Source organism: Brevibacterium sediminis (assembly GCF_024895295.1).
Lineage (GTDB): Bacteria > Actinomycetota > Actinomycetes > Actinomycetales > Brevibacteriaceae > Brevibacterium > Brevibacterium sediminis.
In genome coordinates this window covers 57,672-115,342 of record NZ_JAHQRN010000011.1, presented here as the reverse complement: position 1 = coordinate 115,342, position 57,671 = coordinate 57,672, and the positions used below count along the sequence as shown (strand labels likewise).

Here is a 57,671-nt window from a genome sequence, read left to right as displayed (position 1 = left end):
GCGCGCAGACGCCGACGGGCTCGTGCACGATCTTCGACGCAACGGTGTCGGTGCCGGCGTCGACTACGCGACCGGCATCGTTTGCGGCGAGCTTGCCGAAGTAGTCGAAGCAATTCGCGATGTCGTCCATGTCGATCTGCGATTCGACGAAGCGCTTGCCGGTGTCGAGGGACTCGGCGCGCGCGAATTCGTCCTTGCGCTCACGCAGAACGGCAGCGAACTTCAGCAGCAGATCGCCGCGTTCGCTGGCGGGAACCGACGACCAGACGCCGGAGTCGAAGGCGCGACGAGCGGCCTTGATCGCCAGCTCGGTATCCGCGGGGCTGGCTTCGTCCACCTCGGCGACGAAGCTGCCGTCGGCCGGGTTATGGATCTTTCGGGTTCCACCGTTGACGGCTGAAACCCACTGTCCGTCGATGAAGAGTGTGTTTGGCACGATTTCTCCTATTCCTAGCGGGTGAACGGTTGTGCGATCTGAAGGGCCTAACGCGCAGTCGCGGCAGTGGAACCTGCGGTGTCGGGGAGTTTCCGGACGGCCGCGGATCTGCCGTTTGACCTGCGACTCGAACTGCTTCGGCAGCATTCATTCACATGCTTCCGGCAATCACAATAGGCGAAATCAGGGGCCGAATGCGCAATCCGATGATGCTGGTCACACCGGCAAGTGTGCTTGGTCATCACATGGCGGGGGGCGGCGGCACTGGGGGACAGGCAGGCACTAACCGCACTGGGGGACATGCAGGCAACGGGGCCGGAAATTCTGATCGTGGAATCGCGGAGACATCCGTCATCCGCACAATGAGCTTCCACGTCAGGTGTCATTCGTCCCCTGGTGTCGAGGCGGCGCGGACATCCGCTGCCGCCGAACCTCTTCGATTGCCGTCGGCCGTTCCACTGGATTCGCCTTGATTCTAACAGAGCGCTGAGGCGGTGACCTGGGCGTTGACCCACAGAACAACGGGCGCGACGCTGAGTGGAATCGAGGTGCTGACGTGTCCCCGCCCACACGGCGTCGAAGTGGTGAGTGGACTAGAATAGAGCGGAACACCGAAAAGACTTCATAGGGAGAATCGTGGCCCAAGGGGATTCGCGAGACAGCCAGGACAACCGCCGCGCAGATGGCGGTCACCGCTCAGATCGCGACAACAATCGCAACCGTCGACCGGACAGCCGGGACGGCCGCGGGCCACGCCAGTCCGACCGCCGAGGCGGCTACCAGGGCAATCGTCGCAACGACGATGATCGCCGGGGCGGCTTCAACCGCGATCGTCGTGACGGTGATGACCGCCGAGGTGGGTACCAAGGTAATCGTCGCAATGACGATGACCGTCGTGGTGGGTTCAACCGGGATCGCCGTGACGACGATCGCCGGGGTGGATTCAATCGAGACCGCCGCGATGACGACCGTCGTGGTGGGTACCAGGGCAACCGTCGTAACGACGACGATCGCCGAGGCGGCTATGGTCAGAGCCGCAGGAACGATGATGACCGCCGTGGCGGATTCAACCGAGATCGCCGTGACGGTGATGACCGCCGAGGTGGGTACCAAGGTAACCGTCGCAACGACGATGACCGCCGAGGCGGATTCAATCGAGACCGTCGCGATGACGACCGTCGCGGTGGTTACCAGGGCAATCGCCGCAACGACGACGATCGCCGAGGCGGCTATGGTCAGAACCGTCGGAACGATGATGACCGTCGCGGTGGGTTCAATCGTGACCGTCGTGATGGTGATGACCGCCGAGGCGGCTACCAGGGCAACCGCCGGAACGATGACGATCGCCGGGGCGGCTTCAACCGTGATCGTCGCGACGGTGACGATCGCCGGGGCGGCTACCGCGGAAACCGACGGGACGACAACCGCGGAGGACGCGGCGGCTACGGTCGCAACGACAACGACCGCCGAGCATCCCGGAAGACCGACACCGGCGACTACGCACGTGAACAGCGTGCCCGCCGTCCGCGCATTCAGGAACCCGAGATTCCCGAAGGCGTCACCGGTCGTGAACTCGACAAAGAGATTTCGTCACAGCTGCGTTCCCTGGACAAAGAGAACGCCGACATGGTCGCCAAGCACCTCGTCGCCGCAGGCGGGCTGCTCGACCTCGATCCGGAACGCGCTCATGAACACGCCAAGGCCGCCATGGCCCGCGCCGGTCGTGTCGCCGTCGTCCGCGAAGCACTCGGCATCGCCGCGTACTACGTGGAGAACTACGACGAAGCCGTCCGCGAATTGCGCACCCACCGCCGCATCTCCGGCTCGAATGACAACATCGCGCTGATCGCCGACGCCGAACGCGGCCGCGGCAAACCCGAGAAGGCCATCGAGCTGCTGAAGAACTCGGAAGAGCTCGACCTCGACAACGACACCCGCACCGAACTCGTCATCGTCGCTGCCGGAGCCAAGTCCGACCTCGACGACATCGCCGGTGCGCGCCGACTCATCGAAGCCGAGGACTTCACCCAGAAGCCCGGCGGCGGGCTGGTCCGTCTCATGGCCGCCTACGCCGAGGTGCTGCGCATCGACGGCGAACCCGAACTCGCCGACAAATACGAAGAGCTCTCGCGCCGGACCGCCAAGGCGACCGGCACCCTGTTCGGCGACGAAGAGCCTGACCTCAACGCCGGCGTCGAAATCGAAACCGTCGAAGAAGTCGAAGACGAGCCCGAAGCTGCCGACACCGAGACTTCCGAAGGCACCGACGTAGATTCAGCCGACGGTGAGGCCGCCGATGACGGGACAACCGACTCTGAGGCTGCCGACGCTGAAACCGCTGAGACGGCCGAAGCCGCAGAAGGCTCGGCCAGCGAGCCCGAAGCTAAGACACCGCAGGCGGAATCCGCCGCTGTCGACGCTTCCGCGGAGGGAGCAGAAGCTGGGGACGACACCGCTGGCCCAGCCGCAGCACCGAAGTCGAAGACACATGTCTCGGCGAAGGAACTGAAGTCGGTCAAGGTCTCCGACGACGAGATCGAAGCCGAACTCGACGAGATCCTCGCCGACGCAGGCTCCGAGCCCGACACAACAGCACCCGAGGCCGACGGAGAGCAGTGACACTGACCGCCGAACAGCACAACACAGCAGATGGGCGCCTGCCCGAATCATCGGGCACGCCCATCGACTGCGTCCTGTTCGACCTCGACGGAGTCGTCTACCACGGCACTCACGCCGTCGATGGCGCCGTCGACGGCATCAACTGGCTCCATTCCCGGTCGATCCCGGTCAGCTACGTCACGAACAACGCCACTCGCACGGCCGCAGCCACCGCCGAGAAGATCACCGGAATGGGTGTCGACGCCTCCGCGGACGAAGTGACCACCTCGGCGCAGGTGCTCGCCGAACGCTTAGCCGAACGATTCGGGCCGGGCGCCCGCGTCCACCTCCTCGGCACGACCGGACTGCGGGTCGCACTCGAAGAGGCGGGCCTCGAGATCACCGACTCACTCGACGCCGAACCCATCGCCGTCGCTCAGGGACTCGACCCGGAGATCGACTACACGAAGATCGTGCGCACCTGCGAAATCATCCGCTCGGGCGCCGAATGGTGGGCGAGCAACCCCGACTTCTCCCTCCTCACAGAAACCGGGAAAGTCCCCGGCAACGGTGCCTTCGTCGACCTCATCGCCCGACTCACCGACGCCACCCCCATCATCGTCGGCAAACCTGCACCGCACATGATGGACTTCGCGGCCGGCCGCCTCGGCGCGCATCGGCCCCTCATGGTCGGCGACCGCCTCAACACCGATATCGAAGGCGGCTGTGCCGCCGGGATCGACACCGCCCTCGTCCTCACCGGAATCCACGACATCCACGATGCCCTGCGTGCCGGCCCGGAGCGTCGACCGACGTTCATCCTGCCGAATCTGCGCGGACTCGAAGCGCTCATCACCGGTACCGACCGCGGCGAGTCCGCCCGGATCGAAGCCGAACTCCGCCGAGCCTGGGCAGCTATCGATGCGGGGGAGACCGACGCCGAGGCGGTCCTGGCCGAAGGACGCCTGCCCCGCCGGATCGGGGAGCACTCATGAGCCAGATCCCGACACCCGCCCCTGCTTCTGCCCCGACTCCCGCCTCGGTGAGCGGGGACGTGCCGATCGAGACCTGGCGGTCCAGCCTCGCCGAGGCCAAAGAAGCACCGGCGGCTGAGCGGCACGAACTTCTCAACTCCCTGCTGGGCGACCTCGACGCGCAGGTGGGCTCCTTGTGAGCAGACTCGACCGGGCACTCGTCGACCGCGGGCTGCTGAACTCCCGCTCTCGCGCCGCCCGTGAAATCGCCGCCGGTCGCGTCAGCGTCAACGGCCGCACCGCGACCAAGGCCTCCCAGGACGTGAGAGACACCGACGACGTCTCCGTCACCGAACCCGACCCCTGGGTCGCCCGCAGCGCCCACAAACTCCTCGGCGCGCTCGAGGCTTTCGACCTCACCGACCGACTCGATGATCTGACAGCCCTCGACGCGGGCGCCTCCACCGGAGGCTTCACCCAAGTCCTCCTCCATCACGGGGTCGCACACGTCTGGGCCGTCGACGTCGGCCACGATCAACTCGCGACCATCCTCCGCGACGACCCGCGCGTCCACGTCCGCGAAGGACTCAACCTCCGCGAACTGACCGACTCCGACGTGCCGACCGTCGACCTCGTCGTCGCCGACGTCTCCTTCATCTCCCTGCGCCTGCTCATCGGACCGCTGCTGGCCGCCACCGCGGCCGCGGGAGAACTCCTCCTCATGGTCAAACCCCAATTCGAACTGGCACGAGCATCGCTGGACAAACACGGAGTCGTCACCAGCCGGGAGAAACGCCGCCGCGCCATCGACTCCGTCCTCGACGCCGTGACTGAACACGCCGGACGCGTCACCGACATCGCACCTTCACCGCTGCCGGGCCCCAGCGGGAACCGAGAGTACTTCCTGCGTGTTCGCCCAGGCCGAACACATGACCAGTCCGATAGGCTCGACCAAGCAGACATCCCCGCCCACCTGGACGAAATGATGAGAGGAGAGTCGTGACCAGACACATCATGGTGCTGCTGCACCCCCAACGTGATGAGTCGGCCGTGGCCGCCGTCAGCGTGTTCAAGGCCCTCCTCGACGACGGAGTCACCCCCGTCGTCCTCTCCGACGAGATCGTCGGCATCCGCGCCCGCCAGGCCGAAGCCGTCGACGACGAGCCCATCCTCAACCACTGCGTCATCATCGACCCCTCCGAACTCGGTGAGTGGAAGAACGCCTGCGAACTCGTCATCGTCCTCGGCGGCGACGGCACGATCCTGCGCGCCGCCGAACGCTTCCACGGGTCCGGTGCCCCGCTCATGGGCATTAACCTGGGCCATGTCGGCTTCCTCGCCGAAAGCGAGAAGGAAGACCTCGCCGAGGCGGTCCACCGCGCCTCCCAACGTGACTATTCCGTCGAGGAGCGACTCGCCCTCGACGTGTCCGTGTGGCACGAAGGTGAGAACATCTTCAACGCCTGGGCCCTCAACGAGGCGACCATCGAGAAGACCTCGAAATCCCGGATGATCGACGTCGTCCTCGGCGTCGACGCCCGCCCCGTGTCCTCCTTCGGCTGCGACGGCGTCATCCTCGCCACCCCCACCGGCTCGACGGCGTACTCGTTCTCCGCCGGCGGACCCATCGTCTGGCCCGAAGTCGAAGCACTCATCCTCGTCCCGATCTCCGCCCACGCCCTGTTCTCCAAACCGCTCGTCGTCAACCCGACCTCCCGCCTCGGCGTGGAGATCTCCCAGATGAACCCCGAATTCTCCGCAGTGCTGTGGTGCGACGGCCGCCGCGCCCTCGAACTGCCGTCCGGGGCCCGCGTGGAAGCAACCCGCTCGAAATCACCGATCCGGCTCGCCCGCCTCCACACCGGCCCCTTCACCGACCGACTCGTCGCGAAGTTCCGCCTGCCCGTCTCCGGCTGGCGAGGACCGATCAAGGAGGCCTGAATGATCTCCGAACTGCGCATCTCCCACCTCGGCGTCATCGCCGAGGCCGCCGTCGAACTCGACACCGGCTTCACCGTCGTCACCGGTGAGACCGGTGCGGGAAAGACCATGTTCGTCTCCGCCCTGTCCCTGCTCATGGGCCGCAAGGTCGGCTCCGGAGTCGTGCGCAAAGGCGCAGAGAAAGCCGAAGTCGAAGGCATCTTCACCGATGTGGCCGAACCCGTGCGCGAACGCATCGAAGAGGCCGGCGGCAGCGCCGACGACGAAGCGATCATCTCCCGCACCGTGGCGCTCAAGGGCCGCGCCCGAGCCACCGCCGGCGGTCGCACCGTGCCGATCTCCGTGCTCACCGACATCTCCTCCGACCTCATCACCCTCCACGGCCAGTCCGAACAGCTGCGCCTCAAGGGCGCAGCCCAACAGCGTCACCTCCTCGACGCCGCCGGTGGCACTGCTCTCGCCGAGGTGGCCGACCGTTACCGTACCGCCTTCGAGAACTGGCGCGAGACCGAAGCCCGCGTCAGCCGCATCAAAGACTCCACCGTCGCCCGCCGCGAGCGCATCCTGTGGCTGCGCGGCTGCCTGGAGGCCATCGACAAAGTCCGCCCCGAACCCGGCGAAGACGAGACCCTGGCTGCACAGTCGGCGAAACTCGGTGCCGCCGCCGAGATCACCCGCGCCGTCGGTGCCGCCCACGACCTGCTGCTCGGTTCCGAGATCGACGATGCCGGCGCCGCCGTCGACCTCGTCCACCAGGCCATCAGCACGATCGCCGATGTCGAAGGCTCCGACAAGGAACTCGTCACCATCCGCGAAGCCCTCGGCGACGCAGTGCTGCGCCTCTCCGACTCCGCCGCGGAACTGTCGTCCTACCTCTCCGGTTTCGACGAACTCGGCGAAACCTCGCTGGAAGAGACCGAAGCACGCCGCGCGGAACTCGGCACTCTGGCTCCCTACGGCCAAGACGTCGCCGAAGTCCTCGACTTCGAATCCCGCTCGGCAGCGGAACTGGCCGAACTCGAAGCTGAGGACCGCGACCTCGACGGACTCGACGCCGAACTCGACTCAGCTCGCGAGACCATGGAGGCGGCCGCCTCGGCGCTCACCGAGATCCGCAAGGCCACCGCGGACGAATTCTCCGCAGCGGTCAGCGAAGAGCTCACCGCCCTGTCGATGCCGAAGGCAGCGGTCGCCTTCGAGATCTCCGAACGCGAACCCACCACCCACGGGGCCGACGAGGTCCGACTGACCTTCGCCGCCCACGAATCCTCTATCCCCGACGACATCGCGAAGATCGCCAGCGGCGGTGAGCTCTCCCGTGTCATGCTCGCCATCGAAGTCGTCAGAGCCGCCAGCGAATCCATCCCCACCTACGTCTTCGACGAAGTCGACGCCGGAGTCGGCGGCAAAGCTGCCGTGGAGATCGGCCGTCGGCTGGCCAAACTCGCCCAGGGCGCCCAGGTCATCGTCGTCACCCACCTGCCGCAGGTTGCCGCCTGGGCCGATACCCATGTGACCATCGTCAAGGACGATGACGCCGAGACCGTGCGCTCGGGAGTGCAGGAACTGACCGACGAAGAACGCGTCGTCGAACTCTCCCGCATGTTGGCGGGCATGGACGACTCCGCCTCGGCGAAGGCCCACGCGGCCGAACTGCTCGACAACGCTCGGCAGGTCAAGGAGGCCGGCGTTGGCAGCAGATGAGAGAATGGGCGGACCATGAAAGTGCGCAGACACCGTGAGAACCTCACCGCACCGACCCGGTTCGGCCCCGCCCCTGCCCGCTTGGACCGACGCACGAAGAATCTGACGAAACGCCTCCAAGCAGGCGACATCGCCATCATCAAGCACTCCGATATCGACCGCATCTCCGCCGAAGCCCTCGTCGCCTGCCGGCCGGCCGCGGTGATCAACGCCGACAAGTCGATCTCCGGCCGCTACCCGAACCTCGGTCCGAGCATCATCGTCGACGCCGGCATCCCCCTCATCGACGCCGCCGGTGCCGACATCTTCGATGCGGTCGACGAAAATGCCGAGATCTCCATCGAGGGCGCCACCGTATACGCAGGCGAAACCGAAGTGGCCACGGGAGTCCTGCAGACGGCCGAGACGATCTCAGAGGACATGCACGCCGCCGAGGCCGGAATGAACTCCGTGCTCGTGGACTTCATCGACAACACGATCGAATACATCCGCAAGGATTCCGATCTGCTCTCGGCCGAACTCGTCGTGCCCGAAGTGAAGACGACGTTCACCGACCGGCATGTGCTCATCGTCGTCCGCGGATACCACTACAAGGAGGACCTGGCGATGCTGGCCTCCTATATCCGCGAATACCGGCCGCTGCTCATCGGCGTCGACGGCGGAGCCGATGCCATCATCGAAGCCGGCTACCGACCGGACATGATCGTCGGGGACATGGACTCCGTGTCCGACACCGCTCTGACCTCGGGCGCCGAGATCGTCGTCCACGCCTACCGCGACGGCACCGCCCCGGGCACCGAACGGGTCGAAGCCCTCGGAGTCGAATGCGTGGCCTTCGCAGCCTCGGGCACGAGCGAGGACATCGCCATGCTGCTCGCCGATGACAAGGGTGCCGAACTCATCGTCGCCGTGGGCACCCACGACACCGTCATGGAGTTCCTCGACAAGGGCCGCAAGGGCATGGCCTCGACCTTCATCACCCGACTGCGTGTGGGTTCGAAGCTCATCGACGCCAAGGGCGTGTCCCTGCTCTACCGGCAGCGCATCTCCAGCCTGCAGCTGGCCGTGCTCGTCATCGCCGGACTCGTCGCCCTCGGTGTGGCGATGACCGCGACCTCGGCCGGACAGACCTTCCTCGGCCTCATCGGCGCCCAACTCGACGGCCTCTTCGGGTGGATCGGCTCCCTCTTCGGCGGCGACCCCGCAGCATCCACCGACTCCGCCGGCCTCATCCAAGGACTGACCAGTGATTGATTTCCGCTACCACCTCGTCTCCCTCGTCTCGGTGTTCCTCGCCCTCGCCGTCGGCATCGTCCTCGGCGCGGGACCGCTGAAGGAACCGATCGGGGAGTCCCTGCAGAGCCAGGTCGACGCCCTGCGCTCGGACCGCGACAGTCTGCGCTCCGACCTCGACGCCGCCAAGGGCAATATCGACAAGCAGAACGAATTCGTCACCGCCGCGGCCCCGGAACTCATCGACGGCACCCTCGACGGGCAGGAAGTGAGCATCATCGCCGCCCCCGAGGCGGACTCCGAACAGGTCGAAGAGGTCAGCAACCGGGTCAAGGAAGCCGACGGCACCATCGCCGGTGACGTCTCGTTCGTGCCGAACACGCTCAGCCTCGAGGATTCCACCCAGTTCCTCAAGCGGCTGCGCACCGTCGTGCCGCACCTGCCGAAGAACGACTCGACTGCGATCCGCGCCGCCCTCGTCATCGCCCTGACCGGTGACGCCTCGATGCTCGAAGACGAGGACGATCAGGCCGATGCGGAGAAGCAGGCGGCGAAGCTCTACGACGTCTTCGTCGAAGCCGACCGTCTGCGCACCGACACCGACCACAAGACCACCTCGCTGTTCATCGTCATCGACGATGAGAACTCGACACTGGCCGAGGACACCGAACCCAGCCCGAAGGCAACCGACGACAAGGGCACCCGCACCCTCGTCACCGACTTCATCACCGCGCTCACCGCCGAAGCCACCTCGGTGGTCGTCGCAGGCGACGCCGGATCGGCACAGAACGGACTCGTCAACGTGCTGCGGACGGAGAAGTCCCGCGCCAGCACCGTCGACGGCCTCGGCCTCGGCGCCGGTCCCGTCATCACCGTGCGGGCACTGGCCTCCGGAGAAGCCGGAAAGCACGGACACTTCGGATTCGCCGAGGACGCCGAAGGCATCCTGCCGGGCAAGATCGAAGAGAAGCCGTCCGACGACACCCCGAAGGGAGACGAGAAATGATCCGCTCCATCGTCAGCACCGCCGTCGCCGGACTCGCCGGCTTCGCTGCGACGAAAGCCGTGCTCAGATCGCGGCTGCGCACCCACGATTCCGTGGTGCGCACCAACCACGCCGGACACGACGTCTCGCTCGCCGAAGGCCCTGCCGTCGCGGCGGGACTGCTGGCCGGCAGCCTGCTCATCGAAGATCCTCGGCAGCGGTCGGCGACCCTGCTGGCCACGGCCGCGGCGGGCAGCCTCGGCGCCGTCGACGACTTCTGCGAATCCGGATCCTCCAAAGGACTTCGCGGTCATCTGTCGGCCCTGGCCCGCGGGGAGATCACGACCGGGGCCATCAAGGTCACCGGCATTCCGCTCGCCTCGATCGCGGCCGCCGCGATCCTGCGCAGCCGTACGCGGCCGTCCGGGCTCTTCGGCTCCACGCACTCGACAAGCGACCGGCCCTGGTACGCGGCCACCGCGGATGTCATCGTCACCGGGGGAGTGATCGCGGGCTCTGCGAACCTGTTCAACCTCCTCGACCTGAGGCCGGGCCGGGCGCTCAAGGCCGGAGCACTGACCCTGGCCTTCACCGACCACCATCGCCGCGTGTCCTGGGCACCAGCCGGAGCGATCGCCGGCGCCACGGCCGCAGCCTGGCCCGACGACCTCGCCGGTGATGCGATGCTCGGCGACACCGGAGCCAATGCCCTGGGAGCGGCGATCGGCGTGATCCTCGCCGAAACCGCCACACCGGCACAGCGACGCCTGATCCTCGCTGTCCTCGCCGGACTCACCCTGGCCAGCGAGAAGGTCTCCTTCACCTCCGTCATCGAATCGACTCCGGGACTGCGGGAGATCGACTCGTTCGGCCGCGAGGATAAGTGAACAAGCTCGTTCGAGTCCTCGCCTCCACGGCGCTGCTCGTATCGATCATCACCCTGCTGACCCGTTTGGTCGGCTTCTTGCGCTGGCTGGTGTTCTCGGCAAACGTCGGCGCCGGCACCGTCGGCACCGCCTACCAGAGTGCCAACCAGGTCCCGAACATCCTCTTCGAGGTCGTCGCCGGAGGCGCCCTGGCCGGAGCGGTCATCCCGCTTCTCGCCGTGCCACTGGCCAGATCGGACCGGGAGACCGCCGGACGCATCGCCTCCGGCCTGCTGACCTGGGCGGTCAGCGTCACCCTGCCCCTGTCGATCCTGCTGGCCGTGTTCGCCCCGCAGATCGCGAGGATCCTCGTCGACACGAAGACGAGCGCCGCGGGAGTGCAGGCGACCGTGGAGCTGCTGCTCATGTTCTCCCCGCAGCTCGTCCTCTACGGAATCGGCGCCGTGCTCACCGGAGTGCTGCAGGCCCACCGGAAGTTCCTGTGGCCGGCGTTCGCCCCGCTGCTCTCCAGCCTCATCGTCATCGGCAGCTATATCGCCTACAGTTCCGTCGGCGGCAGCGACGATACCTGGCAGACCCACCTCGGCTGGCTCGGCTGGGGCACCACCGTCGGCGTCGCGGCCCTCGCGCTGCCGCTCGCCCTGCCGATGGCCACGACCGGGCTGAAGCTGCGTCCCACCTTCTCCTTCCCACCCGGAGTCGCTCATCGTGCGCTGCGCCTGGCCGGCGCCGGAATGTCGGCCCTGCTCGCCCAGCAGGCTGCCGTGCTCGCAACCCTGAGCCTGGCCAACCATGTCGGTGGGGACGGCACGCTCGTGCTCTTCAGCTACATCAACGCCGTCTACCTGCTGCCCTACGCGGTGCTCGCCGTGACCGTGGCGACGGTGGTCTTCCCGACCCTGTCGACCTGGGTGGGACGATCCACCGACCCCGAGGCGACCGAGCACAGACGTGCGGAAGCCGGGGCGCGGATGCGGTCGGTGACCTCGACGACGACGGCCCTCACCATCGCCATCGGCGGACTCGGCGCCGTCATCCTGCTCTCGGCCGCAGGCCCCTTGCAGACCTTCTTCATCGCCATCGACGCCGAAAGCGAATCCGCCGCCCCCTTCGACTCCATGGCCACGGCCATCATGGTCATGGCCTTGGCCGTGCCCGGGTGGTCCTTCGTGGCGTGGGGCACCCGCGTCTTCTATGCAGTGGAACGCTCCCGCTATTCGGCGGCAGCCACGACGACGGGATGGATCCTCGTCATCGTCGGCATGATCGGAGCCATCCTCGTCACCGGCTCGAACGGCAATCCCGGACTGACCCTCGTCTGCATCTGCAGCGGCTATGTGCTGGGCATGACCGTCGCCGGAGTATTCCTGCTCGTGAACATGCGCCGCGTCCTCGGCCCGACCGGACTCGCCCTCGTCGGACGTCGATCGCTGCTCGCGCTCGGGGCCGCCGTCGTCGCGGGCACCGCCGGAGTCGTCACCTCGCAGTGGTTCGGGGGACTCCTCGACAACTCGGCCAGCTCCGCGGTCATCGCCGGAATCGTCGCAGCCCTCCTCGGCTGCATCGTCTTCGGACTCATCGTGCTCATCATCGACCGCGGGTTCCTCGGAGAGGTCCGCGGCCTGCTCGCCGACCGGAACCGGGCCGGCGTCAACGACGAAACGACCGTGCACGCCGCCGAAGCGCAGACCAGAGACCACGGCCCCAGCGACATCGACAGACCCAGCGACACCGACAGGGAGGAAGACTCATGAGAATCGTCTTCACCATCGGCACCTCGACCGGGGGAGTCGGCACCCACGTGCACGCACTCGCCCGCGACCTCGCCGCCGCCGGACATGAGATCGGCGTCATCGGACCGGCCGCCACCGACGAACACTTCGGCTTCTCGCTGCTGCCCGGAGTCCGATTCGGCGTCCTCGAACTCGGCACCGGAATCGGCGCCTCCGACGCAGCCCTCGTCCGCCGGCAGCGCACACTGCTGCGCAGCTTCTCCCCGCAGATCGTCCACGCTCACGGTTTCCGCGCCGGGCTCATCACCCTGCTGACCCTGCGCACGCTGAAGACCCGACCGAAGTTCGTCCTCAGCCTCCACAACCAGGCCAGCGGACAGGGACTGCGCGGACGGGTCGAAACCCGAGTCGAGACGATGCTCGCCCGCGGGGCCGACCTCGTCCTCGGCGCGAGCACCGACCTCGTCGACCGCGCCCGCGAACTCGGAGCGCAGACCGCCCGGTTCCTCCCGGCCGCCGCCCCCGAGGTGACCCCCGTATCCGCCGAGGCGGCCGCCGCCACCCGCGCGAGCTTGGCCAAGGAGTTCGACTTCGATCCTGGGGCACTCATCGTCCTTGCCGTCGGTCGCGTCGCCAAACAGAAGAACTACCCGATGCTCGTGCGCGCACTCGTCCGCCTCGGCGAGGAGAACCACCAGGGCGAGATCGTCGCCCTCATCGCCGGTGCCGCCGATGAGGAGGTGCTCGCCGACGTCCGCGCTCAGTACGATGACGCCGCAGCCGCCTCGGCGATTCCGGCCCTGCATTTCCTCGGACCCCGCGATGACATCGCCGAACTCGCAGCGGCTGCGGACATCTACGCGCTCACCAGCGTGTGGGAGGCCCGGGCGCTCGTGCTCCAGGAGGCGCTGATGACCGGCAAGGCGATCGTGGCCACCGCCACCGGCGGCAGCGCCGAACTCGTCGGCGATGCGGGGATACTGATCGACCATGACGACGATGCCGCCTTCGCCGCTGCCGTGGCCGAACTCGCCGTCGATCCTGCCCGCCGCGCAGAACTCGGAGCCAGGGCACGGGCACGCGGAGCGGAGCTTCCCGATGAGAGGGAAGTTGCCGAAGAACTCGCAGGTCTTTACACGGAACTCGTGCATGCCCAGGTAGGCTAGAAGCAGCGTCGAACGAAAGAAGAGGATGAGGAAATGAGCGAATCCGGCGAGGTCAACCCACTGAGCGCAGACACGAGGATTCTGCACGTGCTCGCCGATACCACCGGTCCCGTCGTCGAAGTGGCGAAGCTCGCCGTGCTCGGTCACCTCCGGGCCGGTTTCAAGGTCGCCGTCGCCGCGCACCGGTCACTGCTGGGCACCTTCGGAGTCCCTGAGGAACTGGCCGGAGAATTCCGCGAGATCGAACTCACCGCCCGTCGCCGACTCACGACCGCTGACCCCGGCTCCGCCTTCACTCTTCACAAGTACTACCAGCACGTGGACATCGTCCACGCGCACGGACTGCATGCGGCGACGCTCGCCGGACTGGCCTTCACCGGTCTGCCCGCCCGCCTGCACCCGAAGGTCGTCGCCACCATCGAATCCTTCGACTCCGCCAACGTCATCGAGAAGACCGGAGCCGAGATCGTCGGCCGTACGGCCACCGCAGTGCTCGGCACGACCGAACCCGTCGTCGACTACTACGGCGGCCGCGTCCCGGTCGTCGAACGCGCCGAACTCGTCCACCCGGACATCGACGCCGACCTCACGGTCCGCACCCCGCGCGCCGAGGTCCGTCGCGAACTCGGCCTCGCGGAAGGCACCTGGATGGTCGCCAGCCCCATCGCGCTGCGTGACCACACTGCCCTGGCGACGGTCCTCGACGCCGCCGACCAGATCAACCAGCGCCGCCGCGACCGCAAGGTCGTCTTCGTTCTCACCGGCACCGGCAAGGACCGGTCGACGATCTCCCGCGAATTCTCCGACCGCGGCGTCCTTGTGGCACCGGCCGGAGACGTCGTCGATGTCGCGGCCGCTGCCGATGTCGTCATCGCCAGCGAGACGATGACGGGACTGTCCCACGAAGACCTCATGCAGCTGTCGAAGCCCGCGGTCTTCATCGGCAGCGAACGCCGCGCCGGCATCTGGGGAGAGGCCGCGAAGGCCGTTCCCGCCGACGACACGGAGGCGCTGCTGCGTGAGATCAATCATCTTCTCGACGACCCGGCCGGACGCGGAACCTCCGCCGTGGCAGCAAAGAAGCGGGTCATCGACGTGAGCAACGGTGCGGCGATCTCCGAGACGCTGCTCGATCTGTACGCCGAGGTCGACGCTGTCTCGGATTCGTGAGCCGGACTTTGATAGAATCAAATCCCGTGGTGAATCGAACTGGCCCAGGCGGCACACATACGGCAAAGCACATCTTCGTCACGGGAGGCGTCGCCTCCTCGTTGGGCAAGGGTCTGACGGCATCGAGCCTCGGCCATCTGCTCACTCAGCGCGGCCTCACCGTGGCCATGCAGAAGCTGGATCCCTACCTCAACGTGGATCCCGGCACGATGAACCCCTTCCAGCACGGCGAAGTCTTCGTCACCGAGGATGGTGCCGAGACCGACCTCGACATCGGCCATTACGAGCGCTTCCTCGACAACGACCTCGACGGCGCAGCGAATGTGACCACCGGACAGATCTACTCCTCGGTGATCGCGAAAGAACGCCGCGGTGCGTACCTCGGCGACACCGTCCAGGTCATCCCGCACATTACCGATGAGATCAAGGCGCGGATGCGTGCCCAGGCCGAACGCCCCGAGGCGGACCGCCCCGACGTCATCATCACCGAGATCGGCGGCACCGTCGGCGATATCGAATCCCAGCCCTTCCTCGAGGCGGCCCGCCAGGTCCGTCACGACATCGGCCGGGACAACGTGTTCTTCATCCACGTCTCCCTCGTGCCCTACCTCGGGCCCTCCGGAGAGCTGAAGACGAAGCCGACCCAGCACTCGGTGGCCACCCTGCGCTCCATCGGCATCCAGCCCGATGCGATCGTGCTCCGCTCCGACCGCGAGCTGCCGGATTCGATCCGCGCGAAGATCGCCGGCGCCTGCGACGTCGAGACCGAAGCTGTCGTGTCCTGCGTCGACGCCCCGAGCATCTACGACATTCCGAAGGTCCTCCACGACGGCGGCCTCGACGTGTTCGTCATCCGCAACCTCAACCTGCCGTTCCGCGACGTCGACTGGACGAAGTGGGACTGGGTACTCGAACGCGTGCACAACCCGTCCCGGGAAGTCACCATCGGCATCGTCGGCAAGTACATCGACCTGCCCGATGCCTACCTCTCCGTCACCGAGGCGCTGCGCCACGGCGGCTTCGCCAACGATGCGAAGGTCAAGATCAAGTGGATCCAGTCCGATGACTGCTCCACCGAAGCCGGAGCCGCGTCGGCACTGTCCGGCCTCGACGCGATCTGCGTGCCCGGAGGCTTCGGCATCCGCGGCATCGAAGGCAAGCTCGGCGCACTCGAATACACCCGCACCAACGGCATTCCGACCCTCGGCCTGTGCCTGGGTCTGCAGTGCATGGTCATCGAATACGCACGCAACGTCGCCGGCATCGAGGCGGCCTCATCGTCCGAATTCGACCCCGAGACCACGGTTCCGGTCATCGCGACCATGGCCGAGCAGCTCTCGATCGTCGAAGGCGAAGGCGACCTGGGCGGCACCATGCGTCTGGGCACCTACGAAGCCAAGCTCACCGAAGGCAGCGTCGTGGCCGGCGTGTACGGGGACACGACGATCAGCGAGCGTCACCGTCACCGCTACGAGGTCAACAACACCTACCGGGATCAGCTCGCCGAGGCGGGGCTCGAGTTCTCCGGAACCTCACCGAACGGTGAGCTCGTCGAATTCGTCGAACTTCCGCATGATAAGCACCCGTTCTACGTCTCCACTCAGGCGCACCCCGAGCTGAAGTCGCGTCCGACCTCTCCGCATCCGCTGTTCGCGGGTCTGGTCGCCGCCGCTCTCGAGCGTCAGTGACCGTTGTCCATCTTCACAGCGAATGCCGTCGGCCAGAGCGCCGGCGGCATTCGCCGTTCCACCACCGTCGAGTTTCGGGAGGCAGCCGATGAGTACCCAGCACGATGAGATCCTGCAGGACGATCCGGTGATCCCGCCGATCACCTCATCCGAGGTCGTCTACGAGGGCTCAGTGTGGGATATCCGCAGAGAGACCTTCGACCTGCCCGAGGCGTCCGGGCTCGTTCGCGATCTCATGGCGCACACCGGTGCCGTCGGCGTGGCCGTCGTCGACGACCAGCAGCGGATCCTCCTGGCCCAGCAGTACCGGCATCCCGTCCGAGCCAGGCTGTGGGAGGTCCCGGCCGGTCTGCTCGACGTTCCCGGAGAGGACCCGCTCGATGCGGCGAAGAGGGAACTCGTCGAGGAGGCCGACCTCACGGCCGACCACTGGGACGTCCTCAGCGACTCCTGCCTGACCCCGGGCGGCAGCTCGGAGACGATGCGTCTCTACCTGGCACGCGGGCTGTCCTCCGTTCCCGAAGCCGACCGCCACGAACGCGGCGAAGAAGAGGCAGGCTTCCGCTACGCCTGGGTCGACATCGACGAAGCACTCGCGGCCGTGACCGATGGACGGATCACCAACGCGATCGCCCAGCTCGCGATCTTCCAGGTCGACCGGGTGCTGCGCGCCGAAGCTGCGGGAGCACCGGTGGAGTTCCGTCCCGTCGATGCGCCGAGGCGACTCGTCGACGGCCGCCCCGAATTCGGCCGTGGTGCTCAGGTCGAGACCATCGGTTCGAGCGAGGACTGAGACCCTGTGGCTCGGCACGGCGCCGAACTCCTGCCGGAGAACCTGCCCGGAGACCTGCGGCGCGCCTTCGAGTCCTATCTCGCCTCCCTGCGGTTCGAACGCGGACTGTCGATGAACTCGATCGACGCCTACGCCCGTGACCTCGCCCGGTACGGATCCTGGCTGACCGAGGACGGGGTGAGCCGCCTCGGCGATGTCGATCGACAGAAGGTGGAGAACTTTGCGCTTCACCTGCTCGATTCGGGACTGGCACCGCGGAGTCGGGCACGCGCACTCGTCGCGGTGCGACGATTCCACACTTTCGCCCTGGGGGAGAACCTCGCGCCCACGGACCCCGCCTCCGAGGTCAGCCCACCGCAGGAAGGACTGCGGCTGCCCAAAGCCTTGGCACTCGACGAGATCGAAGCGATGATCGCGACCACCGACGGTGAGGAACCCGTGCAGATCCGGGCCGCGGCCCTGCTCGAACTCCTCTACGCCACGGGGGCGCGCATCTCCGAGGCCGTGGGCGTCGACCTCGACGATCTCGACCTCGACTCAGGGCTCGTCCGGCTCTACGGCAAGGGCGGGAAGGAGCGGATCGTGCCCTTCGGATCCCACGCTGCCCGCGCCCTGGGAGCGTGGGTGTCACGCGTGCGTCCGTCGATGGCGGCGAAGGCGAGATCCTCGGCCCCGGCCGGGGCACTGTTCCTCAACGCACGCGGAACCCGGCTCTCCCGGGTCTCGGCGTGGCAGATCGTCAAGGACGCCGGAGAGACGGCGAAGATCGACGCCGAAGTGTCTCCGCATACGTTCCGACACTCGTTCGCCACGCACCTCCTCGAGGGCGGTGCGGACATCCGTGTCGTCCAGGAGCTGCTCGGCCATGCCTCGGTGACGACGACGCAGATCTATACGAAAGTCTCCGAGGAGACACTGCGGGAAGTGTACGCGACCTCGCACCCCCGAGCGCGGTAGGGTTGGACGTAGAGCAACGAAAGGTGGCCATCCGAGAGATGAATACGCAAGAGGCGTTGGAGATCCCCCAGCAGCGGACCGCAAACGAGCCCCAGGACTTCCCGGAGCCGGCACCCCTGGCTTCGCACGGACCCGCCCGCATCATCGCGATGGTCAACCAGAAGGGCGGGGTCGGCAAGACGACCTCGTCGATCAACCTCGGTGCGGCTCTGGCCGCCTACGGACGCAAGATGCTGCTCGTCGACTTCGACCCGCAGGGCGCACTGTCCGTCGGTCTGGGACTCAACCCCTATGAGCTCGACATCAGCATCTACAACCTGCTGATGAACCCGCGACTGGACCCGCACGAGGTCATCGTCGAAACGGACTTCGACAACATCGACATCCTGCCGGCCAATATCGACCTCTCCGCCGCCGAAGTCCAGCTCGTCGGCGAGGTCGCCCGCGAACAGGTGCTCGCCCGTGCCCTGTCGAAGGTCGCCGACGAATACGATGTCATCCTCATCGACTGCCAGCCCTCGCTGGGACTGCTCACCGTCAATGCTCTGACTGCCGCCCATGGTGTCGTGATCCCGCTCGAGACCGAGTTCTTCGCTCTGCGCGGCGTCGCCCTGCTCGTCGAGACGATCGAGAAGGTCCAGGACCGGCTCAACCCCTCACTCGAGGTCGACGGAATCCTCGCCACGATGTTCGACTCCAGGACCCTGCACTCGAAGGAAGTCATGTCGCGAGTCACCGAAGCCTTCGGCGACAAGGTCTTCGAGACCGTCATCAACCGCACCGTGAAGTTCCCCGACGCCTCCGTGGCCGCCGAACCGATCACGAGCTTCGCCCCGAAGCACGCCGGCTCCGAAGCCTACCGTCGACTGGCCCGGGAACTCATCGCCCGCGGAGGCGCACCCTGAGCGACCCTGCAGCTGAGGTTGAGGAGAAGGCGTCTGCCTCGAGCGGTGGCGTCGCCTCGGGCGATGGCGCTGATTCCGGCACTGACATCGTGTCCGGCGATGGCGCAGCGCCCGGCGATGATGCCGCACAGGGTTTCCAGGTGCGGTTGGACAACTTCACCGGCCCCTTCGACCTGCTGCTCGGACTGATCTCGAAACGACGCCTCGACGTCACAGAGATCGCACTCGCCGAGGTGACCGATGAGTTCATCGCCTACACCACCGAGCTGAAGGACCAGGCGAACCTCGCCGAGATCTCCCAGTTCCTCCTCGTCGCCGCGACCCTGCTCGACCTCAAGACCGCACGGCTGCTGCCGCACGAAGACGGTGAAGAGGTCCTCGACCTCGAACTGCTCGAAGCCCGTGACCTCCTCTTCGCCCGGCTGCTGCAGTACAAGGCGTACAAGTCCGTATCCGGGTACCTGGCCGAAGCGATGGCCGCCGGCTCGATCCGGGCCCCACGCGATGTCGACCTCGAACCGGAGTTCCAGGACGTGCTGCCGCCGCTTGAGCTGAACATCGGTCCCGGTGAGCTCGCCGGCATCTTCGCCACCGTGCTCCAACGCGACCACACCCCGCCGAGCGTCGCCGTCGACCATATCCACCTGCCGCTCGTGAGCGTGTCCGAGCAGCGCGGGCACATCCTGTCCCTGCTGCGCGCCGGAGACGTCGACTTCCAGGATCTGCTCGAAACAGCCGAGAACACCCTGGTCGTCGTGGCGAGGTTCCTCGCCCTGCTCGAACTGTTCAAGGTCGGCCTCTGCGACTTCGACCAGCCCGAACCTCTGGGACGGCTGCTCATCCACCGCACCGAGATGAACGAAGACGGAGTCGACCTGCGCACCGAAGGCGACTGGAGCGGAGACGAAGCAGAAGGGGAACAATCATGATCGATGACGAGATCCTCGCCGGCATCGAAGCCGTGCTCATGGTCGCCGATTCGGCGGTGACTGCCGAAGACCTCGCGGGCTCCCTCGGCCTCGACGAGGACACCGTCCTCGAAGCGATCCAGACGCTCAAAGCCGACTACGACGGGGATGAGCACCACCGGCAGCGCGGGTTCGAGATCCGCCATGTCGCCGGCGGCTTCCGCATCTTCTCCCGCGGCGACTATCACGAGGTGGTCAAGGACTTCCTCACGGCCGGGCAGAGCGCGAAGCTCTCCCAAGCTGCGCTCGAGACTCTGGCAGTCATCGCCTACCGGCAGCCGATCTCCCGGCCCCGCATCGCAGCCATCCGCGGCGTCAGCGTCGACGGCGTCATCCGCACCCTGCTGCTGCGCGGACTCATCGTCGAAGCAGGCAAGGAAGCGTCCACCTCGGCGCTGCTCTACGCCACCACGCGTACGTTCCTCGACACGATGGGCATGAACGCGATCGACGACCTGCCCGATATCGCCCCCTACCTGCCCGAAGACGCCGACGTCGCCGAACTCGGCGCCGAAGACACCGAAGTGCTCGCCGAGATCGACGGCGCCCTCGACGACGATCTCGACGATGACTCCGATTCGGCCGCCGAGATGTCACGAGTCGCTGATTGATTTGAGAGAATGGATGTATGAGTCCCTACCGTGATCACCGCGCCCCCGGCGGGCGCCAGAACCGACCCAGCCGAAAACAGCGCGCAGCGACGGCGAATCAGGCCTCCAACAAGGGCGGTTCGGGAGCCGGTCAGACATCAGACGCCCACGTCAGCGGGGGTGTGCGGCTGCAGAAGGTGCTCGCCGAGGCGGGACTGGGATCACGCCGTGCCTGTGAGCAGCTCATCGCCGATGGCCGCGTCGAGGTCGACGGGTCCATCGTCACCGAACTGGGCACCCGGATCGACCCCGAAACACAGTCCGTGTACGTGGACACAGTGAGAATTTCGACACAGACCAAGAAGGTCTACCTCGTGCTCAACAAGCCAGCGGGAGTCGTGTCGACCATGAGCGACCCCGAGGGCCGACCCTGCCTGGCCGACTATGTGCGCAACAACAATGAGCGCCTCTTCCACGTCGGCCGTCTCGACACCGAGACCGAGGGCATCATCCTGCTCACCAACGACGGGGAGCTGAGCAACCGCCTGGCCCACCCGCGCTACGAGATCCCGAAGACCTACCTCGCGAAGGTCAAGGGACAGCTGGCGAAGGATGCCGGTGCCATCCTCAAGGCCGGAATCGACCTCGAAGACGGGTTCGTCAAGGTCGACGACTTCAAGCTCGTCGATTCGACTCCGGGCAAGTCCGTCGTCGAACTCACCCTCCATTCCGGGCGCAACCGCATCGTGCGCCGCCTCCTCGCCGAGATCGGCCACCCGGTGGAGCGGCTCGTGCGGCTGAAGTTCGGACCGATCGTCCTCGACGAGCAGAAGCAGGGCAAGATCCGCCCGCTGCGCTCCGATGAGGTAGGCGCACTGTTCGAGGCCGTCGGTCTGTGAGAGTCCACATCATCGGCACCGGCCTGCTCGGTGCCAGCCTGGGGTTGGCGCTGAGCGCAAAGGGCCATCAGGTGACCCTCGAAGACACCTCACCGACCGCGCAGCAGCTCGCCGCGGATCTCGGCGCCGGTCAGGTTGTCAATCCGACCGAAGACCTCGCCGAGGCGGCCGACCCGACCGTCGCCGCCGACGCGGCATCTTCTGCCGCGCACCCGGACATCGTCGTCGTGGCCACCCCGCCCGACGTCGCCGCACGGGTGATCGCCTCGGCGCTCGAGGACTACCCGAACGCTACGGTCACCGACGTCGCCAGCGTGAAGACCCGCCTCCTCGAAGCGGTGCGCGAATTGGTCACGGAACCTCAGCTCGATCGCTATATCGGTTGCCATCCGATGGCCGGACGCGAGAAGTCCGGGGCGATCGCCGCCCAGTCGGACCTGTTCACGGCCCGGCCCTGGGTGATCTGCTCGGATGAGCAGACCCCGGCCGACCGCCTCGGCGAGGTCATCGCCATGGCCGAAGATACGGGTGCCTCGGTGCTCCACCTGGATCCGCGCATCCACGATGCCGCGGTCGCGAAGGTCTCGCATGTGCCGCAGATCGTGTCCTCCCTCGTCGCCTCTCAGCTACGGTATGCGCCCTTGGAGGAGATCTCACTGGCCGGGCAGGGACTGCGCGATGTCACGCGCATCGCCGCTTCGGACCCGGGTCTGTGGACGCAGATCCTGACCGGAAACGCCGAAGAGGTCCGCTCCGTGCTCATCGATCTGCGCACCGAGCTCGACGAGGTCATCGGCGCACTCGAACTCGGACCCGGGTCGACGGGACTGCTCGCCAAGGCGATCGCTTTGGGCAACGAGGGACACGATCGGATTCCCGGCAAGCACGGGCAGCCGCCGACCACCTATGCTGTTGTCACGATCCTGGTTCCGGATACGCCCGGAATGCTGGCCCGGCTGTTCAAGGACATCGGCGACCTCGGCGTCAATGTCGAGGACTTCCGGATGGATCACGCCTCCGGTCGGAAACTGGGCATGGTCGACGTGTCCGTGGTCCCGGCCATCCAGCAGGAGCTGGAGATCGGATTGCTGTCGAAGGGATGGCAGATCCCCGAATCCGCCATCGAGAAAGAAGGAACTGCATGAGCGTCGTAGCCATTGACGGACCGTCCGGAGTGGGCAAGTCGAGCACCGCCAAGGAGGTGGCGCGGCGACTGGGGTACCAGTACCTGGACACCGGTGCGATGTACCGGGCGATGGCGTGGCTGTGCCTCAACCGCGGAGTCACCGACCCCGTCGACGTGCTCGAGCAGGTGCGCGGAGCGGATCTGGAGATCTCGCTCAGCCCCGACGAATTCTTCGTCTCCGTCGACGACATCGACGTCACCGAGGACATCCGCGGTGAGGACGTGTCGGCGAACGTGCAGACGGTCTCCGGTGTCATCGACGCCCGCGAGGAGCTCATCGAGATGCAGCGGGCCTATATCGCCGCCGCACCCGAGGGCATCGTCGTCGAGGGCCGGGACATCACCACTGTGGTGGCCCCCGATGCTGATGTGCGCATCCTCATGACCGCCCGCGATGAGGTCCGCGTGGCCCGCCGGGCCAAGGAAGTGCACGGCAATGCCGACGCCGAGGCGATCGCCGCCACCCAAGACCTCGTCACGGGCCGTGACGCCAAGGACTCCGCCACGACGAGCTTCTTAGAGGCCGCCGACGGAGTGTTCACACTCGATACCAGTGACATCGACTTCGACCAGGTGGTCGAGACGGTGCTGCAGCTGGTGAAGGACTCATAATGAGCGAATCCGAATTCCACGAGACACCCGACGAAGACCTCGTCGATCGTGTCGAGAGCATCAGCGACGAGGAGGCCGAGCAGCGGGCGACCGCGCTCGAGGCCGGACTCGAAAGCTATGAGCTAGAAGACGAGGACCGTGCGCTGCTGCGCGCCTACGGCTTCGATGAAGACGACGATGAAGCGCTCGGTGCCGCACCGGTGCTGGCCGTCGTCGGTCGCCCCAACGTCGGCAAGTCGACGCTGGTCAACCGCATCCTCGGCCGCCGCGAAGCCGTCGTCGAGGACGTTCCAGGCGTCACCCGTGATCGCGTGAGCTACCGGGCGGAATGGAACACGAAGGAATTCACCCTCGTCGACACCGGCGGTTGGGACCAGGACTCGAAGGGCATGGCCTCGCGCATCGCGATCCAGTCCGAGGTCGCCGTGGACATGGCCGATGCCGTGCTCCTCGTCGTCGATGCCACGACCGGCCCGACCTCGACCGATGAGATGGTCGTGAAGATGCTGCGCCGGAAGAAGAAGTCGGTCCTCCTCGCCGCGAACAAGGTCGACGACGAGCGCGGCGAGCTCATGGCCGCCGAACTCTGGGGCTTGGGCCTCGGCCAGCCGTGGACCGTCTCGGCTCTGCACGGTCGGGGAGTCGCCGACCTGCTCGACGAGGTGCTCACGATCCTGCCTGAGGTCTCGGCCGTCGACACCCGCGTCGAAGAGGGCGGACCGCGTCGTGTGGCCCTCGTCGGCCGTCCGAACGTCGGCAAGTCGTCCCTGCTCAACCAGCTCATCGGTTCCGACAGGGTGCTCGTCGACAATGTCGCGGGCACCACTCGTGACCCGGTTGATGAGCTCATCGAGCTCGGTGGGAAGCAGTGGCGCTTCGTCGACACTGCCGGTATCCGTCGTCGCGCTCATCAGGCCAGTGGTGCCGACTTCTATGCGGCGCTGCGCACGCAGACAGCGCTCGAACGCGCCGAGGTGGCTCTCGTCCTCATGGAGGTCCAGGATCCCCTGAGCGAGCAGGACGTCCGCATCGTCACGACCGCCGTCGAGGCGGGACGTGCCGTGGTGCTGGCGTTCAACAAGTGGGATCTGCTCGATGACGAACGTCGCTTCTATCTGGAGCGGGAGATCGAACGGGATCTCGGCCATGTGGCATGGGCACCGCGCGTGAACATCTCGGCGAAGACCGGCCGCCATGCGGAGAAGCTCGTACCGGCGATGGAGACCGCTCTCGAAGGCTGGGACACCCGTATTCCGACGGGACGACTCAATGCGTTCCTCGGTGAGCTGGTCGCGGCCAACCCGCACCCGGTGCGCGGCGGTAAGCAGCCGCGCATCCTCTTCGGCACTCAGGCGCAGTCGCGTCCGCCGAAGTTCGTGCTCTTCACCACCGGCTTCCTCGATCCCGGTTACCGCCGGTTCATCATCCGCCGCCTGCGCGAGACCTTCGGCTTCAAGGGCACTCCCATCGAGGTGTCGATGCGCATTCGCGAAAAGCGTCGGGGACGCTGAATGAACGAGGACGAGCAGGCGCAGGCGTCGGGCGCCGCTGACGGTGCGGTCGGATCAGCCGGCGATGCCGCTCGCCAGGCCGAGCCTGCGCCGTCCTCAACACCGTTAGCCGGTTCGACGTCCGGGCACACGGGCCCTGTGGCGGACTCGGAGTCTTTACACGCTGACTCTGCGTCGGGGAAGGTCGGATACGCCGCCTCCGACGCAGCGGGCGAGGCACGGCCCTGGCATGCGCGGCCGCCGGCACGGGCGCTGATGATCGCGGTGACGCTGGCGGGCCTGGCGTACGCGCTGATGTTCTTCCGCGGACTCCAGGACATCGTGGCTCCGGTGTTCCTCGCGCTCAACTTCTACATCGTCGTCTACCCGGTGCAGAGGCTGCTCACTCGGATCAAGGTGCCGCGGGCGATCGGGGCGTGCATCTCGGTCGTGCTCGTGCTGTGCATGATCTTCGCTTTCTTCGGCCTCACGGCATGGTCCGTCGCCGAGCTCGTCATCCTCATCCCCAGCTACAGCAATGAACTCGTGGCCACCTACCAGAGCACTCTGGCGCTGCTGTCGGACATCGGGGTGACATCCTCGGTGATCCAGCAGCAGCTCTCGGCTTTCGACGTCCGCTCCGTGCTCGACGCCGTCTATCCGCTGCTGACGAACCTGTCGTCGGTTGCGGGCCTGCTGACCACGGTGATCATGGCGGTGTTCTTCGTGGCGATGGACTCGATGGGCATCGACAAGCGGATGGCGATGCTGCTCGATGTGAAGCCCTCGCTGTCGGCGTCGATCGGCGACTTCGCCAGTGGCGTCCGCCGCTACTGGGTGGTCGCCACGGTCTTCGGCCTCATCGTCGCATTCCTCGATGTCATCGCCTTGGCGATCATCGACGTCCCGCTCATCTGGGTGTGGGGAGTGCTCGCATTCCTGACGAACTACATCCCGAACATCGGCTTCGTCATCGGCCTCGTCCCACCGGCCCTGCTGGCACTGGTCGACAGCGGCTGGCAGTCGGCTCTGTGGGTGGTCATCGCCTACAGTGTGCTCAACTTCGTCATCCAGGCGATCATCCAGCCGAAGTTCACAGGTGAGTCGGTGGGGGTGACCCCGCTGATCTCCTTCCTGTCACTGCTGTTCTGGGTGTGGATCCTCGGCTGGCTCGGCGCCCTGCTCGCACTGCCGGCGACACTGCTCATCAAGGCTCTGCTGGTCGACGCGGATCCCAGAGCCAGGTGGGTGAATATCCTTCTCGCCTCCGATCCGCGCACCGGCCGAGCCGAATTGGTCAAGGGCCTGAAGAAGCCGGTGACGGCGGACTGATCAATACCTCTTGCTCGGTCTGGGAATCTGACGGACCGGCCCGACGCCGCCGAAAGGTTTCGGCTCGAAGAGCCCACCGTTTTCGCATTGCCGGGCACTTGTCCGTCAACCCCTCGCACTGTGGCGGCAGAGTGGTTAGCATGAAGTATGGCGACACTACTGAATATCCATCCGGAGAACCCGCAGGACCGACTGATCGAGAAGGCCGCTGAGTCACTCAGGAACGGTGGCCTGATCGCCTATCCGACTGATTCCTGTTATGCCCTCGGCTGCGCATTGGACAACAAAGAAGGCATCGAACGGATCACCCGCATCCGGCATCTCGGTTCGAAGCACCATTTCACGCTGATGTGCCATGACTTCGCTCAGCTGGGTCAGTTCGTCATCGTCGACAATTCCGATTTCCGAGCCATCAAATCGATGACGCCGGGGCCGTACACGTTCATCATGAAGGCGACGAAGGAAGTCCCGCGCCGGATGATGCACCCGAAGAAGCATTCGGTCGGCGCTCGGATTCCGCAGAACGTCACGGCCCTCGCCCTCGTCGAGGCGATGGGGGAGCCGATCCTGTCCTCGACGCTGCTGCTGCCCGGCGATGAGGATCCGCTGACTCACGCCGAGGATGTCATGGACCAGCTCGGCAATGACCTCGATATCGTCATCGAGTCCGGTGTCCCCGGAGTCGTGCCGACCTCGGTCATCGACTTCACCGGACGGTACCCCGAGGTGGCTCGCGTCGGAGCCGGGGACGTCTCCCGGTTCCAGGATGAGTGAGACGGCCGGGCACGCCCAACCGAATTGAATGAGTGTGACTGACCGTTCTGGACGTTCGGAACGATCAACTCAGCGAAATCTCGCCGAGGTGGCCGGGCCGCCTCGGCGAGATCTTTGTACTGCGCAGTCTTCCTGCACGAATGGGAGGCGTCCGCTCGTCAGAGGCCGAGGTAAGCCGCCTGCACCTCGGGGTTGTCGAGCAGCCGAGAGGCATCATCAGCGAGGACGATCCTCCCCTCAGCAAGGACGTATCCTCTGTGGGCGATCGCCAGCGATGCCTTCGCGTTCTGCTCGCTGAGCAGGACGCCGATGCCGTTTCGATTGATCTGGGCGACTGACTCGAGCACCTGCTCGACGACGATGGGAGCCAGGCCCATCGACGGCTCATCCAGGATCAGCAGGCTCGGGTCGGACATCAATGCTCGTCCGATTGCGACCATCTGCTGCTGTCCGCCGGACAGGGAGCCTGCTGGTTGCTTCGCCTTCTCTTTGAGGATCGGAAACATATCGAGGACCTCAGCGTAGACCTCTTCTGTTCGCGATCTGTTCCGGTGAGGATAGGACCCCAGACGCAGGTTCTTCTCCACCGACATCTTGCCGAACAGATGGCGACCTTCCGGGCAGTGCGCGATACCGGCTTTGACGATGGCATTCGGGCGAGCTCGTTGCAGCTGACGACCCTCATAGGTGATCGACCCGGCACGGACACGCATCAGTCCGCTGATGGTTCTGAAGAGTGTCGTCTTGCCTGACCCGTTCGCTCCGAGGACCACGGTGAGCTCTCCTGGATTCGCCGTGATGCTCACCCCGTGGAGAACGTTCGTGGCATCGTACCCGGTGCTGACATTGTCGAGCGTGAGCATCAGTTCTCCTCCTGTGCTGTCGAACCGAGATAGGCACGGATGACATCCGGATTCGTTTGGATCTCCGCCGGTGCGCCGAGCGCCAGCTTCTGCCCGTGGTCCAGGACGAGGATCGTGTCCGCGAGGTCCATGATCATCGTCATCTTGTGTTCGACGAGGAGGACGGAAACGCCTCGCTGTGGCAACGACCGAATGAGGTTGCCGAAATCGACAGTCTCCTCTTCTGGGATGCCGCCGGCGGGTTCGTCGAGCAGCAGCAGCTCTGGCTCCGTGGCCAGCGCCATGGCCACTGCGGTGCGCTTCTGCACTTCCTGCGGAACATTGGACGCCAGATCGTGCCGATATTCTGCGACCCCGCAGAACTCAAGAGCTTCCATCGCCTTGTCCTCGTTGATGCGTGATTCACGACGATGGCGAGGCGTGTGGAAGACCGCGTCGAAGACGTTGGACTTCGAACGGACGATTCGACCGGCCAAGACGTTTTCCAACAGAGTGCTGTCATCGAACAGATTCGTTGTCTGGAATGTGCGGGCAATGCCGCCGGCCAAAGTCCGGTGTGGTGACGAATGAGTGATGTCCTCACCCTTGAAGCTGATGGTCCCGGCTGTGGGCCGATAGAATCCATGGACAAGGTTGAACAGCGTTGACTTGCCTGCTCCATTGGGACCGATGACTGCAGTGATCTGACCTGCCTCGACGTCCAGACTGACGTCCTTGACCGCATCGAGCCCGCCGAAGCGCTTGCCGAGGTCTCGTATTTCAAGCATTGTCATTTCGTCTCCTCGGAAGAGGGGGTGCCTCCGGTCCGGCCGGCTCCCGATTCGATCCCGTCGGCGACGTTGCGTGCGCGGTGGTCGCCTGTTCCGCCGGAGGTCGAAGCACCTGTCGAATCGAGATCGTCGTCGGCACCACGGGCTTCCTCCGCCCTGCGCCGTCGATTGCGCCTGTCGACGAATCCGCCGAGGTATCCGACGATTCCCCGCGGCGCGAAGATCACGAGGGCGACGATGATAGGACCCAGCACAATGAATCGATAGGCCTGGAAGTCCTGGAAGAGTTCGAACAGGAATGTCACGATCATGCTTCCGAGCAGAGGACCCGCGACAGTGCCCATGCCTCCGACGAGAATGAACATGAGGAATTCGAAGGTCTTGTCGATCGATGCCGCATCGGGTCCGATGAAACCGACCACCGTTGCGTAGAGGCCGCCGCCGACTCCGCCGAAGACAGCCGAGGCGGCGAACGCGAGCTGTTTGCTGAAGCCGACGCGCACTCCGATCGCATCCGCCAGATCTTCGCTCGTCCTGATGGTCAGCAGTGTGCGGCCTACGCTCGAACGCCGAATCGCATAGGTCGTATAGACGCAGATGAGCAGGATTGCGAATACCAGGTAGAACATCGCGACCGGAGATTCGAAGTCGATGAGCCCTCCGCCTTCGGGGAATTTCACATTGTTGACCCCGGAATGGGCATGAGTCACGGGCTCCCAGCGGCTGATGACGAGGAAGATGATGAAGCCGATGGCCATTGTGAAGATGGCGAAGTACTCATCCTTGGTCCGCAGGGCGATCAGCCCGCAGAGGTAGCCGATGACCGCAGTACCGATGACTGACACGACGAACGCTGCCCAGAAGCTCCAGTCGTAATCGGTGGTGAGCAGCCCGACTCCATAGGCGCCGATTCCGAAGAACCCGCCTTGAGCCAGGTTCAGCTGTCCCGTGAAGCCGAGGATGATGTTGAGGCCGTAGACAGCGATCGCCGCACACATGCCCACGGTGATCACTCGCATCGCGTAGTTCTCCTGTGCAAACGCCAGGGGCGTCAGACCGAGCAGAATGATGACGGCGATGGTGCCGACGATTCGAGGATTCTTCATTGGGTTCATCGCTGCACCGCCTTCGTGAACAGTCCGTTCGGCTTGATGGCCAGCACGGCGACGAGAACGATGAATGCCACGGCCTCACCGACGGCGGAGGAGATGTAGGTCGCCGTCATCGTCTCCGCGATGGCGAGTGCGAAACCGCCGACGATGGCGCCGGGAAGCGACCCCAGACCACCGAGGATGATAATGGCGAACACCTTGAGATTGAGTGCGTCGCCCATCGTCGGAGACAGGAGATTGATCGGTGCGACGAGGCCCGCCGCGATCGTGGCCAGGAGGGCGGACAGCCCCAGTGTCAGCATTGAAACCATCGACGGGTTGATGCCGACCAGCGATGCACCGACGCGGTCCTGTTCGATCGCTTCGATCGTCTGGCCATGGATGGACCGCTTGATGAACAGCGCCAACAGGGCCAAGACGATCACAGCGGTGACGATGATGACGATTCGCTGCGCAGAGATCTCGGCGCCGAGAATGCGGAGTTCGCCGGTGATCGGTGTGTCCATGCGTCGGAAGTCAGCGCCCCAGATCGCTTGAGCCAGTGCTTGGAAGAAGAACATCGCACCGACGGCCGCGATCATGTGGTGAGTATGCGGGGAGTTGCGCAAGGGGTGGAAGACGAGGCGCTCGAGACCGACTCCGACAATGAAGAGCATGATCGCAGCGATGCCGATTGCGGCGATATAGGGAACGCCGACGGTTGTCAGGAAGAAGTAGGTGATGTAGGCGCCGAGCATATACAGCGCACCGTGAGCCAGGTTGGGAATGCGCAGCACTCCGAATACCAATGTCAGCCCGATCGCAGCGAGACAGTAGACACCGCCCAGCGCGAGGCCATTAAAGAGTTGTTGGATGAAGAGGGTCATGATTGTCGGGTCCTCTGCAGGCATGAGTGCGGCCCGGGTGAGGCGCACCGATGCGCCTCACCTTAAGAACGGCCGTTGACGGAGATTACTTGTCGTCGGATACCTGTTCGATCGGCACCTTGGTGTATTTGCCGTCCTCATTGAGGAAGGTTGCTTCCAGGTTGGGATTGAGGAGGTGGCCCTGTTCTGTGATCTCGTCGGGGAAGCCATTGACCTTGTACTTGTCATCGACCTCAGGCAGTGCCTCGCTGATGGCTTCGCGAATCTTCTCGGGGTCGTCGGTTGTCCCCGCAGTCTCCATCGCCTTCGCGATGATCGCAATTCCCTGGTAGTTCAGTGCCGTTTCACTGGTCGGGACCTTCTTCTCTCCGGCCTTCTCAGCAAATTTCTTCAGGAAGTCCTCGGTACCGGGATCCTCATATTCGGAGACTGGCAGGACACCGACCGAATTCTTGAGATTGTCGAGCTTCGTCACCGTGGCCATTTCATCCAGTTTCGCCTGGTCCATGACGAGGAAGCTGCCCTTGAAGCCCTGCTTTCGAGCTTCTTCCATGATCAGCGCTGTCGGTTGGGAAGGTCCGCCGACGAAGATGGCGTCGGGCTTCTCTGACAGGGCTTTCGAGACGGGGCCCGCAAAGTCGGACACGGTGGCGTAGTCGACACTGTTGTCGCCGCCGATCTTCCCGCCGGCTTCACTCCAGGCATCCTTGATCGACTTGGTCCACTGTTGTCCGTACTCACTCTGAGTACCTAGCAGAGCGAGCTTCTTGCCTCCGTGCTCCATGGCAGTTTCGGAGAATTCCTCGGCATAGGACTCGAAGTTCGGAGGAATCATCATCGTCAGAGGGTTGTCGGCCTGCACGATCGCCGGGTCAGAGGTGTAGGCGGAGATGAGGAAGTTCGACCTGCCGCTGTTGATCTGCTGAATCGCCTTGATCGCTCCGGCGTTCGGGGAGACGACCACCGGGGCCTTGTCCTGATCGGCCAATCGTTGAGCATTGCTTGCCGCGGTGGATGGTGCGTATTTGTCGTCGAGGGACTTCAGCTCCAGTGTCACGGGATTGCCGTCGACCTCTACACCGTCTGCGTTGAGGTCGTCGATGGCCATTTCGAGACCGATCTTCACGTTCTCGCCGTACGCGGCGCCTCCTCCGCTGAGCGGTCCGGTGTAGCCGATGACAACCGTGTCGCCCTCACCCGAGCCACCACCGCCTCCGCAGGCTGTGGCAGTCAATGCGATTGCTCCCATGATTGCGGCTGCCGAGAGTCTGCGGCGGCGACTTCGCGAGACAGAGTTCATCTTTTCTCCTTTGAAAAGCTCTTGGAACACGTTTGCTCCACACGTTGCCCGAGCCGTCGTCAGTGACGGTGCTCGGAGTCGTCGGCAATCCGTAATGGACTTCGACTGATGTGAACACTTCCAAATCACTCTGGTGAAGTCAATGGTTTTGAGCTAGATTTTTGAACGTTCGATAATCTGCCGGGCGAGCCGGGCAGGGAGAACAAAAGGCGAGGTCGGGGTGCTTGCGAGCGGAGCTTCGCAGAACGGCGTCGAGGTTTTGAGTCGCTGGACCCGGCTATATGTCTGAAAGGTGAGCAAACAATCGTTCAGTGACGGAATTGGTCTACAGTGGCCTTAGCTGCATGGGAGAGCTGTGTCACATCGGTTCCGGTGCAGACGCGAACCGCAGTCGAACACTCGGTTCCCCACGGCAATGACGCAACATCATCTTTAGGAGCTTGTTCATGACTCGTACAGCAATCGTCACAGGTGGAGGCCGCGGCATCGGAGCCGCCATCGCCAAGCGACTCGGAGCCGACGGACTCAAGGTCGCCGTTCTTGATATGGGCCCCACCGATGAGACCGTTGCCGCCATCAAGGAAGCCGGCGGCGAAGCGCTCGGCCTCGAAGCCGATGTCTCTGACGAAGACTCGGTCAACGCTGCGGTCAAGCAGGTCGCCGAGACCCTCGGCGCGCCGACCGTTCTGGTCAACAACGCAGGGATCCTGCGTGACAACCTCCTGTTCAAAATGACTCACGAGGAGTTCAACAAGGTTCTCTCCGTCCACCTCGGGGGAGCGTTCCTCATGGCTCGGGCCGTGCAGTCGTACATGGTCGAAGAGAAGTTCGGCCGCATCATCTCGATGTCCTCCACCTCGGCTCAGGGCAACCGCGGACAGACGAACTACTCCGCTGCCAAGGCCGGCATCCAGGGAATCACGAAGACCTGGGCGATCGAGCTCGGCAAGTTCGGCATCACCGCGAACGCCATCGCTCCCGGCTTCATCGAAACCGATATGACCAAGGCCACCGCCGAGCGCGTAGGTATGGGCTTCGAGGAGTTCGTCGAAGCTTCGGTCAAGCAGATCCCCGTGGCACGATCGGGCAAGCCCGAGGACATCGCCCACACGGCATCGTTCCTCGCCTCCGAGGGTGCCGGATTCGTCTCCGGTCAGGTCATCTACGTCGCCGGCGGTCCGAAGGACTGATCGCCACCGTCCTCACGACGAGTTCACGAACATCTTCGAAAGGTGAGACCCATGAGAGAAGCAGTGATTGTGTCGACGGCTCGCACGCCGATCGGCAAGGCCTACCGTGGTGCCTTCAACGACACCCAGGCTCAGGAGTTGGCCGGCCACGCGATCAAACATGCCGTAGAGCGCGCCGGTCTGGAAGGCGGTGAGGTCGAGGACGTCGTCTTCGGTGCCGCTTTGCAGCAGGGCAGCCAAGGGACGAATGTCGCTCGGCAGGCGGCACTGCGAGCCGGGCTTCCTGTGACGGTTCCGGGCATGTCGATCGACCGGCAGTGCGCTTCCGGGCTGATGGGCATTACGACTGCGGCGAAGCAGGTCCTCTTCGACGGCCAGGAGATCGCCGTCGGCGGTGGCGTGGAGTCGGTGTCGCTGGTCCAGAATGACAAGATGAACACGTTCCGGGCCAAGGATCCGTGGCTCGTGGAGCGCATCCCGGGCATCTACTACCCGATGCTGGCCACGGCCGAGGTCGTGGCCGAACGCTACGGCGTCAGCCGTGAGGCTCAGGACGAGTACTCCCTGTCTTCGCAGCAGCGTACCGCCGCTGCTCAGGAGGCCGGACGGTTCGATGACGAGATCGTGCCTCTGCCGACGACGAAGGTCGTCGTCGACAAGGAGACGAAGGAGACTTCGCGTCAGGATGTGCTTCTCGAAGCCGACGAGGGCAACCGGCCGTCGACGACGATCGAAAGCCTCGCCGGACTCAATCCGGTTCTCGAGCCCGGTGTGGCGTCGAAAGTCCCGAGCATCACCGCCGGCAATGCCTCTCAGCTCTCTGATGGGGCCTCTGCTTCGGTGGTCATGTCGAGCGATGAAGCCAGCCGACGCGGACTCGAACCGTTGGGCATCTATCGCGGCATGGCCGTGGCCGGCTGTGAGCCGGACGAAATGGGCATCGGACCGGTGTTCGCTATTCCGAAGCTGCTGAAGACCCATGGTTTGTCGATCGATGACATCGGACTCTGGGAACTCAACGAGGCCTTCGCCGTACAGGCGCTGTACTGCCGTGACCGCCTCGGCATCGACCCGGAGAAGTACAACGTCGACGGCGGAGGCATCTCCGTCGGACATCCATATGGGATGACCGGTGCTCGCCTCGTCGGTCACGCTCTCATCGAGGGACGTCGCCGCGGAGTGAAGTACGTCGTCGTCACGATGTGCATCGGCGGAGGACAGGGAGCTGCCGGACTGTTCGAAGTCTGCTGAGGCGTTCCGCCCGCAGCTAAACAGGAACGGAGGGCCGACGATTCTCTGGTCATTCTGACCGAGAATCGCCGGCCCTTTCTGCGTGCTCCGTTGATGTGGAGACCGACGACTCTCGGGTTGAGAGGACCTGCGTCAGGGCATTGCGAGGTTGTCGGAGTCGTCTCAGAACGGTGGAGGTTCGCCGTTGTCCCAGAACCAGCTGCGCATTTCGGCGTTGTCCTCGTCTATACGCGCGGTGCCAGATGTGGTGCCGGAACTGCTCGGCGCAGGCGTGGGTGTGAAAGCGAAGAGGTCGTCGGCGGTGAGCTCCCTCCAGCCAGGGGATCCGTCGGCCGCGGCCGGTTCAGGGCATTCCCGTGCTCGCTTCCGATCGCCGGGCGCGGGATCAGCGGTGTCTGCATCGCCGCCCTGTGCAGACGACGTCTCGGCGCCAGACTCAGGACCGCCGTTGGACCCAGGACCGCTGCCCGACTCGTGCTCGGCTGCTGGAGCGCTTTCGCGGGTCAGAGGACCCTCTGTGCTCAACTCCTCCGGTGCTGCTGCTCGTCCCATGCGGGAGAGGCCCCTGCCGAACCGTTCGAGGAACAGCCGCGCATGCTCAACGCTGATCGGGTTGTCCGGTGAGACGACCTCCACGGTGACGCCCTTGCGGAAGACGTACTCCAGGTGGCCGGGCTCGGTCATCCGCACGTCGAAACTGCCGTTGGTCTTCTGCAAGTGGTGCGCCTTGCACAGGCAATGGAGATTTCCGAAGCGGGTGAGGCCACCTCGGGTCGGGTCGGAGTGATTGAACGGGTCGATGTGGTCCACTTCTGACACTTCGGCGGGCTGAGTGCACCCGGGGAAGGTGCACGTAACGAACTGTGCGACGAGAGTTTTGCGTACGCTGTTGGGAATGGCGTAGGACGTTGCCTTCGCATCGACCGGTGTTCCGGTCGCAGGGTCGGTCAGCAGCCGGGTCCAGGTGGTGGAGTATCCTGCGACCCGCCGCGCCATGTCGGCGGGAATCGGCGACCCGTTTGGAAGCATGCCCGCCAGATCGCACACCTCATTTGAGGTCAGCGGTCCGTCAGGTCCTGTAGCCGGTGTGTTTGAGTGGGTCGGTGCGGTCGGTGCAGTCGGTGCGGTCGGTGCGATCGGTGCGGTCGGTGGTTCGGCCGTGGGCGGCAGGTCCGGGGAAACTATGGGCGGCGGTGGCGCATCAGGGGGATCGGTGCTCAGTGGCGGTGGACCCGGCGGATCGTTTGTCGGCGGCGGCGCGCCCGGGGGATCGGCGGTAGGTGGCGGAACACTGCCGTCTTCCGACTGGAACTGGCTGAGCAGAGTCAGCAGCGGAACAGTGATGAAGGTGCTGGCCTGATTTGCCAGCCAATACTCACTGGTCGGCATATCAAGCAGGAACTCGAAACTGATGCGGCGCTCGCCGGCGTCGAGTATGGGATTGCCGAAAGCATCGATTACTCCCGCTGTCTCTGCTCCGGCGCCCTCGGCTGCGGGGCGAGCTCCGCCGGCACGCGATCCGATGAAAGTTGAGAGCGCGTCGACCTTGTCGCGGTCTGTGACGCTATTGCTGCTGAGAATGGCCTCGAGCATCTGGGATTCGAAGACGCGGTCGGCCGGTGTGGTGGGTGCATCGGTGGTGGAGCCATCTTGAGCGGAGGTTTCCGAATCGGTTGGCACAGGTTGAGCCTGTGATTGGCAGCCGGTCTTGTCCATGTCGTCGAATACCCGCTCGATGTAGTCGAGCAGGGACTCACCCTCGTGCATCGGTGTGCCGTCGGGTCCGGCGAAGAGGCCGTCGAGAGGGAAATCGGTGCTTGTCGACGAGCTGTCGGTGTCGTTCGTGCTGATGATGCGCAGCTTCAGCTGCGGACGCGTGCGCGTGAGGATGTCGAACATGAGAGCCGAGATCGTACGCTCCTCATCAAAGCAGTCTCCAGCCTTCAACTGACCTGAGAACGCACTCGTATGGCTCTTATGCACTGCCCGGGCAAAGGCGTCGAGCCTTCTGAAGCACGCTTGAAGCTCCGGTGCGGGCCCGGTCAGGGTGAGGTACGCAGTCCCATCGTCGCCGCTGCTGAAATCGACCCGACGACGCAGTGAAACACTCTTCAGAGTGTCCTCGGCCGGTTGGATTACCGCGATTTTCAAGGCGACCGAGCGCTTGAACGTCTCGATCGTGATGTCGGCGCGCCTGTGCGCCAGATAATCGTCGAACTCCGGCAGGTGCTCGAAGTGCAGGTCACGGCATGCGCGAGTGACACAATCGACGTGCTCGATCGTGAAGTCCCCATCGAGGCATCGCTTGAGGAACTTCGGAAGTCCCTGGGCCAGCGTCATCGACGAGGTCATATGCCTGAGCGAGTTACTCGTCGTTGCCCCGAGGAGACTCGAATAGACCCCGGCCTCAGTCGGTTCGATGCTGCCGCGCAGCCACGTGAAGAACGTCAGTTTCGGGTCGTAGCCGGGAAAGTCAGGCAGCAGAGCGGGGTCGGTCAGCAGCTGCTTTGCCAGCTTCTTCACGCGACGAGTGCGGCGACCGGCAGCGCGGTCCTTCTTCCGTCCTTTGTCTGCGTCGATCTTCCTCCCGGTTTCGGCCTCGACAGCGGCCAGTGCCTGGGTCCATGCACGTGTCTCTCTTCGGGTCCAGCTTCTGGTCGACGAGAATGCGTCGTCGTCAGCAACGTCGACGATGCAGTCGTCGCCGTCGGACTTCCGATCGACTCCCTTGTCCTCGGGCAGACGGTGCCGGGCAGCGGTTCTGGTGAAAGATGCGAATTCGTAGACCGTATCGAGCCGAGTGCCCATGAGCCCCAGAGCGTAGGCGACATCCTGTGCCACGACGTGGCTGGTGGCGATAAAGGAATTGACCTGGGCGAGGCTGCTCTGCGCATAGGTGCTCAGCAGGTCGACAAGCTCATTCTCCTCGGCGATCTCCATGCGACGTCCGTGAGCGCGGCGGAACTGGGACAGAGCTCGACGGTCAGCCCCTGCGGGGGGAGCGGTGGGCAGACCGAATTCCTGTCCGTCGCTGTCTCCGATGTTCTTCATCGGTCTCTCACCTCTCCACGCCTCTGTGGAAGTCAGTCGTCAGGGAAGTCGGCTATCTCAATTATATGATCCGCCGCTATGAATTCACATAACAATACGATTACAAATAGAACACGCAAACTAGCAGATGCGATCAGAATCGATTGGTAGTCATCTTTATCGACTCTGGTAAGTTTGTCCTCTGAATCTACAGTTCGGCACTGACACGACATTGCGATCGGGCTTGAACCCACAACTGCTCTGCAGTGATCGATCGCGACGGACTCACCGCACCACCGGTTCGCTAGAATCGGGGACGTGGCAGCGATCGACAAAGATATTCTCCGTTTGGCCCTTCCCGCACTCGGAGCCCTGATCGCCGAACCCATTTTCCTGCTTACGGACACGGCCATGGTCGGCCACCTCGGTGCCGGTGCCCTGGGATCGCTGGCGATCGCCTCGACGATCCTGCAGACGGTGCTCGGTCTGATGATCTTCCTCGCCTATGCTACGACGCCGCGGGTGGCGAAACGGATGGGATCGGGGGACCGGCCTGGCGCAATCACGGCCGGATTCGACGGAATCTGGCTGGCACTGGGAACCTCCGTCCTGCTCATCATCATCGGGCTGCCCCTGCTGAATACAGCGATCGAGGCCTTCGACCCGGATCCGATCATCACCGCGGGCGCACACTCCTACCTTGCGATCTCATGGTGGGGGCTGCCATTCATGCTCATGGTCATCGCGGCCACCGGACTGCTGCGCGGACTTCAGGACACGAAGACCCCGCTGCTCGTCGCGGCCGCCGGCTGCATCGCCAATATCGGCCTCAACGCCATCTTCATCTACGGCCTCGACATGGGAGTCGCGGGATCGGCGATGGGCACGGTCATCGCGCAGGCCGGAATGTGCACGGTCTACCTCACCATCTCCATCCGCGCGGCCCGTCGCCTCCACGCCAGCATCCGCCCTGACTGGACAGGCGTGTTCACCTCGGCGAAGACCTCCGGATGGCTGTTGGTGCGCAACGCCTCGCTGCGTGCTGCCCTCATCCTCCTCGTCTTCCTGGCCACGGCGATGGGCACGACGGACCTCGCCGCGATCCAGGTCGCTCAGAGCATCTTCTTCGCTCTCGCCCTCGCCCTCGATTCCTTGGCCATCGCGGGCCAGGCGATGATCGGCCTCGAGCTGGGGGCGAAGAACACCGAGGCGGTCGCCGCGATCAACCGCCGACTGTGCCTGTGGGGGATCGTCTTCGGCATCGTCGTCGGCGTCGTCCTGTTCGCCGGCTCCGGAATCATCCCCCGTGCCTTCGCCTCGGACCCGGCCGTGGTGTCGGCACTGGCCGCCCTCCTGCCGGTCCTCGCCTTGAGCATGCCGATCGCAGGCTTTGTCTTCGTCCTCGACGGAGTGCTCATGGGAGCTGAGGACGCGAAGTATCTGGCTCTGGCACAATTGGTCGCTGTGATCGGATACGCAGTTCTGCTCATCCCGATCATCAGCATCTGGCCGGGAGCACCCGGGCTCTGGGCCGGCTTCTGCATCGGATTCGTCGGTTTCCGCGCCCTGACACTGGGCTGGCGAGTACGCAACCGGGCGTGGATCGAACGCGCCGTCGAGAAAGGAATCTCATGAACGCTGCACACACTGACGCTCATGATTCGCAGAACACCTCCGCTGATTCGCCGGACACCTCCGCCGAGGCGGCCGCCGCCTCCCTGCGCGGACGGATCCGTCCGCTCCCGGCCGAGACCGATGACGAGACCTTCCTGCCCTTCCTCGATCTGTGCTTCAACTGGTCGATGGACAGGCCCCGAATCGAACTCGAGGACCTCCGCTACCGCAGCGATGCCGTCTTCTACTACCGCGGCTGGGGACGAGAGGGAGATATCGCCGTCGCCGCGCACGCCGAAGCCGATGCGCAGTCGCCGATCGTCGGACTCGCCTGGGTGCGTCTGGCCGATATCGACGATGTCGTCGGGAGGGCCGATGAGAAGGTGGGCGGAGACTTCGCCGCAGCATTGGACAAGACCGGCACCGAGGTGGTCCGCAGCGAAGTCGTGCCCGAGGGTGACGCTGACGCTGAGGTTGAGGCTGATGCTGGGGCTGGCTTAGGTTCAGATGCACCGGCCGGTGCCGACACCGACGGGTCCGCTGACGCAGACAACGCAGCCGCCGAGTCCGAGGCCGCCGAGTCCGCGGCCGTCGATCTGACGCCGTCGGATGAGCAGATGCCCTTCACCGGGTACGGCTGGGTCGCAGCCGACATCCCTGAACTTTCGATGGCAGTGCTGCCCGACCACCAGGGGCAGGGAATCGGCGGCGCCCTTCTCGATACGGTCTGCGCTCTGGCGCGGATGAGCGGCTTTCCCGCCGTCAGCCTGTCCGTCGAGGACGGCAACGGTGCGGCGAAACTCTACGCCGACCACGGATTCGTGTCCGTCGGACGCAACGGCGACTCGGACGTGCTCGTCCGCAAGCTCGGCTGAGGCGCAGTCAGCTCCTCAGGTCCCTGACCTCTTTACGGAAGCTCCGGAAGTTCGAGCTCTTCGAGCCAGGGGCGGACCACCTCGGCGATATCACGCTCTGCCACTTCGGAGACACAGCGGATGAACTCCTCGGTGCTCACCGACGAATGACGGTACCGCTTCGTCCACTCGCCGACGGCGGTGAAGAACTCCGCATCGCCGAGTTCGATGCGCAGAGCATGCAGGCACAGGGCACCGCGCTTATACACGCGGTCATCGAACATGTCCGGCCCACCCGGATCACCGAGCAAGATGTCCTGCGGCTGAGCGGACAGCTCCTCCCACCACTGCCGCGCACGCTCATCGGCACTCGCACGCTCGGACTCCTCCGACCACAGCCACTCCGCATAGCAGGCGAAGCCCTCATTGAGCCAGATGTCCCTCCACCGTGACGGTGTGAGCGAGTTTCCGAACCACTGGTGCGCCATCTCGTGGGCGACGAGACGCTCGGCCTCCCACTCCGGTCCCAGATGATTGGGACCGAGCACGGACAGCGGCTGCGACTCAAGCGGGATCTCGAGCACATCATCGGTCACGACCACGTCATAGACGTCGAACGGATAGGGTCCGAAGCGGTCGATGAACAGGTTCATCATTCCGTGTTGGACACCGAGGCGTTCGACTGCCACATCCCAATGATCATCGGCATAGACGCCGAGGGGAACAGAGGACTCTGTCCGGCTGTGCCTCGTTCGCTTGCCCGACGAATCGTGAACAGACACGTCCTTGCCGGCAGCGCCGGCGACTCCTCGGACAGCGCTCGATAGGGCGTCTCTGGCCGAACCGGCAACGGCATCCTTCGCCGCCCCGCGCATTGTGGCGCCGAACCTCGTCGCACCGGAGCTCAATGGAATCTGCCCGTACTTGTAGCGACCGATCTGCACCGTCGCCAAATAGGTCGCCAGGGGAGTCGTCGACTCATAGGTCCAGCGGGTCCGCCCTGCCTTGCGCGTCTTCTTCGTCAGCGACCCATTGGACACCACTGTGTACTCGGACTCGACGAGCACCGAGACCCTGTACTGGGATTTGTTCGAGGGATGGTCATTGCACGGGAACCAGGTCGAGGCACCGACGGGCTGACCGGCCACGAGCACCCCGTCTTCGAGCTCCTCCCAGCCGACGTCTCCCCAGGTGCCGATCGCCGGTTCCGGATTGCCCGTGTAGCTGATGTCGATGACCACCGGCTGGTCGCTCTTCAGCGCCGGGGTCGTCAGCCGCAGCTTCTTCCCTCGTGCGGAGAAGCGGACCTTCTTGCCGTTGACGCTGGCTTTCGTCACCCGCAGACCCGTGAGATCGAGGACGATCGACGAAGTTTCCGTGAGGACGCGTCCCTTGAGCACCGCCCTGGCGGAGAGCCGATTCGGACCGATCCGATAGTCGAGGTCGAGATCGTAGTGGTCGATGTGAAGGTCCGCGTTGCCGACGCCTTGGGTATAGGAATCAAGCATGCGATCGGCTCGATCGGTCGCCGTCGGAGCCTGCGTCGTCGCCGGCGGCACTTCCGCCGGCGCTGTCGCGGCCGTCTTCGTCGCGGCCTTCTTCTTCGAGTGAGGGAAGTTCTGGGGCATCCACCCAGGGTATGACAGGATTGCCGCTGAAGTAGGCATGGGCCGGCACGAATTCGCCGCGCATGACCAGCGACGTCGCTCCGACCGTGGCGTTCTCGCCCAGTGTGGAGGCCGGGAGGATGACGCTGTTGGGCCCCAAGGTGGCGCCGGGATCGAGCTGAACGGTATCAAGGCTCATCACCCGATCATGGAACAGGTGAGTCTGGACCACACAGCCGCGGTTGACTGTCGAGTTGTCGCCGAGATCGACGAGGTCGGCCTCCGGCAGCCAGTAGGACTCGCACCATACGCCGTGCCCGATCTTCGCACCCATCGCCCGCAGGTACCACACGATCGCCGGCGTGCCCACGGCGTTCCGGGTGAACCAGGGGGCGGCCACGAGTTCGACGAAGCAGTCGGCGACCTCGTTGCGCCAGATGAATGACGACCACAGCGGATGCTCCCCGGGCCGGATCGGACCGGCGAGGATCCATTTCGCAGCCACGGCCAGTCCCGCCGCCACGGCACCGGCAGCCATCATGACGATCCCCGAGGTGAGCAGGGCCAGCAGCACGGAGGCGAGGAACGTCGTCGACTGAGCGGCCACCCCGCCCGGCAGACCGAGGAAGAACCAGATGGTGAGCACGACAGCGGTGATGAGCACACCGCCGGCGATGATCGATGAGATCCGCAGAGTCTCCCAGAAGGCACGGGCGGCCTTGACCCCGAAGGTCGGGGCATAGGTGAGCGACTCGTCGGATTCCACAGCGGCGCGGCGCAGCTGCACCGGAGGAGAGCCGAGCCACGACGACCCCTTCTTCGCCTTCGCCGGCGCCGCCGACAGCACCGCGACCAGCGAGTTCTTCGGCACCCTGCGACCGGGCGAGGCGATTCCCGAGTTGCCGAGGAAGGCACGTTTGCCGACCTTTGCGCGCCCCGCCCGCATCCAGCCGTGGCCGAGCTCGTAGCTGGCGACCATGGTGTCATCGGCGAGGAAGGCACCGGCCGCGATCGTCGTCATCTTCGGAACGAAGACAACGGTGGAGATCTCAGTGCCCGGACCTACCTTCGCACCGAGGAGGCGCAGCCACCACGGGGTGAGCATCGACGCGTAGAGGGGGAACAGCAGGTCCCGGGCCATGTCGAGCAGCCGCTCCGTCGCCCACACCCGGTAACCGCGGGCCGAGCGGACAGGGAACTCTCCCTCTTCCATGCCGATCGCCAGGATCCGCACAGCGATGAGGATGAACAGTGCAGTGGTGAAGAACCACAGGCAGGCCACGACCGGTGACCACGCCACCAGCAGCCAGGGCGACTCGACGACCTCGATCCCGGACAGCGCGAGCATCAAGGCAATGCCCGGCACCACAGCGAGATACGGCAGCAGCGCATTGATCTGCGAACCGATGGCATAGAACAGGAACGGCAGACGCCGCCTAGGCGGGGGAGCAGGCCAGGACTTCTTCGCCTTCCCGACGCGCACGGCCGGTGAACCCGAGTAGATCTGATTCTTCCGCACCCGCCCGGTCACTGCGGATCCGGCTTCGATGAGGGCCCCGACGCCCACCTCGGCGCCGGGCATGAGCGTCGACCGGGCGCCGATCGTGGCATTGCGACTGATGTCGATAGGTCCGATGCGCAGCAGATCGCCATCGACCCACCAGCCCTTGAGATCGACCTCGGGTTCGACCGCCGCACCCTCGCCGAGGGTGAGGAAACCGGTCACCGGCGGCACCGAGTGCAGATCGGCATCGGGCCCGATGCGGTTGCCCAACAGCTTCGCATACCAGGTCACCCAGGGTGCGCTCGCCGCCGAGACCGCCGCAGCAAGATCGGCGATATGCTCGGCCAGCCACAGTCGCTTGTGCACCCAGCCCGATCGCGGATAGTCCCCGGGCCGGATCCCGATCATGAGCAGACGCGCCGCTCCCGCAGAGATGAGCATTCGTCCCCAGGCGGTGACGAAGACGAGGAAGAGGACGATTATGACCGGCCACGGAGTCAGCGGCAGATCCGCACCGAGTCCGACACCGATATTTGCCGCCAGCATCGCCAGCACCACCCACCGAACCCCGCCGAGGATGTGCACCGGGATCCCGAGCAGAACCTGGAAGGCCTGCATCCCCCGGGAGGTGCGTGTGATCGTGCGCTTGGGACCCGTCGGTCCGATGCCGGATCCTTCTTCGCCGAGGCAGAGCCTGGACAGGGCGCCGAAGCGCGGATGGGCGTAGATATCGCCGACGGTGACGCTGGGATGGCGGGTGCGCAGCCGGGACACGAGCTGCGCTGCTCCCAGTGAACCGCCGCCGGCGGTGAAGAAGTCCGTAGCGCTGCCGGGTCGGGCACCGAGGACCGCGGCCCACTGCTCGGCGACCCACTCCGTGTCCTCGTCGAAGACCTCATCGGATCCGGCCGCCTCGGCGCCGTCATCGAGCGGCCACGGCAGGGCATTGCGGTCGACCTTGCCCGAGGTCTTCGTGGGCAGATCCTCGACGAGAGCCAGACGGGGAACGAGCGCGGCCGGCAGCTCGTCACGCAGTCGGGCCTCCCAGGCGGAAAGATCGGCCTCGCCGGAACCGGCACCGGGGGCGAGATAGCCGATGAGGACGTCCGTGCCGGCCGCGGTCTTCTTCACCGCCGCCGCGGCACCCTCGACTCCGGGCAGAGCCTGCAGGGCGGCATCGATCTCACCGAGCTCGATGCGCCTGCCCCCGAGCTTGATCTGCTCGTCGGCACGACCGACGAAGATCAGCCCGGCCGGATCGTTGACGACGAGGTCGCCCGACCGGTACGCCCGGTTCCAGCCGAGACTCGGCATGGGGGCGAACTTCTCGGCGTCCTTGGCCGGGTCGAGATAGCGGGCCAGACCGACCCCGCCGATGATGAGCTCACCGGTCTCTCCATCGGCGACGGGCACGCCCTCGGCATCGACGACGGCCAGGTCCCAGCCCTTGAGCGGCAGGCCGATGCGCACCGGCTCGGATCCGTCGAGCACGGCGGCACAGGCGACGACGGTCGCCTCGGTGGGACCATAGGTGTTCCACACCTCGCGGTCATCATCACTGAGCCGCCGTCCGAGTTCGGGTGGACACGCCTCGCCGCCGAAGATGAGGAGGCGGACATTGTCGAGACTCTCCGCCGGCCACAGCGCGGCCAGGGTCGGCACGGTCGAGACGACGGTGATCTGCCGCGACGACAGCCACGGACCCAGATCCATCCCGGACTTCACCAGCGCACGCGGGGCCGGGACCAGGCATGCTCCGTGCCGCCATGCCAACCACATCTCCTCGCAGCTGGCGTCGAAGGCCACGGACAGTCCCGCCAGAACGCGGTCGCCGGGACCCAGCGGCTCCTCGACGCAGAACAGGGCCGCCTCGGCGTCGACGAAGGCCGCGGCCGAACGGTGGGTGACGGCAACGCCCTTCGGGGTGCCCGTCGACCCGGAGGTGAAGATCACCCAGCAGTCGTCATCGGGAGTGGGGGACCGCAGCTCGGAACGGTCGAGGGGTCCGCGGTCGGTGCGGGATTCGATGTGTGGTCCGGCGGTGATCACTCCGGTCACGGCCGCCTCGGCGAACACGGTGCGCGCCCGCTCATCCGGATCGTCGACGTCGACGGGAACGTAGGCCGCGCCGAGCATGAGCGTGGCGAGGATCGCCAGGTACAGATCCACCGACCCCGAGGGGACACGGACGCCGACCTTGTCACCGGGGCCGATCCCGGTCTCGGCCATCTCCAGTGCGAGATCGCGGATCGCAGTGATGAGCTCCGAATAGCTGAGCACCCGGGTGCCGTCGTCGAGGGCCGGCTGATCGGGATGCGCGGCGGCCGACTCGAGGAGGACGTCGATGAGGGTGCGGTCCTCACGGGGCCTTACGGGGGACGGGAACTGCGGTGCGTATTCTCTCACGTGTCTTCCGGGTCGTTCGGGAGCTGATCGGCGCCGGGCCGACCGGTACCGCCGGTGACCATAACCCAGGAAGGTGTCGCGGACGTGAACACGGGTCGGGGCGCGAACAGTGCGCGTTCCGGTTCCGATGTCTGATCTTAAGTCACGGTTCTCCGTGTCACCGCCCTGATCGTCACGGAGAGGTCGTTCGTGATAGATGTGAGGGGACGGCCGTTCACGGTCGACCAGCTGATTTTCAACGATGAGGAGCACGCCCATGGTCACAGTTCTCACCCACGCCACGGTCTTCGACGGAACTCGCTTTCTGCCCGGCACCCGGGACGTCGTCATCGACGGCGGACGGATCGCCTCGGTGGCGGAAGGAGGGCAGGGTTCGCACAACGCCGGAGACGACCACATCGACTGCGCGGGGAAGACGATCATCCCCGGAGTCATCGACTGCCACGTCCACCTCACGAGCAGCGGCGCGGCAGCCACCTCGAACTTCCACGACCCGTTCTCGCTCCAGTTCTATAACTCTGTGAAGAATATGGAAGCCACTCTCAAGGGCGGAGTGACGACCGTGCGCGATGCCGGAGGCACAGACCTCGGTGCGAAGGTCGCCGTGGAGACCGGAGTGGTGCGCGGTCCGCGGCTGACGATCGCCGTCAACATCATGTCCCAGACCGGTGGCCACGGAGACTTCCACCTCGTCTCCGGGGCGGAGTCTCCTTTCCTGGCCCCGCACCCCGGCCGGCCCTCGGGCGTCGCCGACGGACTCGAAGAGGTGCAGAAGAAGACCCGCGAACTGCTGCGGGCCGGGGCCGACCACATCAAGATCTGCTCGACCGGGGGAGTGCTCTCCCCTCGCGACGATCCGCGGCACTCCCAATTCACCGAAGCCGAGATCGCTGTCATCGTCGCCGAGGCGGCCGCCCAAGGCGCGTATGTGATGTCCCACGCGCAGGGCGCACCGGGAATCAAGAACGCCGTCCGTGCCGGGGTGCGCTCGATCGAACACGGAATCTACCTCGACGACGAAGCCATCGACCTCATGCTCGAGCACGGCACCTTCCTTGTCCCGACCCTGCAGGCCCCGCAGGCCGTCATCAAGGCCGCCGATGCCGGTGCCGGGCTGCCTGCCTCCGTCGTGGACAAGGCCCGACGCGTCGTCGACGCCCACCAGGAGTCGATCAGCCGGGCCCACGAAGCAGGAGTCCCGATCGCGCTGGGCACCGATGCCGGAGTCGGCCCGCACGGGGAGAACCTCGAAGAGATCAGCCTGCTGGCCGAGGTGGGACTGTCCACGACGGAGGCGCTCGCCGCCGGAACCTCCGTGGCAGCCCGCCTGCTCGATGAAGATCGGGTCGGCCGAATCGGTGAGGGCGGACTGGCCGACCTCGTCGTCGTGGACGGCGACCTGCGCACCGCCGACGTCCGTGGAATCGAGAACCGGGTCAACTCGGTCTACCTCGATGGTGGGCGCGTCTGAGCGGTCACCGCCTCGGTGGGTGAGATCGGTCTCGGCCGGCCGCTCTGTGAGGAAAACCTAACCTAACGGGGCTATGATGGGAGCGACCGATCCGTGAAGCCGCAGTGCGTCCGCGCAGCGGAATGCCCAGAGTGAGGAGTGCGCCGCACCGATGAATCCGCTCGACTGGTCGTTTCCGATCGCAGTGACATGGCTGATCATGTTCGGCATCATCGTCGTCCGCGCCGGCGGCACCTTCGTCCTCGGCCGCTTCGCCCGCAAGGGAATCCGCAAGTTCCACCGGGTCGAGAAGATCATGGCCGGACCCAAATACCGCCGCGCCGAGGACACCATCGACCGCTTCGGGGCGCCCGTCGTGGCCCTGAGCTTCCTCACCGTCGGGCTGCAGACCGTGGTCAACCTCGCTGCCGGAACCACGGGGATGCGCTACCGCCGCTACGTCCCGGCGCTCGCCGTCGGAGGATCGCTGTGGGCGCTCATCTACTCGACCGTCGGGTTCCTCGGCTTCAAAGCAGTGGCCAAGGCCTACCAGGCCGAACCGGGACTGACCGTCGGGCTCGGTCTCGTCTTCGTCGTCGCGATCGGCGGTCTGCTCATCGGACTGCGCAAGGATCGCACTCCCGCCGAGGAGTCGACCTCCGCCTCGGCGAACTGACCGGCACCCCTGCTGACTTGCCGGCCACCTCGGCGAACTGAACGATCGTCGCCCGCGGCTCTCTGTGTCCGTGCGGCACGCTGCGTCCGTGTGGCAGACCGTGGTCCGATGCGCTGCGCGAGTTCAGTAGAGTAAGACAGCGTCAACGTCGACTGGACGAGCCTGCTCGTCGACACTGAATAAAGGAGTCCCCGGATGGTCGTGGCCTGGTGGAGCATCATTCCGTTTGTTCTGCTGCTCGGATGCATCGCGGTGCTCCCGCTCATTCCGGCCACGGAGAAGATCTGGGATCGCAACCTCGTCAAGCTTATCGTCGCGCTCATCCTCGGTGTGCCGATCGCCGTGTGGTTCCTGCTCAGCGGAGAGTCGACGACCGTCATCCACGCGCTGCTCGAGTACTTCCAATTCATCATGCTCATCGGCAGCCTCTTCGTCGCCTCGGGCGGAATCTTCCTCGTCGGCGACATCAAGGCGACTCCGCGGAACAACACGATCTTCCTCGCTGTCGGCGGTGTGCTCGCCTCGTTCATCGGCACCACGGGTGCGGCTATGCTGCTCATCCGCCCGATCCTCAACACGAATCAGGACCGCAAGCACCGCACCCACACCGTCATCTATACGATCTTCATCGTCGCGAACTGCGGCGGTCTGCTCACACCGCTGGGCGACCCGCCGCTTTTCCTCGGAATGCTGCGCGGAGTGCCATTCGAATGGACATTCGGGCTCTGGCCGTACTGGCTGTTCGTCAACGCCCTGCTGCTCATCAGCTACTTCGCACTCGATAAGAAGATGTATGCGAAGGAACCGGCCGAGGCGCTGGCCAAAGATGCCGAGTATGTGACGAAACTCGGCCTGCGCGGCGCCAGCGGTCTGCTGTTCCTCGCGATCATCATCGTGGCCGTCGCGTTCATCCCTTCGGTCGACCTGCATGCGATCGAAACAGGACATGCGAGCGCCTCGGACTTCGTGCCGTGGCGTGAGCTCGTCATGCTCGTCTCCGCGGTGACGTCATTCCTCGTCGGTGACCGCGGTGCACGGTTCAATCTCAACAAATTCACCTGGACGCCGATCCTCGAGGTCGGGTCGCTCTTCATCGGCATCTTCCTCACGATGATGCCGGCCCTGCAGTACCTGGGGCAGATCGCCCACAAGATCCCGCTGGGCGAGATCTCCCTGTTCATCTTCACCGGCGGTCTGTCCTCCGTGCTCGACAATGCTCCCACCTATGTCACCTTCTTCGAGATGGCCGCCCAGGTGCCGGGTGAACCGAAGGTGGCGGGAGTGCCCGAGACCCTGCTCATCGCGGTCTCGCTCGGCGCTGTCATGGGTGGGGCCATCACCTACATCGGCAACGGACCGAACTTCATGGTCAAGTCCGTCGCAGATTCGGCGAATGTGGCGATGCCGAGCTTCGGCGGCTACGTGTGGTGGTCGCTGCGCCGTCTGGTGCCGATACTCGCCTCGATGGTGCTCATCTTCATGACCGGTTCACTGTGGTGGATTCTGCTCGGAGTCCTGGTCGCGCTCGTGATCCTCGGGCAGGCCGGACGTGACCTGCGCGCGGCGAAAGTCGTCAAGGCAGAGTGAGGGCCGCAGCCGGCGTCGGCCTCTACTTCACCGGCAACGGTGCGGTCTTCGCCGCTCTCCTGCCGTGGTATCCGCTGCTCGTCGACCGACTCGGACTGAGCTCCTGGCAGTTCGGCCTCGTCGTCGCCTGCTTCGCCGGCGGGTCGCTGCTGTCCTCGGTCCTGCCCGCCGCCCTCATCGCCCGATTCGGAGCGCACCGTGTCGTCATCGTTGGGACGGTGATGCTCGGTGTGGCCGCCTCGGCGACGGCGTGGTCGGTCAACGGCGTGATGATGGCGATCTGTCTGCTCCTGTTGGGGTGCTGCGATGCCATCGTCGATGTCGCGCAGAACGTCGTCGGCATCTCCATCCAGGAGCGAGCCGGTCGCACGATCCTGTCGTCGATGCATGCGCTGTGGAGCCTCGGCGGTCTGCTCAGCGGAGCCGCCGCAACCGCGGCCGCCAGCTCCGGTGCCGACATGCGGGCGTGGCTGGGGCTCATCGGTGTCGCCGCCGTGGTCATCACTTTCGTTGGACGCCGCCTCATCGGAGACTACGCCTCGCCGAGGCGGGTCGCCGATTCCGATGCCGCACCTGAGGGCCGTAGCGGAGACCGGGCCGTGGGGCGATCGAAACGGATGGTCCTCTGGGCGGCGCTGCCCTTGGCGATCGTCGCGATCTGCGGTGCCGCGGTCGAGGACATTGCGAACAGCTGGGCGGGGCTGGCTGCGGTCGAATTCGCAGGAGTTCCGGCCGCCTCGGCGGGGATCGCCTTCAGCGTCGTCATCGGCAGCCAATGCCTCGGACGATTCAGCGGGGACGTGCTCGTGACGAGGTTCGGGGCCGGTCGGATCGCGCGCCTCGGGGGCGGACTCATCGCCGTCGGCGGAGTCGGCATCATCGCAGCCCAGGAACCCGTTCTGCTGCTCGTTTCGATGGGTGCCCTCGGATTCGGGTCAGCGACGCTCGTGCCCGGCGCACTGGGAGCGGCCGCTCGTCTGCCCGGTGTCGGGCGTGCCGGGGGAGTGACGCTGGTGAACTGGCTGATGCGGGTGGGGTACCTCGGGACGAGTCCGCTGGTCGGGGTCGTCGCCACGGGAGCGGGACTGCGGTGGGGACTCGGCATCCTCGTGCTCGTCGGCCTCCTGACCGTGGTCTTCGCGAACCGCTTGGACGTCCGTCGGACCTGACGAGCGTGGGCGGGATGTTCCCTGGCTCGAGTCAAGTCCCCTGGCTTGGATTGAATAGACGTCGCCACAACGCGGGGCTGACAGGTTCGGGGAACGAAAAATGTGCCGCTCCTTCGTCTCAGCGAAGTGGCGACACATTCTATTGAATTCTATTGAAAGCGGGTGATGACCCGGGTGGTCGGGCTAGCGGGATTTGAACCCACGACCTCTTCACCCCCAGTGAAGCGCGCTACCAAGCTGCGCCATAGCCCGTTACCGTACTCCCTCGTGGGCAACGAGAACTAGCTTATACCGATCGGAGGCCAACTGCCAAAACCGCGTTCCGTGACCTTCGAAAAACAGGTATCATCCCAGGTAGATACCGAAGAAGCGGGTCCTGCAGATGCCTGACAGGGTGACTCAGTAACATTTCCGTTTCGTGATTGTTATGAAAGTGGCCCAGGCGGCTATGCTTGGTACACCGACAAACTAGAGGAGTCGACATGGCAGATCTGGATTATCCAGTGTCTTTGCGGTACTCGCGCGACCACGAGTGGGTCGCGACCACGGAAGACAACGCAGTAGTCCGTGTGGGTATCACTGATTTCGCCCAGGAACAGCTGGGTGACGTCGTCTATGTCGACCTGCCTGAAACCGGGGATTCGGTCACCGCAGGGGAGTCCTGCGGCGAAGTCGAGAGTACGAAGAGTGTCTCCGATCTGATCGCACCTGTGTCGGGGACCGTCACAGAGGTCAACGACTCACTCGACGATTCACCGGAGACGGTGAACTCGTCTCCCTTCGAAGACGGGTGGATGTATCTCGTCGAACTCAGTGACCCCACACAGCTCGAATCGCTGATGGACAGCGAGACGTACAAAGAGCTCATTCAGAGCGAGGAGGCGTAATGTCGCAGAACCACGATCAGAATCGTCCGACCCCCTCGCAGCCCTGGTATGACAACGGACAGGTCCCGCAGTCGAAGAAGTTCCCGTTCGGGGCCGGAAACGGCAATGGCGCTGACGAGTCCGCGACTCGGATGAACCCTCAGGTCGACCAGAACGGTCAGGGGAACACCCCTCCCTACGGTCAGCAGCCTGCCGACGGTGCCCCGCAGGCACCGCAGTACGGCAATGGCCAGCAGTTCGGCGGAACGCCCCAAGGTAGCCAGAACTACGGCGGAACGCCCCAGGGCGGACAGAACTACGGTGGCACGCCCCAGGGTGGCCAGCAGTATGGCAACGGCCAGCAGTTCGGCGGCACCCCGCAGGGCGGACAGAACTATGGTGCGTCGCAGCCGGCGAATCAGCCGTATGCCGGACAGGGTCAGGGCAGTCAGGGGCAGCCGCAGTATCAGCCTCAGCAGAATCAGTATCCGCCGCAGAACTGCGGCCAGCCGCAGAGCGGTCAGCCTCAGGGCAGCCAGGGTCAGCAGCAGTACGGCTCCAATGGTGCCGGTCAGTTTGCGCAGCCTCAGGGCAGCCAAGGTCAGCCGCAGTACGGTAACCATCCGCAGCAGGGCGGCCAGCAGCAGTACGGTTCGCACGGTGCCGGCCAGTACGGCCAGTTCGATCCCAATCAGCAGCAGGGCAGCCAGCCCGGCCCCGGCCAGTATGGTCAGCCGCAGTCCGGCCAGCCCCAGTCGGGTCAGCCCCAGGGCGGACAGCCGCAGGGCGCTCCGACGAACGGCGGAGAGGACCCGATGAACGATTCGGGCAGCCAGCAGTTCCAGGGAATCCTGGATCCGCACACCGGCGAGATCCACCCTGTGCCCGACCTCGAAGGTCTGCAGGACGCCGATGCTCTGCTCGTCGTCGTCTCCGGACCGGACTCCGGTTCACAGATCCTGCTCGACACCGACGTGGTCACGGTGGGTCGCAGCCCGAATGCCGACATCTTCCTCGATGACGTCACGGTCTCGCGTAAGCATGCCGAGTTCATCCGCACTCCCAGCGGGTTCACTCTGCGCGACACGGGTTCGCTCAACGGCACCTATGTGGGCCGTCAGCTCATCGACTCCATCGAACTGCAGAACGGAGCCGATGTGCAGATCGGCAAGTTCCGAATGATCTTCCAGCAGCGTCCGCGCTCCTGACCGGGGGATAATGTCAAAAGTCGAAGTCGAGGTTGTCGGCGTCCGCATCGAAATGCCCGCCAACCAACCGATTCTGCTGCTCAAGGCCAGCGAACCTGCTTACTATCTGCCGATCTGGGTCGGTGCGATCGAAGCCAATGCGCTCTCGATCGCGCAGCGGGGACTGACCCCGCCGCGCCCCATGTCGCACGCTCTGCTGCTCGACGTCCTCGAGAAGTACGGGGCCGAGCTGCAGGACGTGACGATCACCGGCAAGGACGGTCAGATCTTCCTGGCAGAGCTGCACACGAATGACGGGAAGTCGATCTCCGCGCGCCCTTCGGACGCGGTGACACTGGCGCTGACAGCCGACTGCCCCGTGTTCGTCGAAACACAATTGCTTGAAGAGTCCGGAATCGAAGCCCCCGAGGCCGATGAAGAGGAAGTCGCACAGTTCAGAGACTTCCTCGACAATGTCTCGGCCGAGGACTTCGAGACCGGTACCGAAAACCCATGAAAGTGAAACATTGAGTCTCCACACCGATCCGGTCCTGTCCAACAGAGAAATCGCCGCTGCCGGCCACGACAATCTCCGCGGTCTCGACGACTGGCGAGAGATGGATCCGAAGCAGCAGCCGACGTATCTTGACAGTGCTGCGCTCGACGAGGTGCTCACCGATCTGCGCAACTCACCCCCGTTGGTCTTCGCCGGTGAAGCCGATGTGCTCAAGCAGCGGATCGCCGCCGCCTCGCGCGGAGAAGCCTTCGTCCTGGCGGGCGGCGACTGCGCCGAATCCTTCGACGGAGCCCAGGCGGACAAGATCCGGGCTCGTGTGCAGACGGTTCTGCAGATGGCGGCCGTGCTGACCTACGGCGGATCGATGCCCGTGGTGAAGATCGGCCGCATGGCCGGTCAGTTCGCGAAGCCGCGTTCGGCCGATATGGAGACCCGTGACGGAGTCACCCTGCCGTCGTTCCGCGGCGACATCGTCAACGGCTACGAGTTCACCCAGGAATCCCGCCGCCACGATCCGGAACGTCTGCTCAAGGCGTACCACATCTCCGCTTCCACGCTGAACCTCATCCGTGCGTTCACCCAGGGCGGCTTCGCCGATCTGCGATTCGTCCACGACTGGAACCGCGGTTTCCTCGCATCGAACCCCGGCTACCAGCGCTACGAGCAGACCGCTGCCGAGATCGACCGTGCCATCCGCTTCATGGATGCCTGCGGAGCCGACTTCGATGCGCTCAAGACCACCGAGTTCTACGCCGCCCACGAGGCGCTGCTGCTCGAATACGAACGTGCACTGACTCGCATCGACTCACGCACCGGTGAAGCCTACGACGTGTCCGGACACTTCCTGTGGATCGGTGAACGCACCCGCGAGATCGACGGTGCCCATGTCGACTTCCTGTCCAAGGTGCGCAACCCCATCGGCGTCAAGCTCGGACCCACTGCCACGGCTGATGACGCCCTGGCCCTGGCCGAGAAACTCGACCCGGACGCCGAGCCCGGCCGCCTGACCTTCGTCACCCGCATGGGTGCCGGTCAGATCGGTGAGTCGCTGCCGGCTCTGCTGTCGGGAATCGGCGACCGTCTGCCGCATGTGACCTGGGTCTGCGACCCGATGCACGGCAACACGATCACCTCGAACACCGGGTACAAGACCCGCCGCTTCGAAGACGTCATGGCCGAGGTCGAAGGATTCTTCAACGCGCACGCTGAGGCGGGCACGATCCCCGGTGGACTGCACATCGAACTCACCGGCGATGACGTCACCGAGATCATGGGCGGGGCCACCGAGATCGACGACGAGGGCCTGCGTCGCCGCTACGAGACCCTCGTCGACCCGCGCCTCAACCACGATCAGTCGCTGGAGATGGCGTTCCAGGTCGCCGAGTACCTCACCCGTCGGCAGTAATCGCCAACACTGACAAAGCCGGGGGCTCCGCAGAATCTCTGCGGAGCCCCCGGCTTTGTCGCCCGACCGACGGGAATCATCTTCGCCCGACCGACCCGTCGTGCCTGTCCGACCCGTCGTGCCTGACCGACGATTCCTATTTGTCTTTGTCGTCGTCCTTCTTGTCGTCAGACTTCTTGTCCTTCTCGTCCTTCTTGTCATCCTTCGAGTCGGAGTCTTCCTTCTTCTCCTTGCCCTTGGACACGCGGACGATGATGAGCGAGTTCGCGGGCTTCGCCTCGGTGCTCTTCGGGAACTGCGAGACGACCTTGCCCTTGGGTACGTCGTCGGAGAACACCTCGTCCTTGCCGACGCGGAATCCGCGCTTGGCCAGGGTCGCATAGGCGGCGTCGAAGGTCAGCCCCTCGACGTTGGGAACCGGGATCGGCGCGACGCCCTTGGACACGACGAGATCGATCTTCTCGCCTTTCGACAGCTTGGTTCCGGCCTTCTGGGATGCCGAGATGACGGAGTCCTTGGCGACGGTGTCGCTGTACTTCTCCTCGACCTTGCCGACCTCGAGGTTGACCTTCTTCAGCGCGGCCTCTGCTTCGTCGCGGGTCGTGCCCTCGAGCTTCGGAACCGCGAACTTCTCCTCACCCTTGGACACGACGACCGTGACGGAAGAGTCGGGGGCCAGCTCCGCACCACTGACGGGTTCGGTGCCGATGACAGTCCCGGCGGGAACCTTGTCGTCGAAGACCTCTTTGGGCTCGGCCTTGAGATCGTTGTCCTCCAGCTGCGAGGTGACTTCCCCGACGGGCTTACCCGCCAACTCACCGGGAACGATGGATTTCGGTGTAGGCAGGTTCGCCACTACGAACCAGGCGACCAGAGCGAGGACGGCAACCACGGCGACGAGTCCCGTAAGGACACGACGTCGGCGACGTCGGACGGGAGATGCCCCCGCCGAGGCGGCCGCGGAGCCGGCGACCACCGCAGCCTTATCGTGGCGGTCGGAATCCGAATCCTTCGACACCGGTTCGTCGTCGGAGTCCTCTCGATCAGCGGAACCGTCCGAAGCGTCAGAATCAGCTGAATCGGCGGCAGCGCCTGCGGCTTCCGCGCCCGTCGTGTCTGCGTCGGGGGATTCCGAGGCGGCACCGGCACCGGAAACTGCTGCGCCGGCTACTCCGACTCCGGCCGCAGCGACGGCGGCCGCGCCGGCGGCACCGTCCGTGTGGTCGTCATCGTCACGATCGGCGTCATCGGAGTCGGCGTCATCGTCAGGATCAGAGTCGTCCGATTCGGTACCGTCGACCCCGTCGGCATCGTCGTGGGAAGCTTCCGCGGCAGCCGCCTCGGCGGAGGACTCGTCGTCATCGGCATCGTCGGGATCAGCCGCACCTGTGTCTCCCTCGGTGTCGTCCTCTTCGCCTTCGAGATACGGGATCTCGTCGGTGCGGGAGCGCTTCTCCTTCGGCACCTCCTCGCCGAGGTCGATGCTCGCGGTGAGCACTGGGGAGTGCTCACCGGTGGCGATCTGCGGATCTCCGAGGTCGAGCTCGGCCTCGGACATCTCCGCACGCGCTTCTGCCAACGCTAAGCGGAACTCGGCGGCATCGGCAGGGCGGTCCTCGGGGTCCTTCGACGTCGCCCACAGCACGAGCGCGTCCAAGCGCGGACTCAGGCGGGTGACGACGTCCGACGGCGGCGGAACCGTATCGTGGACGTGACGGTACGCGACCTGGATCGGGACGTCATCGGTATACGGCTGAGCGCCGGTGAGCATCTCGTAGAACATGATGCCGACCGTGTACAGATCGGTGCGGGCATCTGCTCCGGCTCGGGTGACGAGTTCGGGAGCAACATAGCCGACCGTGCCGATGAGGGTCTTGGTCGTCGTTGCCGTGGTCACGGCACGGGCCAGACCGAAGTCGGCGAGCTTGACCTGACCGTCGGTGCCCAGCAGCACATTGTCGGGTTTGAGATCGCGATGGATGATCCCGGTCGAGTGCACGGCCTCGAGCGCGGCGAGGATCGCATCGAGGACGACGATCGCCTGTCTGGGCGTGAAGGTTCCGCGGTGCTTGAGCTCGCGGCGCAGCGTCACCGACGGCAGGTATTCCATGACGAGGTAGACGATGTCGCCGTCGCGCGCCTGATCGTGGATGGCCACGAGGTTCGGGTGGGTGAGCCGACCGGCGTTGATGGCCTCCCGGCGGAAGCGTTCGACGAAGGTGTCATCGGAGATGAGGTGCTCATGCATGACCTTGATCGCGATCTCACGGTCGAGTCGCAGGTCGGTGCCGCGGTAGACCATGGCCATGCCGCCGCGGGCGATCTTGGCATCGATGCGGTAACGCTCATTGAGCACCGTGCCGATGAGGGGATCTCGGCGGGCGGTCACAGGGCCTCCTCCAAACGCGCACGCTGCAGTTGGACGGCGCGGACGAAGGCCTTCGTCTCCGGCAGCAGTCCGTCGGCGCGAACCGAGCGCAGGTCCTGGTAGTAGCCGGCGATGGCTTCGTTCTCCGATTCGGCGGTTTCGATGAGCCAGCCGAGGATGACGGTGCCGGCGACGATATTGTCTTCGATGTCGAGCAGGTCGAGTCCGCGACCGACGATATCGGACGCCCAGCGACCGGATCGGGGAGTGATCTGCATGATCCCGATCGCGTTGCCGGCCGAGACCGTCGTGTGCTGGAAACCGGATTCGGCAGCGGCGAGGGCCTGCATGAGGGCGGGATCGGCGCCGAGCTCGACAGCCAGCGAGGCGACGAGCAACTTCGCCTGCGCCGGGGCCGGATGGCGGCGGTGCAGCAGAGTGTATTTGTTCAGTCGCGCCGCGTGGAGCACCGAGGGGCGGATGCCCTCGACCTGCGCGCTGGCGGCAACGCGGGGGACGTCGCTCGGCGGTTCGGCCGGGGTGCGACGCGGGCGGGCCTTCGACGGACGCAGCAGGAGGAGTTCGCCGACCGTGATGAACGAGTCATCGCCCATGGCGTTGGCCTGCCGCAGGGTCGCCGGCGAGATTCCGTGCCGCGCCGCGATCCCCTGCAGGGTGTCACCGGGGGCGACGACGTGTGAGGGATCATCATCGGGCAGATCGTTCTTCTCCGGCAGGGACAGGACCTGACCCTGGTGGAGGTTCTGACGCGGCGAGATGCGGTTGAGTTCGGCTAACGCGGGCACTGAGACGCCGTGTTTGCTGGCCACACCGTAGAGGGTGTCGCCCTGCTTGACCTTGTATGTGCGGCCGCCGTGGGTGACGGGAACGGTGGCACTCGCGGTGCCCGAGATCCACTGCGGACCGGTGCTCGAGGTGGCTGCGTCCTCGACGCCGTCATCGGACTGATCGTCGGGGGTGGCCGATTCTGCTGCGGCGGCGGGAGGCCGATCGTCAGCGGACACGGTAGAGCCCGGGTTCGTTGTCGCCGAGACGGC

At 65.2% G+C, this 57,671-nt stretch carries 47 protein-coding genes and 1 tRNA gene (2 of these 48 cut by a window edge); 36 read left to right on the top strand and 12 right to left on the bottom strand.

Features of this window, described 5'->3' with window-relative positions:
- Window positions 1-436: the start of an aldehyde dehydrogenase family protein gene (locus KTJ89_RS18660; protein WP_259358885.1), read on the bottom strand. 1,043 nt of this gene lie to the left of the window's left edge; 436 of the gene's 1,479 nt are visible here — the first part of the coding sequence; the start codon lies at window positions 434-436; its stop codon lies beyond the left edge, outside the window.
- Window positions 437-1,072: 636 nt separating this feature from the next.
- On the opposite strand from KTJ89_RS18660, the gene KTJ89_RS18655 reads away from it, so the two are divergent.
- From KTJ89_RS18655 to KTJ89_RS18540, 24 genes are all read left to right on the top strand, one after another.
- Entirely contained in the window at window positions 1,073-3,055 is a 1,983-nt protein-coding gene (locus tag KTJ89_RS18655) for a hypothetical protein (protein ID WP_259358884.1), read from the top strand.
- Window positions 3,052-4,029, top strand: a complete 978-nt coding sequence (locus tag KTJ89_RS18650) for an HAD-IIA family hydrolase (protein WP_259358883.1) — start codon at window positions 3,052-3,054, stop codon at window positions 4,027-4,029. The genes KTJ89_RS18655 and KTJ89_RS18650 overlap by 4 nt, the downstream gene beginning before the upstream one ends.
- A complete protein-coding gene (locus KTJ89_RS18645; RefSeq protein ID WP_139908289.1) occupies window positions 4,026-4,208 on the top strand; it encodes a hypothetical protein in 183 nt (60 codons plus the stop codon). Before KTJ89_RS18650 ends, KTJ89_RS18645 begins: the two co-directional genes overlap by 4 nt.
- Window positions 4,205-5,011 (top strand): TlyA family RNA methyltransferase, encoded by an 807-nt coding sequence (locus KTJ89_RS18640; protein ID WP_259358882.1) that lies wholly within the window; start codon window positions 4,205-4,207, stop codon window positions 5,009-5,011. Before KTJ89_RS18645 ends, KTJ89_RS18640 begins: the two co-directional genes overlap by 4 nt.
- Window positions 5,008-5,949, top strand: coding sequence for an NAD kinase (locus KTJ89_RS18635; protein WP_172170124.1), 942 nt, complete (start codon window positions 5,008-5,010; stop codon window positions 5,947-5,949). The genes KTJ89_RS18640 and KTJ89_RS18635 overlap by 4 nt, the downstream gene beginning before the upstream one ends.
- Complete coding sequence (gene recN / locus KTJ89_RS18630) at window positions 5,950-7,653, top strand: DNA repair protein RecN (RefSeq protein ID WP_259358881.1); 1,704 nt, start codon at window positions 5,950-5,952, stop codon at window positions 7,651-7,653.
- A gap of 15 nt (window positions 7,654-7,668) precedes the next feature.
- Complete coding sequence (steA, locus tag KTJ89_RS18625) at window positions 7,669-8,907, top strand: putative cytokinetic ring protein SteA (RefSeq protein ID WP_259358880.1); 1,239 nt, start codon at window positions 7,669-7,671, stop codon at window positions 8,905-8,907.
- Entirely contained in the window at window positions 8,900-9,892 is a 993-nt protein-coding gene (locus KTJ89_RS18620; RefSeq protein ID WP_259358879.1) for a copper transporter, read from the top strand. The genes steA and KTJ89_RS18620 overlap by 8 nt, the downstream gene beginning before the upstream one ends.
- On the top strand, window positions 9,889-10,758 hold the full coding sequence (locus tag KTJ89_RS18615; RefSeq protein WP_259358878.1) for a hypothetical protein: 870 nt from the start codon (window positions 9,889-9,891) through the stop codon (window positions 10,756-10,758). The genes KTJ89_RS18620 and KTJ89_RS18615 overlap by 4 nt, the downstream gene beginning before the upstream one ends.
- Window positions 10,755-12,512, top strand: a complete 1,758-nt coding sequence (gene murJ / locus KTJ89_RS18610) for a murein biosynthesis integral membrane protein MurJ (RefSeq protein ID WP_259358877.1) — start codon at window positions 10,755-10,757, stop codon at window positions 12,510-12,512. Before KTJ89_RS18615 ends, murJ begins: the two co-directional genes overlap by 4 nt.
- A complete protein-coding gene (locus KTJ89_RS18605; protein ID WP_259358876.1) occupies window positions 12,509-13,657 on the top strand; it encodes a glycosyltransferase family 4 protein in 1,149 nt (382 codons plus the stop codon). The genes murJ and KTJ89_RS18605 overlap by 4 nt, the downstream gene beginning before the upstream one ends.
- A gap of 33 nt (window positions 13,658-13,690) precedes the next feature.
- Window positions 13,691-14,827, top strand: a complete 1,137-nt coding sequence (locus tag KTJ89_RS18600; RefSeq protein WP_259358875.1) for a glycosyltransferase — start codon at window positions 13,691-13,693, stop codon at window positions 14,825-14,827.
- An 8-nt stretch (window positions 14,828-14,835) separates the two neighbouring features.
- Window positions 14,836-16,515, top strand: a complete 1,680-nt coding sequence (gene pyrG / locus KTJ89_RS18595) for a CTP synthase (protein ID WP_374990298.1) — start codon at window positions 14,836-14,838, stop codon at window positions 16,513-16,515.
- Window positions 16,516-16,603: 88 nt separating this feature from the next.
- Entirely contained in the window at window positions 16,604-17,308 is a 705-nt protein-coding gene (locus KTJ89_RS18590) for an NUDIX domain-containing protein (RefSeq protein ID WP_259358874.1), read from the top strand.
- A gap of 6 nt (window positions 17,309-17,314) precedes the next feature.
- On the top strand, window positions 17,315-18,265 hold the full coding sequence (gene xerD / locus KTJ89_RS18585) for a site-specific tyrosine recombinase XerD (RefSeq protein WP_259358873.1): 951 nt from the start codon (window positions 17,315-17,317) through the stop codon (window positions 18,263-18,265).
- A gap of 38 nt (window positions 18,266-18,303) precedes the next feature.
- Window positions 18,304-19,170 carry a ParA family protein gene (locus KTJ89_RS18580; protein WP_172170094.1) on the top strand — a complete coding sequence of 289 codons (867 nt, stop codon included), beginning with the start codon at window positions 18,304-18,306 and terminating at the stop codon, window positions 19,168-19,170.
- A gap of 89 nt (window positions 19,171-19,259) precedes the next feature.
- Window positions 19,260-20,099 (top strand): segregation and condensation protein A, encoded by an 840-nt coding sequence (locus KTJ89_RS18575; protein ID WP_259358872.1) that lies wholly within the window; start codon window positions 19,260-19,262, stop codon window positions 20,097-20,099.
- Window positions 20,096-20,749 (top strand): SMC-Scp complex subunit ScpB, encoded by a 654-nt coding sequence (gene scpB / locus KTJ89_RS18570; protein ID WP_181271742.1) that lies wholly within the window; start codon window positions 20,096-20,098, stop codon window positions 20,747-20,749. The genes KTJ89_RS18575 and scpB overlap by 4 nt, the downstream gene beginning before the upstream one ends.
- A 17-nt stretch (window positions 20,750-20,766) precedes the next feature.
- Window positions 20,767-21,627, top strand: a complete 861-nt coding sequence (locus tag KTJ89_RS18565) for a pseudouridine synthase (protein WP_139908276.1) — start codon at window positions 20,767-20,769, stop codon at window positions 21,625-21,627.
- On the top strand, window positions 21,624-22,772 hold the full coding sequence (locus KTJ89_RS18560) for a prephenate dehydrogenase (RefSeq protein WP_259358871.1): 1,149 nt from the start codon (window positions 21,624-21,626) through the stop codon (window positions 22,770-22,772). The genes KTJ89_RS18565 and KTJ89_RS18560 overlap by 4 nt, the downstream gene beginning before the upstream one ends.
- Window positions 22,769-23,425 carry a (d)CMP kinase gene (gene cmk, locus KTJ89_RS18555; RefSeq protein ID WP_259358870.1) on the top strand — a complete coding sequence of 219 codons (657 nt, stop codon included), beginning with the start codon at window positions 22,769-22,771 and terminating at the stop codon, window positions 23,423-23,425. The genes KTJ89_RS18560 and cmk overlap by 4 nt, the downstream gene beginning before the upstream one ends.
- On the top strand, window positions 23,425-24,936 hold the full coding sequence (gene der / locus KTJ89_RS18550) for a ribosome biogenesis GTPase Der (RefSeq protein WP_259358869.1): 1,512 nt from the start codon (window positions 23,425-23,427) through the stop codon (window positions 24,934-24,936). The genes cmk and der overlap by 1 nt, the downstream gene beginning before the upstream one ends.
- Window positions 24,937-26,247: an AI-2E family transporter gene (locus KTJ89_RS18545; protein WP_259358868.1), complete on the top strand. Its 1,311-nt coding sequence runs from the start codon at window positions 24,937-24,939 to the stop codon at window positions 26,245-26,247.
- Window positions 26,248-26,394: 147 nt separating this feature from the next.
- Window positions 26,395-27,021 carry an L-threonylcarbamoyladenylate synthase gene (locus KTJ89_RS18540; protein WP_101546252.1) on the top strand — a complete coding sequence of 209 codons (627 nt, stop codon included), beginning with the start codon at window positions 26,395-26,397 and terminating at the stop codon, window positions 27,019-27,021.
- A 158-nt stretch (window positions 27,022-27,179) separates the two neighbouring features.
- On the opposite strand, the gene KTJ89_RS18535 is transcribed toward KTJ89_RS18540, so the two are convergent.
- The 5 genes from KTJ89_RS18535 to KTJ89_RS18515 all read right to left on the bottom strand — a co-directional run bounded on the left by KTJ89_RS18535 (window position 27,180) and on the right by KTJ89_RS18515 (window position 31,932).
- Entirely contained in the window at window positions 27,180-27,884 is a 705-nt protein-coding gene (locus tag KTJ89_RS18535) for an ABC transporter ATP-binding protein (RefSeq protein WP_139908273.1), read from the bottom strand.
- Window positions 27,884-28,657, bottom strand: coding sequence for an ABC transporter ATP-binding protein (locus tag KTJ89_RS18530; RefSeq protein WP_259358867.1), 774 nt, complete (start codon window positions 28,655-28,657; stop codon window positions 27,884-27,886). Before KTJ89_RS18530 ends, KTJ89_RS18535 begins: the two co-directional genes overlap by 1 nt.
- Complete coding sequence (locus KTJ89_RS18525) at window positions 28,654-29,760, bottom strand: branched-chain amino acid ABC transporter permease (RefSeq protein WP_259358866.1); 1,107 nt, start codon at window positions 29,758-29,760, stop codon at window positions 28,654-28,656. The genes KTJ89_RS18530 and KTJ89_RS18525 overlap by 4 nt, the downstream gene beginning before the upstream one ends.
- A gap of 5 nt (window positions 29,761-29,765) precedes the next feature.
- Window positions 29,766-30,632, bottom strand: a complete 867-nt coding sequence (locus KTJ89_RS18520; protein ID WP_139469740.1) for a branched-chain amino acid ABC transporter permease — start codon at window positions 30,630-30,632, stop codon at window positions 29,766-29,768.
- 85 nt (window positions 30,633-30,717) lie between these two features.
- A complete protein-coding gene (locus KTJ89_RS18515) occupies window positions 30,718-31,932 on the bottom strand; it encodes an ABC transporter substrate-binding protein (protein ID WP_259358865.1) in 1,215 nt (404 codons plus the stop codon).
- A gap of 446 nt (window positions 31,933-32,378) precedes the next feature.
- Here KTJ89_RS18515 and KTJ89_RS18510 point away from each other — a divergent pair, with 446 nt between their 5' ends.
- Together KTJ89_RS18510 and KTJ89_RS18505 are read left to right on the top strand one after the other, a co-directional pair.
- Window positions 32,379-33,122 (top strand): SDR family oxidoreductase, encoded by a 744-nt coding sequence (locus tag KTJ89_RS18510; protein ID WP_259358864.1) that lies wholly within the window; start codon window positions 32,379-32,381, stop codon window positions 33,120-33,122.
- 51 nt (window positions 33,123-33,173) lie between these two features.
- Window positions 33,174-34,373, top strand: a complete 1,200-nt coding sequence (locus KTJ89_RS18505) for an acetyl-CoA C-acyltransferase (protein WP_259358863.1) — start codon at window positions 33,174-33,176, stop codon at window positions 34,371-34,373.
- A 162-nt stretch (window positions 34,374-34,535) separates the two neighbouring features.
- On the opposite strand, the gene KTJ89_RS18500 is transcribed toward KTJ89_RS18505, so the two are convergent.
- Window positions 34,536-37,424: an HNH endonuclease signature motif containing protein gene (locus KTJ89_RS18500; protein WP_259358862.1), complete on the bottom strand. Its 2,889-nt coding sequence runs from the start codon at window positions 37,422-37,424 to the stop codon at window positions 34,536-34,538.
- Between the two features lie 297 nt (window positions 37,425-37,721).
- Here KTJ89_RS18500 and KTJ89_RS18495 point away from each other — a divergent pair, with 297 nt between their 5' ends.
- A complete protein-coding gene (locus KTJ89_RS18495) occupies window positions 37,722-39,038 on the top strand; it encodes an MATE family efflux transporter (RefSeq protein WP_172170060.1) in 1,317 nt (438 codons plus the stop codon).
- Window positions 39,035-39,892, top strand: coding sequence for a GNAT family N-acetyltransferase (locus tag KTJ89_RS18490; RefSeq protein WP_259358861.1), 858 nt, complete (start codon window positions 39,035-39,037; stop codon window positions 39,890-39,892). The genes KTJ89_RS18495 and KTJ89_RS18490 overlap by 4 nt, the downstream gene beginning before the upstream one ends.
- Window positions 39,893-39,924: 32 nt before the next feature.
- Here the strand turns inward: KTJ89_RS18490 and KTJ89_RS18485 are convergent, their stop codons facing one another.
- Window positions 39,925-41,379, bottom strand: coding sequence for a M1 family metallopeptidase (locus tag KTJ89_RS18485; protein WP_259358889.1), 1,455 nt, complete (start codon window positions 41,377-41,379; stop codon window positions 39,925-39,927).
- Window positions 41,372-45,388, bottom strand: a complete 4,017-nt coding sequence (locus tag KTJ89_RS18480; RefSeq protein ID WP_259358860.1) for a Pls/PosA family non-ribosomal peptide synthetase — start codon at window positions 45,386-45,388, stop codon at window positions 41,372-41,374. Before KTJ89_RS18480 ends, KTJ89_RS18485 begins: the two co-directional genes overlap by 8 nt.
- A 256-nt stretch (window positions 45,389-45,644) precedes the next feature.
- Here KTJ89_RS18480 and KTJ89_RS18475 point away from each other — a divergent pair, with 256 nt between their 5' ends.
- From KTJ89_RS18475 to KTJ89_RS18460, 4 genes are all read left to right on the top strand, one after another.
- Window positions 45,645-46,859, top strand: coding sequence for a metal-dependent hydrolase family protein (locus KTJ89_RS18475; protein WP_181271732.1), 1,215 nt, complete (start codon window positions 45,645-45,647; stop codon window positions 46,857-46,859).
- A gap of 151 nt (window positions 46,860-47,010) precedes the next feature.
- Window positions 47,011-47,514 (top strand): DedA family protein, encoded by a 504-nt coding sequence (locus tag KTJ89_RS18470; protein WP_139469747.1) that lies wholly within the window; start codon window positions 47,011-47,013, stop codon window positions 47,512-47,514.
- 195 nt (window positions 47,515-47,709) lie between these two features.
- Window positions 47,710-49,101 carry a sodium:proton antiporter gene (locus KTJ89_RS18465; protein WP_139469748.1) on the top strand — a complete coding sequence of 464 codons (1,392 nt, stop codon included), beginning with the start codon at window positions 47,710-47,712 and terminating at the stop codon, window positions 49,099-49,101.
- Window positions 49,098-50,270 carry an MFS transporter gene (locus KTJ89_RS18460; RefSeq protein ID WP_259358859.1) on the top strand — a complete coding sequence of 391 codons (1,173 nt, stop codon included), beginning with the start codon at window positions 49,098-49,100 and terminating at the stop codon, window positions 50,268-50,270. Before KTJ89_RS18465 ends, KTJ89_RS18460 begins: the two co-directional genes overlap by 4 nt.
- A 175-nt stretch (window positions 50,271-50,445) precedes the next feature.
- Here KTJ89_RS18460 and KTJ89_RS18455 read toward each other — a convergent pair.
- Window positions 50,446-50,522, bottom strand: a tRNA-Pro gene (locus tag KTJ89_RS18455).
- Between the two features lie 230 nt (window positions 50,523-50,752).
- On the opposite strand from KTJ89_RS18455, the gene gcvH reads away from it, so the two are divergent.
- From gcvH to KTJ89_RS18435, 4 genes are read left to right on the top strand one after another with little or no spacing between them, the layout of a single operon-like run.
- A complete protein-coding gene (gcvH, locus tag KTJ89_RS18450; RefSeq protein WP_139469750.1) occupies window positions 50,753-51,157 on the top strand; it encodes a glycine cleavage system protein GcvH in 405 nt (134 codons plus the stop codon).
- Complete coding sequence (locus tag KTJ89_RS19290) at window positions 51,157-52,344, top strand: FHA domain-containing protein (RefSeq protein WP_310650310.1); 1,188 nt, start codon at window positions 51,157-51,159, stop codon at window positions 52,342-52,344. The genes gcvH and KTJ89_RS19290 overlap by 1 nt, the downstream gene beginning before the upstream one ends.
- Window positions 52,345-52,354: 10 nt before the next feature.
- Window positions 52,355-52,840, top strand: a complete 486-nt coding sequence (locus tag KTJ89_RS18440; protein ID WP_101546269.1) for a bifunctional nuclease family protein — start codon at window positions 52,355-52,357, stop codon at window positions 52,838-52,840.
- A 10-nt stretch (window positions 52,841-52,850) separates the two neighbouring features.
- Window positions 52,851-54,245, top strand: coding sequence for a class II 3-deoxy-7-phosphoheptulonate synthase (locus KTJ89_RS18435; RefSeq protein ID WP_259358858.1), 1,395 nt, complete (start codon window positions 52,851-52,853; stop codon window positions 54,243-54,245).
- A 136-nt stretch (window positions 54,246-54,381) separates the two neighbouring features.
- On the opposite strand, the gene KTJ89_RS18430 is transcribed toward KTJ89_RS18435, so the two are convergent.
- Entirely contained in the window at window positions 54,382-56,634 is a 2,253-nt protein-coding gene (locus tag KTJ89_RS18430) for a protein kinase domain-containing protein (protein WP_259358857.1), read from the bottom strand.
- Window positions 56,631-57,671: the 3' portion of a lytic transglycosylase gene (locus KTJ89_RS18425; RefSeq protein ID WP_259358856.1), read on the bottom strand. Its footprint extends 168 nt past the window's final position; 1,041 of the gene's 1,209 nt are visible here — the last part of the coding sequence; the start codon falls outside the window, past its right edge; its stop codon occupies window positions 56,631-56,633. The genes KTJ89_RS18430 and KTJ89_RS18425 overlap by 4 nt, the downstream gene beginning before the upstream one ends.

Coding starts and splice junctions, on each gene's coding strand:
- KTJ89_RS18645 (WP_139908289.1), top strand. CDS start 4,026: ATGAGCCAGATCCCGACACCCGCCCCTGCTTCTGCCCCGACTCCCGCC.
- recN (WP_259358881.1), top strand. CDS start 5,950: ATGATCTCCGAACTGCGCATCTCCCACCTCGGCGTCATCGCCGAGGCC.
- steA (WP_259358880.1), top strand. CDS start 7,669: ATGAAAGTGCGCAGACACCGTGAGAACCTCACCGCACCGACCCGGTTC.
- KTJ89_RS18615 (WP_259358878.1), top strand. CDS start 9,889: ATGATCCGCTCCATCGTCAGCACCGCCGTCGCCGGACTCGCCGGCTTC.
- KTJ89_RS18605 (WP_259358876.1), top strand. CDS start 12,509: ATGAGAATCGTCTTCACCATCGGCACCTCGACCGGGGGAGTCGGCACC.
- KTJ89_RS18600 (WP_259358875.1), top strand. CDS start 13,691: ATGAGCGAATCCGGCGAGGTCAACCCACTGAGCGCAGACACGAGGATT.
- KTJ89_RS18590 (WP_259358874.1), top strand. CDS start 16,604: ATGAGTACCCAGCACGATGAGATCCTGCAGGACGATCCGGTGATCCCG.
- KTJ89_RS18580 (WP_172170094.1), top strand. CDS start 18,304: ATGAATACGCAAGAGGCGTTGGAGATCCCCCAGCAGCGGACCGCAAAC.
- scpB (WP_181271742.1), top strand. CDS start 20,096: ATGATCGATGACGAGATCCTCGCCGGCATCGAAGCCGTGCTCATGGTC.
- KTJ89_RS18565 (WP_139908276.1), top strand. CDS start 20,767: ATGAGTCCCTACCGTGATCACCGCGCCCCCGGCGGGCGCCAGAACCGA.
- cmk (WP_259358870.1), top strand. CDS start 22,769: ATGAGCGTCGTAGCCATTGACGGACCGTCCGGAGTGGGCAAGTCGAGC.
- der (WP_259358869.1), top strand. CDS start 23,425: ATGAGCGAATCCGAATTCCACGAGACACCCGACGAAGACCTCGTCGAT.
- KTJ89_RS18545 (WP_259358868.1), top strand. CDS start 24,937: ATGAACGAGGACGAGCAGGCGCAGGCGTCGGGCGCCGCTGACGGTGCG.
- KTJ89_RS18540 (WP_101546252.1), top strand. CDS start 26,395: ATGGCGACACTACTGAATATCCATCCGGAGAACCCGCAGGACCGACTG.
- KTJ89_RS18535 (WP_139908273.1), bottom strand. CDS start 27,884: ATGCTCACGCTCGACAATGTCAGCACCGGGTACGATGCCACGAACGTT.
- KTJ89_RS18530 (WP_259358867.1), bottom strand. CDS start 28,657: ATGACAATGCTTGAAATACGAGACCTCGGCAAGCGCTTCGGCGGGCTC.
- KTJ89_RS18525 (WP_259358866.1), bottom strand. CDS start 29,760: ATGAAGAATCCTCGAATCGTCGGCACCATCGCCGTCATCATTCTGCTC.
- KTJ89_RS18520 (WP_139469740.1), bottom strand. CDS start 30,632: ATGACCCTCTTCATCCAACAACTCTTTAATGGCCTCGCGCTGGGCGGT.
- KTJ89_RS18515 (WP_259358865.1), bottom strand. CDS start 31,932: ATGAACTCTGTCTCGCGAAGTCGCCGCCGCAGACTCTCGGCAGCCGCA.
- KTJ89_RS18510 (WP_259358864.1), top strand. CDS start 32,379: ATGACTCGTACAGCAATCGTCACAGGTGGAGGCCGCGGCATCGGAGCC.
- KTJ89_RS18505 (WP_259358863.1), top strand. CDS start 33,174: ATGAGAGAAGCAGTGATTGTGTCGACGGCTCGCACGCCGATCGGCAAG.
- KTJ89_RS18500 (WP_259358862.1), bottom strand. CDS start 37,424: ATGAAGAACATCGGAGACAGCGACGGACAGGAATTCGGTCTGCCCACC.
- KTJ89_RS18490 (WP_259358861.1), top strand. CDS start 39,035: ATGAACGCTGCACACACTGACGCTCATGATTCGCAGAACACCTCCGCT.
- KTJ89_RS18485 (WP_259358889.1), bottom strand. CDS start 41,379: ATGCTTGATTCCTATACCCAAGGCGTCGGCAACGCGGACCTTCACATC.
- KTJ89_RS18475 (WP_181271732.1), top strand. CDS start 45,645: ATGGTCACAGTTCTCACCCACGCCACGGTCTTCGACGGAACTCGCTTT.
- KTJ89_RS18470 (WP_139469747.1), top strand. CDS start 47,011: ATGAATCCGCTCGACTGGTCGTTTCCGATCGCAGTGACATGGCTGATC.
- KTJ89_RS18465 (WP_139469748.1), top strand. CDS start 47,710: ATGGTCGTGGCCTGGTGGAGCATCATTCCGTTTGTTCTGCTGCTCGGA.
- gcvH (WP_139469750.1), top strand. CDS start 50,753: ATGGCAGATCTGGATTATCCAGTGTCTTTGCGGTACTCGCGCGACCAC.
- KTJ89_RS19290 (WP_310650310.1), top strand. CDS start 51,157: ATGTCGCAGAACCACGATCAGAATCGTCCGACCCCCTCGCAGCCCTGG.
- KTJ89_RS18440 (WP_101546269.1), top strand. CDS start 52,355: ATGTCAAAAGTCGAAGTCGAGGTTGTCGGCGTCCGCATCGAAATGCCC.